Source organism: Agrobacterium tumefaciens (genome assembly GCA_025559845.1).
Classification (GTDB): domain Bacteria; phylum Pseudomonadota; class Alphaproteobacteria; order Rhizobiales; family Rhizobiaceae; genus Agrobacterium.
In genome coordinates, this window is sequence record CP048469.1 from 2,164,080 (window position 1) to 2,221,750 (window position 57,671).

The window sequence follows — 57,671 nt, forward strand, 5'->3', positions numbered from 1 at the left end:
AACCTTTACCGCAACCGACACCGGTTCGAGCGACGGCATCCATCCGAAAGCCTCGAAGACCATGAAAATATAACGGGCGGCGACGTGCTGGGCGACACGCTCGAAAACGACCGGCTTCATGGCGCCCTGGCGCTCTTGTCACCCGATATGCGCGCAGTGCTGATTCTGGTGACAGTGGAAGGCTACAGTTATCAGGAAGCGGCGGAAACGATGTCGATACCGGTCGGTACCGTCATGTCGCGGCTGTCACGCGCCCGCGAAACATTGCGCCAGCATCTGGCGACAAACAATATCATTCCCCTGCGGAGACCGAAATGAACAGGCTGGACGCCATTACCGAAGACGATTTGCATGCTTATGCCGACGGGCTTCTTTCCGACGAGCATAAGGCAATCGTCGAGGCGTGGCTTTCCGAGCGGCCTGACGAACTGGAGCGCGTCGAAGCCTGGAAACAGCAGGCAGCAATGCTGCGCAGTGCCTTTGCGCCTTATGAGGCATCCCGCCCCGATGACGCCACCATGCTGGCGGAGAAAATCGATCCCTCTTCCACACGCTGGAAGTCCGTCCTGGTGCGGACTGCCGCCGCGGTATTGATCTTCGCAGCCGGAGCGACAACCGGCAGACTTCTGACCACCGGGGCCCCTGACAACGAACCCGGACTGCAAACAGCAGATATTTCGACGCAGGCGAAATCCGCCTATCTGATCTATGCCAGTGAGGTACGCCACCCTGTTGAGGTCGGCGCCTCGGAACAGCAGCATCTGGCGACATGGCTGGGCAAGCGGCTGGGCTATCCCTTTGCCATCCCTGATCTGACGAAACTCGGTTACGATCTTGTCGGCGGTCGTCTGGTGCCAGTCAGCGGCAAACCCGGCGCCATGCTGATGTACCAGGACAAGACCGGAAAACGCGTCACCGTCCTCATCGGTCACAACGAAGAAAACCGCACCACAAGCTTCCGCATGGCAAGTGCCGATGGCATCGAGACCTTCTACTGGATCGACAACGAACTTGGTTACGCCGTATCGGCGGAACTGACGCAGGCGGAAGTCCAGAAGATCGCCGAGGAATGTTATCGCCAGTTTCCGACCTAGAGGCCGTGGCTATTTCAACATCGGCCACAAGCTGATCACCAGCAGCACGGCCATGGTAATGTTAAACCACTTCAGCCGGACGGGAACGGATAACCAGTCCCGTAACGCTGAGCCAAAACCTGCCCATGTCGAGACGCTGGGCAGATTGACGGCTGCGAAAGCCAGCCCGACGAGCATCACGGTGAAGAAGTACTGATCTTCGTTCGTATAGGTCGCCATCGCCGTGACCGCCATGACCCATGCCTTCGGATTGACCCACTGGAAGGCGGCAGCACCGATGAACGTCATGGGCTCTGCCCCGGTCGTTCCATCGCTGAGACTTCTGGATGTGCCGATCTTCCAGGCAATCCAGAGCAGATAGATGCCGCCTGCGAATTTCAGCGCCGTATAGAGCAACGGGATCGAGTGCAGCAACGCACCTAGACCAAAACCGACACCGATGAGAAGCGACAGAAACCCCACGCCAATGCCCAGCATGTGCGGGATGGTCCGGCGAAAACCGAAATTCACGCCGGAAGCAAACAGCATCATGTTGTTCGGTCCAGGCGTAATGGACGTGGTGAAGGCAAACAACACCAGCGCGATGAAGGTCTCGATTGTCATGGCGTCTCCTCGAAGACAGGGAATTTATCCCCCTCGAGGTGGACTAGCCAGCCTTAACGCCTGATCGCCAGGGTCAATTCTTTTGATGGATCGCGATCTTGGGATTGTCTGTTGAGAAGGTGGGGCAAGTCGCTATTGTCCACTCATTGATCATGGGAGCACGCCGATGAACGACGATATTCCATCCGTATCCTTACCTTCGGGGAAAGAGATCCCTGCCCTTGGCCTTGGCACATGGAACATGGGCGAGCAACGCGCCGGTGAAACTCAGGAAATCCGCAGCATACACAAGGCCATCGACGTCGGGATGACGTTGATCGACACCGCTGAGATGTACGCCGATGGCAGATCCGAAAAGGTCGTCGGGAAGGCGATTACCGGCCGGCGCGACGAGGTGTTTCTGGTCAGCAAGATCTACCCATGGAATGCCAGTGCTGCGGGCACGATCGAGGCTTGCGAGCGCAGTCTGGCCAGACTCGGCTCCGACCACCTGGATCTCTACCTCCTGCATTGGCGCGGTGGAAATCCTCTGGAGGAAACCGTCGCCGCTTTCGAGAAGCTGAAAACGCAGGGCAAGATCGTTGACTGGGGCGTTTCGAACTTCGATGTCGACGATATGGAAGAACTCTTCGATGTCCCCGATGGCAACAAATGTGCTGCCAATCAGGTGCTGTATAATCTCTCCCGACGAGGACCGGAATTCGATCTCCTTCCCTGGTGTCAGGAACGCAGCATTCCGGTCATGGCGTACTCGCCGATCGAACAGGGACGAATCCTCGACAACCATGCTCTGATCCATATTGCCAAAGCCTATCAGGCCACACCGGCCCAACTCGCATTGGCGTTCCTGCTGGAGCGCGACGGCGTCATCGCCATTCCGAAATCCGCAAGACCGGAACGTGTCGAGGAAAATCGCGGCGCGATTGAGCTTGAAATCACCGAAGAAGACTGGGCAGCGCTCGATGCTGCCTTCCCGCCACCGTCCCGCAAGATCGCTCTCGAAATGCTGTGATATGTCATGAAGATGACGGGGTTTCCGGAATCGGTCCGGCAACAGCTTGAATCGGATTATCAGAGCCGAACGACGCTTTGAAAGTCAAAGAAAGCCGCCCGGTGCACCGGACGGCTCTAGCATTCAAGAAAGCACCTAACGCGGAATTCTGTCTTCATATTCCTTTTTCAATACCAGCCACCGATCCCAGAAAGGACCGGGCGCCTTGTCGTGCAGGAGGTCGGCAAGAATATCGAGATGGACGTGCCAGCCGGAGCTGACACCCAGCATTTCCGCGCGGTTGGCGAGCCGACGATGAACGAGCGTCAGCAACACCTCTTTGCCCAGGGCCTGCAGTTCGATTGACACTTCACCACCTTCATCCCAGCTAAACACAAGCCGGTGCGGCGGAATGACGGTGATGATACGGCTCGCCATCTTGTGCTCCTCCGAAAAACCGTCGGGGCGCTTGCCGGGTGGGTCCGTCAATTCATCGTTTCGCCAGACGAGTTCGAAGGGTGCCCCGGCGGCCAGTTTCATCTCACCGGAAGCCAGCCAGCGGCGGCGAAGATCGCTGTCCGTCAGATAGGACCAGACCCGCTCGATCGGTCCCGGCAAAAGTCGCTCGATCTTCACGGTCGCTGGCTCGACAATCCGGCCATAAGCGTCGGGCATTACAATATCAGTCATTGTCATTTCCTCCGTTTAGAATGGGTTTGTCCTGATCGTGCTCCCTGAGCATCTGTTCGAGAATATCGAGACGGCTGTTCCAGAACTGCCTGTAGAAATCGAGCCACTCGTGCGCCTCTGCCAGCGGCCCCGGCGCCAGGCGACAAAAATGGGTGCGCCCCCTCACCTCCCGCTGGATGAGACCGGCGTTCTCCAAGGTCTTGATATGCTTGGACGCTGCCGCCAGCGACATGTCGAATGGTTCTGCCAGTTGGCTGACCGTTCGCTCACCGCGCGACAACTCGCGTAGCATCGTCCGGCGTGTCGCGTCGCCGAGGGCATGAAAGACGGTGTCCAGATGGGGAGCGAGTAATTCAACCATATTGTTGAATATAAGCGCCCGAGAGGAAAAGTCAACCGAATGGTTGAATAACTCTGCAAGGGCGCCCGCCAAACAAAAACGCCCGCGGTTTCCCACGGGCGTTATATCGGAAACAATGACTTAGGGGCGTTTTTACATACCCTGCGAGCCACGGTTCATGGCAGCGATACCGGTGCGGCAGATTTCGATCAGGCCGAGAGGCTTGATGATCGCCACGAACTGGTCGATTTTCGAGGACTTGCCGGTGATTTCAAAAATGAAATGCTCGACCGTTGCGTCGACCACCTTGGCCTGGAACGCATCGGCAAGACGTAGAGCCTCGGCACGGTCCTCGCCGGCACCAGCAACCTTGATAAGCGCCACTTCGCGCTCGATCGGCCGCTCCTGCCCCAACTCGCGAGCGCGGACTGTCAGATCGAGAACCCGGTGCACAGGAACGATGCGCTCCAACTGGGCCTTGATTTGCTCCAGAACGACCGGCGTGCCACGGGTCACGATGGTGATACGCGACAGATGCGCCTCATGTTCCGTCTCCGAAACCGTCAGGCTTTCGATGTTGTAGCCCCGGCCTGAAAACAGGCCGATGACGCGGGCAAGCACGCCGGGCTCGTTGTTGACGAGAACCGACAGCGTGTGGTTTTCCGCAACCGCCGTTTCCTTCTGGATGAAATAGGCAGAGCCGGTGGGTTGTAGGTGTGCGTTCATGTCGTTTTCCTCTTCCCGCTCTTAAACCAGCTGACGGCCCTTGGCGTCGATGGCATTGGCAACAGCCTCGTCCGTCGCCTCATCCGGCAACAGCATCTCGTTATGGGCTTTACCAGACGGGATCATCGGGAAGCAATTGGCAAGATTGGCAACGCGGCAATCGAAGATAACCGGCTTCTTGACCGCAATCATCTCAGCAATCTTGTCGTCCAGTTCCCTCGGGTCGTCGCAGTACATGCCGACCGCGCCGTAAGCTTCCGCCAGCTTGACGAAATCAGGCATCGCTTCGGTATAGGAGTTGGACAGGCGGTTGCCATGCAGCAACTGCTGCCACTGACGAACCATGCCCATATACTGGTTGTTCAGAATGAAGATCTTGACCGGCAGGTTATACTGGATGGCGCAGGACATTTCCTGAATGCACATCTGGATCGAGGCATCACCGGCAACGTCGATGACCAGCGCATCCGGATGGGCAACCTGAACGCCGATGGCTGCAGGCAGACCATATCCCATGGTGCCGAGGCCACCGGATGTCATCCAGTGGTTCGGTTCTTCGAAACCAAAGAACTGCGCTGCCCACATCTGGTGCTGGCCGACTTCGGTAGTGATGTAGGTGTCACGTCCCTTCGACGCCTCATACAGACGCTGAAGCGCGTATTGCGGCATGATGACATCGTTTGAATTCTTGTAGGCGAAGGAATTGCGGGCACGCCAACGATCGATTTGCTCGTGCCAGTCTGCCGTCTGCGCTTTTTCAGGCTTCTTCGGCAGCGCACGCCACAGGCGAACCATATCCTCCAGAACATGGCTGACATCGCCGATAATCGGAACGTCGACACGAACGTTCTTGTTGATCGAAGACGGATCGATATCGATGTGGATCTTCTTGGAGTTCGGCGAAAACGCATTCAGACGGCCGGTAATACGGTCATCGAAGCGCGCACCGATACAAACCATGACATCGCAATCGTGCATGGTCATGTTGGCTTCGTAAGATCCGTGCATGCCCAGCATGCCGAGCCAGTTTTTGCCAGATGCGGGATAGGCACCGAGCCCCATCAGGGTCGAGGTAATCGGGAAATTGGTCAGCTCGACCAGTTCGCGCAGCAAGCGGGTTGCCTCCGGCCCGGAGTTGATAACACCGCCGCCCGTATAGAAAACAGGCTTTTTCGCCTTCGACATCAATTCGATGGCCGCATGAATGGCGTTCAGATCGCCCTGGACCTTCGGCTTGTAGCTCTTCTGCTGAACGGCAGCGGAAGGCGGCGTATAGGTGCCGGTGGCAAACTGGATATCCTTGGGAACGTCGACGACAACCGGACCCGGACGGCCGGTCTGTGCGATGCGGAAAGCCTCATGGATGATGCCAGCCAGTTCGTTGACGTCCTTTACCAGCCAGTTGTGCTTGGTGCAGGGGCGCGTAATACCAACCGTGTCGCACTCCTGAAACGCATCGGAACCGATCAGTGTGGTCGGAACCTGGCCGGAAATGCAAACGAGCGGAATGCTGTCCATCAACGCGTCCTGCAGAGGCGTAACCGCATTGGTGGCACCAGGACCGGAGGTGACAAGCATGACGCCGACCTTACCAGTGGAACGGGCATAACCTTCGGCCGCATGGCCGGCGCCCTGTTCATGGCGCACGAGGATATGCTGAATGTCTTCCTGCTGGAAAATCTCGTCATAAATCGGAAGGACGGCACCGCCCGGATAACCGAAGATGTGCTCCACACCGTTATCCTTGAGGGCTTTCAGAACGATTTCCGCGCCCGTCATGCGATTGCTGTTTTCCGTATTGTCCTTATCCGTCATTGCCTGTTCCATCCCGAGTTGGCTTTGGATATCGCTGAGCCTTACGGCCCGTGTGAAGACATAAAAAAAGGCCCCTAGAGGAGCCTCGTTTAGCGCATGGGTGCTTTCGCCGGATGGTTACACCATCCTGCCCATGCGCCGTCCCACCACGATAAGTACGTTAAGATTTTTCATGGGGCGGAGTGTTAGCCACAAACGCGGCAGCCGTCAACGCATATTGCGGAAAAAATCATCTTCCGTTCATTTTATTGCCAGAACGACCGCCAAAACGAAATTTTCGAACGATATCGCTACACCAGTTGTTAAATAGGTTCATCTTATACTGGAAAGCACAGGCGCTGTCCGAAATGCGGTCTTGTCCAGCGCCCGGGATGACATGTGAACAACGGCGAGTTTTATTCATCGTCCAGGACGGACGAAAACGAGCGACGATCCAGCCAGCAAGCGCCCAATCGGCAGCTTGGGCGTGTGATCGCCTGCGATGGCGCACGCGCCACAATCGCCGCAGATACCGATCCCGGTTCCACCGATCTTTCACAACTCTGGTCCGTGGGCCGCCTGATCTCCATAGAGATGGGCACCAGCCGGGTTGCCGCCCTCACCTGCTCGATGCGCACCAAAGACGACGGCTGGTCGAGCGACGGTAGCAACACGTTGCTGATAGAGGTTGACCTGTTGGGCGAAGTCTACCGGACGGAAGATGGCAGCGAACGCTTCTCGACCGGCATCTCACGATATCCTTATCTTGGCGCTGTGGCGCATCGCATCCGAACAAGCGATCTCTCGAAAATCTACGATAGCGGCAAGCGCGACGCCTGTGTCATTGGCAAGCTCACACAGGACGATGCCATCGACGCAACGATCAGCATTCCGCAGATGCTGGCCAAACACTTTGCCGTCGTCGGCTCCACGGGTGTCGGCAAATCGACCGCTGTTTCATTGCTGCTCAACAAGGCAATCGAAACCGACCCGAAACTTCGTATCCTCATTCTCGATCCGCATAACGAATTCGCCGCCGCCTTCCCCAGCAATTCCGTCGTCATCGACACCGATACGCTCGATCTGCCGTTCTGGCTGATGCGACTGGATGAGTTTGCCGAAGTGGTGTTTCGCGGGCGAAAGCCGGTTCCTGAAGAGATGGACATCCTTCGTGATCTGATCCCCGATGCAAAACGGGTTTTCCGGGGATCAGAGGGTTCTGCCGTTCGGCGCAGCTCCGACAAGAGCGCGGTCACCTCGGACTCGCCCATTCCCTATCGGATCGCCGACCTGCTGGCGATGATCGACGAACGCATTGGCCGACTTGAAGGACGCAGCGACAAGCCCGCCTTGCGCTCGCTCAAGATCCGTATCCTCTCCGCGATCAATGATCCGCGCTATCACTTCATGTTCTCCAGCAACACGATCAGCGACACGATCATGGAAACGCTGGCACATATTTTCCGTGTTCCCGGCGATGGCAAACCGATCTCTGTCTTTCAGCTCTCTGGCATTCCCTCTGAAGTCGTAAACTCCGTTGCGTCGGTGCTTTGCCGGATGTCGTTTGAACTCGCCGTTCTGGCACGTGGTTCGCTGCATATGCTGGTGGTTTGCGAGGAAGCGCACCGTTATGTTCCGGCAGACCCGGAGCGCGGCTTTTTCCCGACCCGACAGGCGATTGCCCAGATTGCCAAGGAAGGTCGGAAATACGGCGTTTCCCTCGGCGTCATCAGCCAGCGGCCGAGCGAACTGGATCAGACGATCCTGTCGCAGTGCTCGACGGTTTTTGCCATGCGTCTCTCCAACGAGAACGACCAGAAGATCATTCTTTCTGCGGTGCCGAACTCGTCGACATCGACCACGAGCTTCCTCTCGTCGATCGGCAACGGCGAAGCAATCGCCTTTGGTGAGGCTGTCAGTGTGCCTATGCGGATGCGCTTTGACCGCGTTCCCACTGCCAAGCTGCCGAAAGCCAGTGGCGCCACCACCCATGCGGTACAGGAAACGCCTGATACCGTCGATCTGAGTTCCATCGTCACACGCATGCGAGCGGCGGCAAAGCCAGCGATCTCCGGCTTCCAGCAGAGCTTCGATGCCGCATTCCCGGTCTCCGAGACACCGGAACCGCAGGAGACTGAAGAAACACAGAACTGGCGACAGGAACTGCACAGCCCTTCAAATACGGTTGAAGGCACGCGCGGCTACGAACCCTATCGTCCAGACATGTTGCCCGGACGCAGTGCGCAGCCTGCCCAAGCCGACCCAGTCAACGACCTGCGGAAGGCCTCTTTCCAGTTGCAGGCGCAGAACGCCCCGCCACCGGTCGAAAACAGACCGTCGCTGCGCGAAAGTCTGCTTAAAAAACCACTCGGCAGTCTTTATCGCAAGGATTGAAGCCGCCAGCCTCACGGCTGAATGCGCTCCCAGTCCTCTCCCATCTGGTTACGAAACCAGGTCATCTGGCGTTTGGCGTATTGGCGTGTCGCAGCCGCTGATTTTTCGATGACCTCGGCTTCGCTCATCTGACCGGACAGCATCGCTGCGATCTGCGCAACACCGATCGCCTTCATCGCTGTCGCATCTTCCGGCAAACCAAACGCCAAAAGCGCTTTCACCTCGTCCACAGCACCGCTTTCCATCATCTTTTCAAAACGGCTGTTAATGCGGGCATGCAGCACGGGGCGTTCTGGCAGAACGACAAATTTCCGGGCGCGGTCGGTGTCGACAATCACGGGACCACGCGCCTGCTGGAAATCACGGATCGATTTTCCGGTGGTTTCAAGAACCTCGAGAGCGCGCACAATGCGCTGGCCATCGCCTTCTTTCAGCACTCGCGCCATTTCGGGGTCGCGACCGAAAAGCTCCTTGTGGAGAACCTCCGCTCCCTCCTGCAACAAACGGTCGCGAAGTCCGTCCCGAATAGCGGCCGGAATGGCTGGCATATCCGAAAGACCGCCGGTCAGCGCCTTGAAGTAAAGACCCGTCCCACCAACGATCACGGGAAAACGACCTTCCCCGCGCAACTGCTGCAGAAGAGCGGCAATGTCGCGCAGCCATTCACCGGTCGAATAAAGCCGGCTTGCTGCAACATGGCCGTAGAGACGGTGCGGAACACCCTCCATTTCGTCCTCAGAGGGCCGCGCTGTCAGCACCTGAAGTGTGTCATAAACCTGCATGCTGTCAGCATTGATGACGACGCCACCACGTTCCCGAGCCAGACGAAGCGCAAGCGCGGACTTGCCGCTTGCCGTCGGGCCGGTTATCAGGATCGCATCAAAATTCTCATCAAGGTTTTTCATCATGGCTCTCGTTGCCACGCTTATCGCCAATCCGTCAAATCCTGTTCTGACATCTGCCCTCGGCGAAGCGGCCGCGAAGGCCGTGAAAGCCTCCGGTCTCTACTGGCTGGCAGACGGAATTGCCTGCGATATCGTCCTGCCTGAAGGATCGGATATTGCTTCAGCCTATGATGCCCTACGCGCATCTGTCGGTGGTGAAAAAATCGACGTCGTGGTTCAGGACCAGGAAACACGCCGCAAGAAAATCCTGATTGCCGATATGGACTCGACCATGATCGGCCAGGAATGCATTGATGAGCTGGCCGCTGAAGTCGGCCTCAAGGAGAAGGTCTCCGCGATCACCGCTCGTGCCATGAATGGCGAGATCGCTTTCGAACCGGCCTTGCGCGAACGCGTTGCCCTGCTCAAGGGCCTCCCCGTTTCCGTTGTCGACGATGTCATTGAAAAGCGCATCACGCTGACGCCCGGCGGCAAGGAACTGATCGCCACCATGAAGGCCAAGGGGTATTATACGGCGCTCGTTTCGGGCGGCTTCACCGTCTTTACAGGTCGGGTCGCAGCCATGCTCGGTTTTGATGAAAACCGCGCCAACCTGTTGGGTGAAGCGAATGGACAACTCGACGGCACCGTTGCCGAACCCATTCTCGGCAAGCAGGCAAAGGTGGATGCACTGAACGACATCGCCTCGAAGCTTGGCATCACGCCGGATGAAGCAATGGCGGTTGGTGATGGCGCCAACGACCTCGGCATGCTGCATCTGGCAGGCTCCGGCGTGGCCCTGCACGCCAAGCCGGCCGTCGCGGCCGAGGCCCAGATGCGGATTGACCACGGCGATCTGACCGCGCTGCTTTATATTCAGGGCTACCGCAAGACGGATTTCGTTAGCGCATGATCATTCGCGAGACACCTCGGCTCATTCTGCGCGAATGGAAGGAAAGCGACCGTGACCTGTTCCGCGAAATCAATGCGGACGCCAAAGTCATGGAGTTTTTTCCTTTCCGTCGCAGCCACGCAGAAGCGGACGCGGTGCTCGAAACCATCAATGGCATGATCCGTGGCAGCGGCTACGGCTTTTACGCCGTGGAGCTCAGGGAAACCGCAGAGGCAATGGGTTTCTGCGGCATCTCCCCCGTCATGAACCTCGACCCGCCCTTCCCGCTCGGCACGATGGAAATCGGCTGGCGGCTGGCGACGCGCTACTGGGGACATGGCTATGTAACGGAGGCGGCAAAATCGCTTCTGGCGATGGCCTTCGATGAAAAGGAGACGCCGGAAATCGTCTCCTTCGCCGTCCATAACAACCATCGCTCCACCTCGGTCATGGAGCGGATCGGTCTGAAACGTGATCCATCGCGCGACTTCGACCACCCGCGCGTGCCAGAAGCCACCCATCCTCATCTTCGCAGGCACGTCACCTATGCGCTGAGCCTCGAAGAATGGCGGGCGACCAGAAGCGAGACCGCAAGGTAAGCGACATCAGCTATTTCACCGCCGCATTGCCACCATCGGAATAAAGCGCCGAGCCTGCCACAAAGCTGGACATCGAACTGGCAAGAAACAGCGCGGCCTGCGCCAGCTCCTCCGGTTGCGCAATGCGTTTCAAGGCATGCAGGCTTGCCGCCCACTCCTTCTGCGCCTCATCGCCTGCCATTGCCGTATCGACCCCGCCCGGCAACAGCGCATTGGCGCGAATGCCACGTCCGGCATAATCCGCCGTAATGCCCTTCACCAACCCCATCAGCGCCGCCTTCGACGCTCCGTAAGCCGCCATGCCTGGCAAACCGACGCTTGTCCCGACGAAGCTGGACGTAAACACGAGCGAGCCGCCACCGCGTTTCAGCATCGATGGGATCTGGCTGTGCGCTCCCAAATAGGCAGAGGTCAGATTGGCGGTCAGGGTGTAATGCCACTCATCCGGTGTCAGCTCCGCAAGCGGCTTCATGGCACCGACCGCGCCCGCATTGTTGACGGCAACATCGAGGCCACCAAAAATCGCTTCGGCCGCATCGACCAGGCGAGCATGGGTTTCCGGCAATCCGACATCGCCCGTCACGGCATGGGCACGGCCACCACGCTCCGCAACCGCCAGCGCAACATCTTTCAGCGCCGCATCTCCACGTGCGTTGATGACGACGGATGCCCCGTGTTCGGCAAACAGCAAAGCCGTCGCCCGGCCGATGCCAGACGACGCGCCAGTGATGATTGCAACCTTATTGTTCAGCAGTTTCATATCCTTGCCCTCCATTGGCGAGAGCAAGGAATAGGATCACGTCGCCGCGTCAGCCACCCGATTCCTGCCGGGTGGAGCGAATGTGTTATTCGATTGGAAGTGCGACAACCCGCAGATTGCCCTGCGCGTCGGCCACCATCATGTGCGCGTTCTTGCGCCCTTCGGATTTCAGGCCATTGACACGAACCAGCACGTCACCCGGAACTTCCATGAAGTCCTGTCCGACTTCGACGATCACATCGCCCGCCTTCATGCCTTTCTGTTCCGCAGGCGAGCCAGCATCGACGGATGCGACCAGAACGCCTTCGACGCTTTCGGCAATGCCCTTTTCGGTGCGCAGTTCATCGCTCAGCATCACGAGGTTCATACCGAGGACCGCTTGAGGAGCTTCGCGGACCTCAGGGGTCTGATCCTGTGCCTGATCGTCCGCGCCATCATCATCTTCCGGTACGACGACGGTGCCGTCTCCATCCTCGCCCTGCTGTTCGTCTGCAGACGCCTTTTCGTCAGCCGCATCCTGCAACTGACCAAGCTTGACCCGCACGGTCTGCTCCTTGCCGTCGCGCAGAACCACCACATCGACTTCCTTGCCGACGGGGCTTTCCGCAACGATGCGCGGCAGGTCGCGCATTTCGTGAATATCCTTGCCGTCGAATTTCAGGACAACGTCGCCGGCTTCGATCGGGCCGTTTTCAACCGGACCACCCTTTACCACACCGGAAATCAGCGCGCCCTTGGCTGTCTCCATGCCAAGGCTAGCCGCGACATCATCAGTAACCGGCTGAACGCGCACGCCGAGCCAGCCGCGACGCGTTTCACCGAATTCGATAAGCTGCTGAACGATGTTCTGGGCAAGCTCCGTGGGAACCGCAAATCCGATGCCGATCGAGCCGCCGCTTGGCGAAATGATCGCCGTGTTGATGCCGATGACCTCGCCCCTCATGTTGAAGAGCGGGCCGCCGGAGTTGCCCTTGTTGATCGCCGCATCCGTCTGGATGAAGTTGTCGTAGGGACCGGCATTGATGTTTCGTCCACGTGCGGAGATCACACCGACTGTCAGCGAACCGCCGAGACCGAACGGGTTGCCGATCGCCATCACCCAGTCGCCAATGCGCATGCTGCGGGAATCGCCGAACTTGACGGCTTTCAATGGTGACTTTGGCTCAACTTTAAGGACCGAAAGGTCCGTTTTGGTATCGGTGCCGACCAGCTTCGCCTTGAGCTTCGTGCCATTAGGAAAAATGACCTCGATCGCGTCAGCGCCTTCAATGACGTGATTGTTGGTGACAACATAACCGGTCGGGTCGATGACGAAACCCGAGCCAAGCGAACTGACCTTGCCGCCATTGTCGGGCTTCTGATTGTCGAAGTAATCCTTGAAGAACTCCTGGAAAGGCGAGCCTTCCGGCAGGCGTGGCGGTGTCGGCCCTTTGCCCTCGGTCTTGACGTTCTGGGACGTCGAGATGTTCACGACCGCATCCAGCAGCGGCGCCGCAAGATCGGCGACCGATTCCGGCCCATTGCTTTGCGCTCTTGCTGCAACCGGCATGGTAAGGCCGCCTGCAACGACAGCGATGCCGGCAACGGCGGCAATGCTGTTGCGGAAGGGCGAAAGAAGGGTCAGGGCCATAAGAGTCCTCGCGTTTCAAATAGTATCGCCTGATTATATGCTCAAAGCATAAGGCGGAATGATGAAGTGTAAAAATACCTTTTCGTGAACAGGCAATTCCTCCCGCCCCGCACAATCAAGCCGTACAACAAACCGCAACAGGTGCAAGGGCCGCGCGCAGAAATTCAGGCGCGCAAAAGAAAGAGGCCGGTGTGACCGGCCTCGTTTCAGATCAGTTCGCAGGCGCGGCAGGTGCCGCTGGCGCCGCAGGCGGCGCGCCGTCGATATTGTTGAAGTAGCGGAAGAAGGTCGAGTCAGGCGAAAGCACCAGCGTCGTACCATTCCCGTTCAACGCCGTGGCGTAAGCCGCCATGGAACGATAGAACTCGAAGAAGCTCGGATCGCGCTGGAACGCTTCACCGAAAATCCGGTTACGCTCGGCATCGCCCTCACCGCGCAGCACTTCCGACTGACGGCTCGCATCCGATTCCAGTTCGACAACCTGACGGTCGGCGATAGCGCGACGGCGCTGGCCTTCTTCGTTACCGCGTGCACGGATCAGTTCCGCCTCGGCCAGACGTTCCGCCTTCATGCGGTCGAAGGTCTGCTGCGAGACTTCCTGCGTCAGATCGGTACGACGAATGCGTACGTCAACGATGCTGAGACCAAGCGATTCCGCATCGGGACGCAGATCGTCGCGAACGTCCTGCATCATCGATGCACGTTCATCAGACAGTGCAGCTTCAAAGCCGCGCAGACCGTAGACCCGGCGAAGCGACGCATCGAGACGGGTACGAAGACGCGATTCTGCCGACATCTGGTCACCGGAAACGGTTTCGCGGAAGCGTCGGGCATCGGTAATGCGATAGACAACGAAAGCATCGACTTCGTAGAACTTGCCGCCTGAGACCTGAACGCGGATGTTGTCATGATCGAAACGCAGAGCGCGGTTTTCGATGTACTGAACGCGATCGGCATCCATGAAGGCGAAAGGCAGCTTGAAGTAGAGGCCCGGCTGGGTCTTCACATCCTGAATTTCACCGAAGCGCACAACGATGGCCTGCTGGCGCTCGTTAACGACGAAGACCGACGAATAACCGAAGAACAGGAGAACGGCGAGGCCGACGAGAATGGCCGTAAAACGGTTACTCATATCAGTTGCCCCCCTGCTGTGCTGCGCCAGGATTGCCGCGCATGATTTCGTTCAGAGGCAGATAAGGTACCACGCCCTGCTTTTCGTCGATGATGACCTTGTTGGAACCCTTCAGAACCTGCTCCATGGTTTCCAGGAACATGCGCTGACGCGTAACATCAGGTGCTGTGCGGTACTGGTCGTAGATCGACACGAAGCGCTGAGCCTCACCCTGAGCCTCGTTGACGACACGCGACTTGTAAGCGTTCGCTTCTTCGAGGATCTGCGCAGCCTGACCGCGTGCGGCACCAAGCTTCTGGTTGGCGTACTGGTTGGCTTCCTGGACGAAACGGTCTTCATCCTGTTCGGCGCGCTGTACTTCGTCAAACGCGTCGGCAACTTCGCGCGGCGGAGCTGCATCTTCGATCGCCACGGCATTGATGGAAATGCCGGCTCCGTAACCGTCCATGGTAGCCTGGATGATGGCGCGCACGTCGGCCGCGATAGCCTGACGGTTGTCACGGAAGATGTCCTGCGCCGGACGACGGCCAACAACCTCACGCATGGCGCTTTCGGAAACCTGCTGCAGGGTTTCGGATGGGCTGTCGACGTTGAAGAGATAGGACTTCGGATCGGAAACGGTAAAGAGCACCGAGAACTGGACGTTGACGATATTCTGGTCACCCGTCAGCATCACGCCGCTGCTCGAAGACGACGATGCGCGTGCACCGATGTTCTGCTGCTGCTCCGTAACCTTGACGATTTCCACCGTCTCGATTGGCCAGAGATGGAAATGCAGGCCAGGCATCGACACTTCATCCTTCGGACGGCCGAAACGAAGCTCTACGCCGCGCTCATCAGGCTGAACGGTATAGATGGACTGGATACCGAGGAAAACGAGAACAACGAGGGCGATGATCGCAACGACGCCGCCGTTGAAATTGCCCGGCATGACGTTCTTGAAACGATCCTGGCTGCGACGAATGATCTCTTCCAGATCCGGAGGGCCACCATTGCCGCCACCGCCGCCACCGCGAGGCCGGTTCGGTCCCTGCCCCCACGGGCCGCCGCCGCCCTGATTGTTACCTCCACCGCCGCCGCCCCAAGGGCCGCCGCCGCCTCCATTTTGATTGCTCCAGGGCATCAATACCTCTTTATATAAGCCTCCCGCCTCCGTTCGAACCGGTCGCTCGCGTCCGGCGGGAATATCGACCTCGTTATAGGAAGGAGAAGCGCCTGTTTCAACGCAGAGGTGGTAACTAAATACCCGATCAGGGTAAATAGTTCACTTTGACGCGGCTCTTCGTAAATAAGTGGCAAATCTGACGGGGTAATTGTCCTTTTCCCCCGCAGGAGCGGCAGTTTCGTCGACTTTCTCGAAAACCGAGGGATCGATTTCCGGGAAAAACGTATCGCCTTCGAGCGCCACCTCCACATGGGTGACGGAAAGTTGATCGGCTAACGACATAGCCTGGCGGTAGATTTCTCCGCCGCCGGCCACAAACACCTCATCGACGCCCGACTGGATAGCCTTGCTTTTCGCTAGCGCCACAGCCTCCTCCAGCGAAGATGCAACCTCGACACCTGCGGGGCGGTAGGTGCTGTCACGGCTGACGATGACATGCGGCCTGCCTGGCAAGGGGCGCTCTCCGACAGACAGGAACGTCTTGCGCCCCATGATCAGCGGCTTGCCCATCGTCATCGCCTTGAAGCGTTTCAGATCGGTCGAGAGTTTCCACGGCATGTCGAGATCACGGCCGATCACGCCGTTTTCCGAGACCGCGACGATAATCGTGATGCGAGGCTCAGTCATACTGCGATCGGTGCCTTGATGCTTGAATCAGCCTCATAGTTTTCGAGCGTAAAGTCCTCGAATTTAAAGGCGAACAGATCCTTGACATCAGGATTGATCCGCATGGTCGGCAATGGCTTGGGCGTGCGTGTCATCTGCAGCTTCGCCTGCTCGAAGTGGTTCGAATAGATATGCGCATCACCAAGCGTATGCACGAAATCGCCGGGCTTCAGGCCAGTGACCTGCGCCACCATCAACGTCAGCAGCGCGTAAGACGCAATGTTGAAAGGCACGCCAAGGAAAATGTCCGCCGAACGCTGGTAAAGCTGGCAGGAGAGCTTGCCGTCAGAGACATAGAACTGGAACAGGCAATGGCAGGGCGGCAGCGCCATTTCGTCAACCAGCGCCGGGTTCCAGGCGGAAACGATGTGACGGCGTGAATTCGGATTGGTCTTCAGGCTTTCCACGAGAAGAGCGATCTGATCGATATGACGGCCGTCCGGCGCAGGCCACGAACGCCACTGGGCACCATAGACAGGTCCGAGATCTCCGTTTTCATCCGCCCACTCATCCCAGATGGTCACACCGTTGTCCTTGAGATAGGCGATGTTTGTCTCACCTTTCAGGAACCAGAGGAGTTCATGGATGATGGAGCGCAGATGCAGCTTCTTCGTGGTGAGAACCGGAAAACCTTCGGAAAGATCAAAACGCATCTGATAACCGAACACCGAACGCGTGCCGGTGCCAGTACGGTCTCCACGGTCGGAGCCGGTTTCCATCACATGCCGGAGAAGGTCGAGATATTGTTTCATGCGGTCCGCCGTCGTTTCAGTCACTATACGGAATATAGTGGTAAGCGACAGCGGAACCAACGACAGATTGGGGTTTTCCCAAAAAAACGGGACACCTCAAAGAGTCTGGAGTTTACCGAGTTCCTTGGCAACCAGATAATAGAAAGTCACGCGAGATTTGGAGCGATCCGCCGCCATGGCTTTCGCAACGGTGGCGATCGCCTGATCTGCGCTGTCGTCGGTCACACCGAGTTTCTTGCCGCACCAGCTTGCCTTGACCCGGGCAAGTTCGTCGGCGTCGGATGCAGACACAAGTGAGGAATCCCGGTTGCGCAAGGCAATTCCGAGGTGCTTGACGATCTTGCCAACGATAGCCTCGTCGGCCGCTGCATCGTATTTTTTCACATCCGCTAAGTAGTCAGTCATATCTGCTCCTTGTGCGCCCCGGCCCGGCGTTTCTTAAAAGCGACCGGTTGCAGGAAGAATGTGCCAGCAAATTCTTCGCGTCAAGGATGCGCTAAAGTGCACATAAGACAGGGATGGCTTCATCGATTTGTCACCTTCCCCCTTTTCTACGCCATCGGAAACGCCTATATGAGCCGTGCCGGGATTTATCCCGGCTATGGCGATAAACGGTCGGTGTAATAAACCTATTGGACCCGGGGGCGGTACCCGGCGCCTCCACCAAAAACCGGCGGGCCTTGTGAGGCCGGCTTTTGATGGGGGCGAAATAGGATCGACAAGGGCGTAAAGATCGAACTTTTGCTCGGCATGATACCGCCGTTATCGGGTCACAAGTGTAGTTGCAAACGACAACAACGCTAAGGAATACGCTCTCGCTGCCTAATGGCGGTGCGGGAATTCCGCTCTAAAGCCCTTACGGTTAGCCCCGTAAGGCGGGGTTCGGAGGTACCTGGCAACAGAAACCTCCACCTTCTCCATTTTGCCGGAATTCGTTTTATGATAGCTGACTCGCATGTGACGTCGGCTTTTCCGTTGCTGCGGTTTAAGACATTGCGTATACTTGGTTAAAAGACGTTCGAATAAGGAAAGACAGGACCGCATGGGGCAGGATCATATCCGTTACGACATTCTCGCACAGGATGCCCTTCGCGGCGTTATTCGCAAGGTATTGAGTGAAGTTGCCGCAACTGGCCGCCTCCCCGGCGACCATCACTTCTTCATCACCTTTCTGACGGGTGCACCCGGTGTGCGCATTTCCCAGCATCTCAAGGCGAAATACGCTGAACAGATGACAATCGTCATCCAGCACCAGTTCTGGGACCTGAAGGTGACGGAAATCGGCTTTGAAATTGGACTGTCCTTCTCGGATACACCGGAAAAGCTGGTGATTCCCTATAACGCCATCCGTGGTTTCTACGATCCGTCCGTGAACTTCGAGCTGGAGTTCGACGTGCCGCTGTCCGAAGAGGAAGAGGCCGAAGACGCCGAGATCACAGCTTACCCTGTGTCGCATGAGGCAAAGCCTGCAGCTTCCGCTGAACCCGCCAAGGCTGGTGAAGAGAAGAAGGAAGGCTCTGTTGTCTCGCTGGATGCGTTCCGCAAGAAGCAGTAAGCCACTTCACCGGATCTGACGATCGAAACTCGAGGAGTGATATCCGCATGGCCGCCGATATCGTCAATCTGCGTCAGTTCCGGAAACAGAAGGCCCGCAGCGAAAAGGACAAACAGGCGGAACAGAACCGCCTGACCTTTGGCCGCACCAAGGCGGAGAAAAATCTGACATCCGCTCTGAATGACAAGGCGAAAAAATCGCTGGATCAAGGTCGCCTCGAAAAGCCCGAGGATGAGGCGAGCAAGGACTGACGCGGTCGAAGAACCGTATCGAAAAAGAATCGAAAAACAGGGATTTGCGGACGAATCATGATGCAGATGTCCAACCGGAAAAGTGAAGACCGGAGGCCAGTCTGATGATCCGCAAGCACTCGGCGACGCTACACGGCCATCGCACCAGTATTTCTCTGGAAGACGCCTTTTGGGATGAACTCAAAGTCATCGCTGAAAAACGCAAGATTAGTTTCGCCGCTCTTCTTGCAGAGATCGACGACAATCGCCCTGCCGACAGCAATCTCTCCTCTTCCCTTCGCGTTTTCGTACTCAACTGGTTGAAGGGACGGTAGCGCTTTTGCGCCCACCAAGGACTACGAAACAATTCTGCCAAAAACTCATAACGGCGTGAAAGCATTCATTAATCATTCGCGGTCTAATTTGCACTGCAAGGCATTTTTGTATTGCGTAGCCTTGTTTCAAGTTTTCTCAAGTCTCCCTCATTCTTCTCTTCCAGTGAGCCGCAACAATGGTTTCTGCCGTTTCCGGAGCAGGCGCTGCCGCATCCGTTCTTTCTTCATCCTCCACGTCTTCATCCAGCACCGACGACCTGAAAGCCCAGATTGCCGCCAAGCAATCGGAACTCAGCGAAGCTGCTGACGAGAAGGCAAAGGAAGAACTCAAGGCTGAAATTGCGACCCTGAAAGCGCAGCTCGAAGCGTTGGAAAACAGCTCGAAGTCGCAGACATCCGGCAGCGCGGCCAAAGAAGGCAGCCTTTCTGGAGAAAGCGACCGGATCGGCACGACAAACTTCAGCGAAGAGACGCCGTTCGGCGAACGCGAAGCCTACGTATAATTTCCAGCCAGCCTGAAAATCCCCAAGCGGATTTTCACTGCCCTCAGGGCGTCGCGGCACCATCCGGGGGCGCCAGTTGCCGTATGGCATTTTCAGTCGGCGGAACGGTCAGAACGGGAGCAGATTGCTGCTCAGGCGCAGTCTGTTGCTGTTGCTGCTGTTGTTGTTGCTGCAACCGCTCTTGCTGTTCCTTCTCTTGACGCAAACGTTCTTCCGCCTGCGCCTTGAGACGCGCCTCTTCCTCGGCCTTTGCCTTGGCTTCTGCCTCGGCCCGCTCCTTTGCAGCCTGACGCTCTGCAGCTTCAAAACGATAAAGCGCAACTTCACGACGTAGGCGCTGCTTCTCGAGCACGCTCGCCTGCATCGCTTCCACCCGCCGCCGCTCACGCTCGAATGCACGCAGGGAAAGATAGCCCGTCAGACCTGCGACATCAGTGGTCAAAGCAGGTGCGGCAAGCGCGCCGGCGTAACTCAGGCGGATCGAAGGCTCAGCGCCTGCAAGCGCCTCAGTGCCAGGATTGAAAAGCAGATCGAGATCGCTCTTCAATCCTTGAGCGGCAAGGTCGATCGTTGCTTCCCCGGAGAGCGTGACTTGAGGCTGTTCCACCCGAATATTTGAGAAACGAAGTGCGCCACCACTCAGGGAGAACGGCAAAGAAACATCACCAAGCGGAATTTCGCCCTGCCAGACCGTCTGGTCGACAAGCGGACGAACCTTGGCGGCGTCGATTGGCGGCTGCAGCGCGTCGGCCGCCTGCAGGATCGGCTGGAAGGCTGCGGGGTTAAGCCCCTTCACCACAAGACCAGTTGTGCGAATCTCACCCGATCCGCCGGCAGATTTGAGAATCTCGCCAACACTTTTTCCGGTGGATTCGGCAGTGAGGTCAACCGCTACACGCGCGGTCGCAACGGGACCATTCGCATTCGTCCAGAGAATCGATTGAGGATCGGCATCGGTGACAGCAATCTTGGTGCGGAAGATCCCCGCGCCTTCTCCCGTCGACATGGCAAGCCTGCCGGAAACCTTGCCACCGAGGAACGCGCCTGAGACATCATCCATCGAGAACGTACCGGACTTCTGCGACAGCGTTGCAGATAGGCCTGTAATAGCGCCGAATGGCCCGGCATCGAAGTTCTCCGCCTTGAACGCCAAGGACGCATCGAGATCGGGAAATGCTGCCATGGCAAGTGGCTTGGCATTCAACGCACCAGTTTCGGGATCGATCACGGGTCCGTAAATCGCATCACCGAACCAGGCCAGATCGGCATTTTTTACAGAGAGATCACCCGTGACCGAATGAGGGGCATTCCGCTGCAAGGTCAGATTGCCGGAAACGGGATTACCGCCCGCCTGACCATTGATCGAAGAAAGCACGACCTTTTCCGCATCAACTGCTACCTTCGCCCCGGCCTTCAGCGCCATGCCTCCACCAAGTTGCGGCAGACCGACCGCATTCATGATGAGATAAGGTTCGATATCGGCGCTCTCCAGCGCGAGGTCGGCTTCGCCATTCCCGAAATCGGCAGCACCAAGCGCGAAGGAACCATTGGCGGAAAAATGGGTCCGCTCTGTCGAAAAACGAATGTCGGTCTGCGCGGCAGAACCGAGCGTACCATTCAGCTTGACGGAAAGAAGGCCCTCCCCGTCAGCATCGAATGGCAGGGGATCGAGCCCAGCCTGCCCGAACAGGATCGCGGTCGACTGGTTTTTCAAAACGGCTTCGAGCGTCATTGCCGTATCATCGGTGATCGACAGGAAATCGGGCATCTTGGCGACCGCAGACAGTCGGCTGCCATTGACGGTGCCCGATACAGCGACGTTTGCCCCGCCATTTTCGCTGTTGACAGAGACGTCGACCGCCAGGTCGGAATTGGCGTACCAGGAGGCACTGGCGGCAAGCCGGTTCAGCAGCGGATGGTTGGGAAGCTTCTGCTGCAGCATTGCGAAGAATGGCTGCATATCGGCCGCGTGCAGGTTGACGGTGCCCTTGCCCGCATATTTAAGCAACGAACCTTGCAACTGTCCGCGCGCCCGCACTTCGGCGCCGGCGACATCACCGGCGGTCAGATTATCGAGTGAAAGTACACCACCAGCCAGCGTGAACGCTGTCTGGACGTGATTGGCGGCAACGCCCGCCATGTTGAAGCGGTCTGCCTTGAATTTTGCTTCAATACGATGGTCAAGCACAGAACTGCCAACCTGATCGCCGAGCACGAGGCTGCCAAGCGCTTTCAACGCATCGACATCGATTTCATTGCCGGAAAGATCAACGGAAAGATTGGAAGTTTTGCCATCCGACCGGCGGTCAAGCTCACCTTTCAGGGAGGCATCGCCAATGGCGAGTTCCAGATTGGCAAAACGCTGGTGAAGCGTCGTCAGCGAAACATCCGACGAGAAGCCAGCCGCATTGAGCTGACGGATCGCCGGATCGACCGACCCGGACAACCAGTTCGCCAGACCAGAAGGCTGGTTGGAAGCGACAAGCAGGTTGCCGTTGAAAGCAGGCCCACCCGTCAGGGCAAGCGATCCCTTGGCCTCAAGCTGCGTTCGGCCCGGCAAGGTGGCGACCGCATTGACGATCTGCCAGCCGTCGCCATCTGGACGAACGTCGAGGCGAATATCGCGGATGGTGGTGTCATCGGACACCAGCGCAGGAAGACTGATGCTTGCCTTGCCCGGAACCGGCGGCACCGGTATCCGCGCCACCATGGCCGCAAACGCTTCGATCCGCTGGCGAACCGACGTTGTTGGCATACGAGACGTTTTTCCGGTCTGCACGGACGGCGGGGCAAAACGTCCCACGTCAATCTGCTGGCCATCGGCTGTCAGAAGAAATTCCGGCTTTGCACCCGTGTCGAGGGTCGCTTCGCCCGTAACGATATAGGGGTTTTCGCTTCCACCAAGTTCCATCCGGTAACTGGGGATACGCACGCTTTCATTGGTCAGCTCGAAATTGCCGCGGGTGCGCGGAGCAGAGAAAATCGACTGCGCAGCCTCCTGCTTCTGCTTCTCGTCCTGACGGAACAGGAAGGAAAAGGAGCCGCTATAGACAGGTTTGCCCAGCGCTGCGGAAACAGCACCATCGAGGTCAATCTCGACCGGATGGTCATTCGGCATAATGCGAAGACGCAGCCCCATACGACCGGCTGCATGATCGGGCTCACTGCTGGACAGCGAAAACGAACCTGAATAACCGTCAACCGTCGCGTGGCCTTCGGCCTTCCATGGACCGATGAGCGAATTTGCCGACATGTCGGCGTTGAGGCCTGTAACGACGCGATTGCGGCCTGACTGCTCATCGATAAACTCGATCTGCCCGCCTTCGATCTCGACGCTTTCAAGGACCACGGTGCGAGCCGGAATTTCGGCCCGGCTGCCGCGCATCCAGTCCAGCGTACCGTCTTTCAACAGACGCACGCGTGCCTTCGGCTCCTCGATGCGCATATCGAAGATGCGCGCTTCGCCGGACAGGAATGGCGCAAGCTCGGCATCCATCGAGAACCGCGCAATCTGAATGAGAGGCGATCCGTCCGCATCCGTCCCGGCGCGCACATCATGCAGCGTGACAGAAGGAAACGGCAGAAGCCGCGCTTCTACCGGACCATGGACGACGACCTTTTTGCCAACGATGCGGCTTGCCTGGTCTTCAAAATCACGCCGGAAATCCGTCCAGTCGATGAAATAGGGAATGAGCAGCGCTGAAAACAACGCCACCACAAGCAGTCCGCCCAGAAAAACCAGTATGCGTCCGAGCACTTGACCTGCATCTCCCTTCGCGAAGCTGAAAATCTATTGCCTTTTGCCTTAGCGGCAATCAGCCTTTTGTACCAATCAAATATGAGACTGTTCAGGAAAGCCGGAACAGTTTACCGGGATTGAAGATATTGTCGGGATCAAGCGACGTTTTGATGGCACGCATGACATCAAGTGCATTGCCCGCCTCTTCAGCCAGAAAACTCATCTTCCCCTGCCCGACACCATGCTCACCGGTGCAGGTGCCATCCATGGCAATGGCGCGTCGGTTGAGCCGTGCAACGAAGGCTTCCGTCTTTGCGACGCTCTCCGCATCCTTGCCGTCAAAGAGCACAAGCACGTGGAAGTTGCCGTCGCCAGCATGACCGACGATCGGTGCCAGCATACCGTTTTCGAGAATGTCCCGCTGGGTCTCGACAACACAATCGGCAAGCCGTGAAATCGGCACGCAAACATCTGTCGAAAGGCCATCGAGATGAGGAGCGAGCGCGCGTGACGCCCAGTAGGCATCGTGCCGGGCTTTCCAGAGCTTGTTGCGCTCGGCGGCATCGCTCGTCCATTTGAAATCGGTGCTGCCGAACTCTCCGACAATCTCGGCAAACTGTTCGGACTGCAACGCAGCCGTTTCCTCCGTTCCGTGGAACTCTACGAACAGCGTCGGCTTTTCCTGATAGCTCAGCCCTGAATAGGCGTTGCAGGCCCGGACCTGAACCTCATCCAGAAGCTCGATACGAGCGACGGGAATGCCCATCTGGATTGTCATGATCACGGCATCGCAAGCCGACTTGATCGTATCGAACGTGCAGACACCGCCCGCGATCTTTTCCGGAATGCCCTGCAACCGAAGTGTGACCGAGGTCAGCACACCAAGCGTGCCTTCGGCACCGACGAAAAGCCTTGTCAGATCGTAACCGGCGGAGGATTTGCGGGCACGACGCGCCGTGCGGATTTCTTCACCATTCGCAACGACGGCGGTAACCGCGAGCACATTGTCTTTCATGGTGCCGTAACGCACGGCATTGGTCCCGGAGGCGCGGGTCGACGCCATGCCGCCAATGGAAGCATTTGCGCCGGGATCGATGGGGAAGAACAGCCCCGTATCGCGAAGGTAGGTATTCAGGTCTTCCCGCGTGACACCCGGCTCGACGGTCACATCAAGATCCTCGGCATTCACAGCAAGGATGCGGTTCATCCTGCTGAAATCGATGGAAATCCCACCGTTCGGCGCGTTGACCTGACCTTCCAGAGAGGAGCCGGTTCCGAAGGGAATGACCGGCACCTTGTGTTCGGCACAAACCTTTACGACGGTTTTCACGTCGTCGGCGCTTTCGGCGAAAACGACACCGTCTGGCGCCTGCAATGTCAGATAGGTCGTGGTGTGGCCGTGCTGTTCACGAAAGGATTGTCCGGTCTGAAACTTGTCTCCGAACTGCTGCTTGAGGATACCGAGGACAGCGGCGATACCGTCTTCATTGCGTTTTCCCGCCACCACATCCTTCAAAGCCATCGCTCAATCTCCGCCATAACATCTGCGCGTAACGGACTCAGTCCGTTAACGAATTTCGACAGGTGGTATGGGATACACTCTGGGCTTTGTCCAGCATTGCAACGCTGCCGGAAAGGAATTTCCGGCAATCGTTTTCTATTCAGCAGCCAGCAGCGGCTTGTCTTCCTCCAGCGCCTTTCGGCGTGCAGCCATCTCGAGTTCGCGATGCAGACGAATTTCCTCGTCGGCCTGCGGCTTGGCGAAACGGGCAATCAGAAGATACGAAACCGGTGTGATGTAGAGAGTGACCAGCGTCGCAAAGCCAAGTCCTCCGACAATGACCCAGCCAAGCGCGATACGGGCTTCTGCACCAGCGCCCTGCGCCAGGACCAGCGGCACGCCACCGAGAATGGTGGCAATCATCGTCATCATGACCGGGCGCAGGCGGATGCTGCAAGCCTTCTCGATCGCTTCACGCACCGTCGCTCCCTGATCGCGCAGGTGGTTGGCGAACTCCACAATGAGAATACCATTCTTGGCCATCACCCCGACCAGAAGCACGAGACCGATCTGGCTATAGACATTGAGGCTCGAGCCGGTGACCAGCAATGCGATCACGGCACAAGCGAGCCCGAGCGGCACTGTCGACATGATGATGATCGAACTCAGGACGCTTTCGAACTGCGCTGCCAGCACCAGGAAAATAATGGCGATGGCGAAACCGAAGGTCAGCAGCATACCGCTGGAATTTTCCTCCAGCGTTGCCGCCTCGCCAAGCGGCAGCAGACGCGCACCGGCGGGCATAATGGACTGAGACAGTTCATTGACCTTGGCGACAGCCTCACCCAGCGATACGCCATCCCTGAGGTTGGCAGTAAAGCCAACAGACGGAAGCTGCTGTTCGCGATTGAGCTGCGGCGCAACCGCGTTTTCCTTCAGGCTGGCAATGACGGACATCGGCACAATCTTGCCGTCACCCGTCTTGAGGAAGACGTTTTCGAGATCCGTTGGGTCGTTGATCGGCCGCGTCGAAGACAGGAGGCGAACCGGGATCGCATCACCGTCGACGAAGACGTCAACAATGGAGCGCCCTTCAAGGAGTGACTGCATGGCGCGCGACAGACCGGTGATATCGATACCGAGGTCGGAAGCGCGTTCACGATCGATCGAAACGGAAAGCTGAGCCTGGTTCGGTTCGTTATCGAAACGCGGCGTATCGAACAGACCGCTCTCTTCCATCGACAACAACAGCTTCTGCGTCGCTTCTGTCAGGGCCTGATAGTTGCTGCCCACCATCGCCATCTGCAGTCCGTTGCCGGCACCACGAATGCGAAGGCTGTTCGGCTGCATGGCGTTGCCGCGCAGTGCTGGCACCTTGTTGGCAGCCGAGGTGACATCCGCAGCGATCTGGTTCTGCGTCCGCTCGCGGTCAGCCCACGGCGCGAGCGTCAGAACCATGAAGCCCGTATTGGACGAACCGTTCATGCCGGTAATGGAATAGATGTTGCGGATTTCTCCACTGTCGCGAAGCGGCTGAAGGTTCTCTTCGATCCGCTGCAACTGATCGCGCGTATATTCCAGGCTGACGCCCTGCGGAGCCGTAACGCGCATCATGATCGACGAGCGGTCTTCACGCGGTGTCAACTCATTCTGGATCATGCCGAAGGCAATCCACGACAGACCCGAGAAACCGAGAGCAACTACAATCACAATAAGCGGATTGTTGAGGCACGATGAAAGGGTGGACTTGTAGGTAGAGGCAAAGACATTGCCGAACCAGGCAAGCGGCCCAGTCGGTTCTTTCAGGCCATGCTTCAGCATTCTGGACGCGAGCATCGGGCAAAGTGTCAGGGCCACGACCGAAGACAAGCCGACAGCGAAGGCGAGTACGAAACCGAATTCGCGGAACAGACCACCAAGCTGGCCCGGCAGGAACGATAGCGGAATGAAAACTGCTGCCAGCGTCGCGGTCGTCGCCAGAACCGCGAAAAACACTTCCTGAGTACCAAGGACCGCGGCTGCGCGTGGCCCCATACCCTCTGCACGGCGGCGCACGATATTTTCAAGAACCACGATGGCATCATCGACGACCAGACCCGTCGCCAGCACGATGGCAAGCAGCGTCAGGATGTTGATCGAGAAGCCGACCATATAGATGGCAACGAGTGTACCAACCAGCGCAACCGGCATGGTGATTGCCGGAATAAGCGTCGCCCGCCAGTCACGAAGGAAGAGGTAGAGGACAACGACAACGATCAGCGCAGAAAGCCCTAGCGCCAGTTCGACTTCGTGCAACGCTCCTTCGATGAAGACGGCGTCATCACTGGTGACGACGACACGCGTTCCCTCTGGAAGGTTTGGCGTCATGGCATCAACCGCAGCCTTTACGCCTGTCGAAATATTGAGGGTGTTGGACTGCGCCTGACGGATGACGCCGAGACCAACGCCCTGCACTCCGTTGGACCGCAGCGAAGTGGATTCATCGTCCGCACCGAGCATGACAGTCGCCACGTCACGGAGACGAATATTGTCCTTGATAAGCAGATTGGAAAAATCTTCCGGTTTGGTCAGGCTTGCCGTTGCACGCACGACGATGTCCTGCGTCGTGCTTTTAAGCGACCCGGCCGGGACGTCCAGCGCGGCACTGGCCAGCGCATTGGACACGTCCGTTACCGTCAGACCACGGCTTGCCAGCGCCGCCTGATTGAGATCGACGCGGAAGACTTTTTCCTGATCGCCGTAAAGCTCGACATCAGCCACGCCGTCGACAGAAGCCAACCGGTCGATGATCTCGTCATCCACCAGCTTGGTCAGGTCTTCCATGCTGAGCGTAGAAGATGTGACAGCCAGGCGCATGATTGGCTGGCTATCGGAATCCGCCTTGATGATCTGCGGCTCGTCGGCATCGTCAGGCAACTGGTTCGTTACGCGGCCAATGGCATCGCGCACATCGTTCGCTGCAACGGCCAGATCGACATTGTCGCCAAATTCAAGCGTCACACGGCTGGTGCCGAACTGCGACTGGGACGAGATCGTCTTGACGCCGCTGACGCGCGCCACAGCACCTTCAATCGTCTGCGTGACTTCCTGATCGATCGTTTCAGGAGCAGCGCCGTCATAGGTTGTACGAACACTGATGACAGGACGATCGACATCCGGCAATTCGCGGACTTCGACACCCACAAGCGCTGCAAGCCCGGCCACGACGAGAAGCGTATTGATCACCGCTGCCAGAATGGGGCGGCGAACAAAGAGCGCGGTGAAGGCGAGTTTTGAATCCTGACCGGACGGCGGCGTCTGTGCTGTCATTGGCTGGCAACCTCCGCCGGTTTTTCATTGGCGACACGCACGGCACCGCCCTCTCTCACACGCTGCAGCCCTTCAGTGACAACGGGCTCACCCTGCGCCAATTCACCCCTCACCAGAACGGCATCGGGGTTGCGTTGCACGATCTGCACCCGCACTTTGGAGGATTTTCCGTCGGCAACGCGCCAGACGTAAGACCCCTCAGCATCCCATTGAACAGCCAGAGGATCGACCGAGGCATAGGCCTCGCCGCTGAAGTGCATGGTGACGCCAAATGACATGCCGGCGCGCAACTCATCCTTCGCATTGTCAAAACGGGCACGAATCCGGATCGTGCGGCTCGCTTCATCAACCCGGTTATCAACCGCCTCGATTTCACCCTTGAAGGTCTCCCCAGGCCGCGAGATCGATGTGGCGTCCACCGGCATGCCAACCGATATCGCTGTCGTGAAACGTTCCGGGGCCCAGAAATTGACAAGAATTCTGGAGCGATCGTCGATGCTGACAACGCTCGACTGCGTCGTTACGTTATCTCCGATGTTCACCGCGACGATACCGGCAATGCCATCGATGGGAGCGACGATGTCACGGCGCTTGAGGTTGAGTTCCGCGGTGCTGAGTGCAAGCTTTGCAGCCTCCTCGCCAATCTGGGCATCGAAGACATCGAGACGCGACATCGACTTCAGATTCTTGTAGGAATTCGACTTCTCGATTGCGCTCTTCAAAGCCACCTGTGCCTTGTCGCGCTCGATCACCTGCTCGTCGTCATCCAGCCGCGCCAGCACCTGGCCCTTTTTGACCTTGGCACCCGAAGAAATGAGGATTTCCGAAATCGTGCCTGAGGTCTGCGGCATGACGACGACGGACTGAATGGCTTCGCCGTTACCGATGGCATTCAAACGGTCATTGACCGTGCCCTGTTTCACAGGCGCGGTAACGACCAATGTTGCGTTACCGCCGCTACGGCCTGCGCCGCCATTCTGGCCGGGTTTTGCAGCCTGCCCGGGTGTGGCCTGCGCCACCTCGACTGGAGCAGCTTTCTCGGCGCCAATGCCGAAACTTGCGAGCACATTTCGGGCGTCGGGCGAAACAAACGCCCAAAAACAGAGCCCCGCCCCAACGACGGCAAGGCTGACACCCACCTGTTTCCAGACCCGCATATATCTCTCCGATTGATCCGCACAGCAGTATTGTTTCCGGTCGATGATAATCACCGGGATTGATTGCAGTATTCCCACTTGCCAGTTTCAAGGCAACGCACAAATACGTTCCTTACGTAATTGTAATTTGAATGGTTTTCTGGCCGTACCGACAGGGCATCGCATTGCCATCGCAAATATCTGCTGTTGCGGTAATCTCCCGATCCATTGCCCTACGAAGCAATGACGACAGGAGGAAACAATGAGCACCGTAGAAAAACACCCAAATCCTGAAACAGATCCGCGCGTCAAAGCAGTCTTCGACGACATCCGTGCCACCCGGAAATCGGATTTCATCAACAATATGTGGCTCTATCTCGCCTTCGATGCCGACCTTCTGGAAAAGACCTGGGCCGAAGTGAAAGCGGTTATGGCGACGCCGTCGGCGCTCGACCCCCTCGTCAAGGAAATGCTTTACATCGCGGTTTCGGTGACCAATGGCTGCTCTTATTGTGCTCACTCGCATACGGCGGCGGCAAAAGCCAAGGGCATGACTTCCGCCGAACATGCGGATTTGCTGCGGGTGATTGCGCTTGCCGCCAAGACAAACCAGCTTGCGACGGCGCTGCAGGTGCCCGTTGACCCGGCCTTCGACGCAGATAAACCCGCCTGATCGAAAAATGCCTTGGAATAGGCGTTTTGGCGGGCGATACCGGAATAAAAGCAGAACGTGGTTCTGGCCTTTACATCCCGAATCACTACATTGGGCCGCATGAGCAACAGTTTCGACGATATGCCGTTCTTCGATGAAGAACCCTCCGAGCCACGCCGTCAGTCACCAGCAGCCCCCTCCGCTGGTGGACTGGGCATCGCTGCGCGCGCCATGGCAGCCCGCGATCAGGCTCGTCCCGCTCCCGATTATCTGTCCGGTCTCAACCCCGAACAGCGTGAAGCGGTGGAAACGCTGGATGGCCCGGTCCTCGTTCTGGCTGGCGCAGGCACCGGCAAGACCCGCGTTCTGACGACACGTATTGCCCATATTCTGGCAACCGGCAGAGCCTATCCAAGCCAGATCCTTGCGGTGACCTTCACCAACAAGGCCGCCCGCGAAATGAAGGAGCGTATTGGCGTTCTGGTCGGCGGTGCTGTCGAAGGCATGCCTTGGCTCGGCACCTTCCATTCCATCGGTGTGAAACTGTTGCGACGCCATGCCGAACTCGTAGGCTTGAAAACCGACTTCACCATTCTCGATACCGACGATGTCGTCAGACTTCTGAAGCAGCTTATTCAGGCCGAAGGTCTTGATGACAAGCGCTGGCCGGCAAAACAGTTCGCCGGCATGATCGACAACTGGAAGAACAAGGGGCTGACACCGCCGGATATCCCGGAAGGTGACAGCCGCGCGTTTGCGAATGGAAAAGGTCGTGAACTCTACGCTGCCTATCAGGCGCGATTGAAGACATTGAATGCCTGTGACTTCGGCGACCTTCTTCTGCATCCCATCAGCATCTTCCGTCGCCATGCGGATATCCTGAAGGATTATCACCAAAAGTTCCGATATATTCTCGTTGACGAGTATCAGGACACCAACACGGCCCAATATATGTGGCTGCGGCTGCTGGCGCAGCGCGCCAAGGGTGAGACGCAGAACGTTTGCTGCGTTGGCGACGACGACCAGTCGATCTATGGCTGGCGCGGTGCGGAAGTGGACAACATTCTGCGCTTCGACAAGGATTTTCCAGGCGCCAAGGTCATCAAGCTCGAACGCAACTATCGTTCGACCGAGCATATTCTGGGCGCAGCCGGGCATCTGATCGCCCACAATGAAGGCCGTCTCGGCAAGACGCTGTTCACCGAAAAAAGTAGCCCGGATGACGAAAAGGTCGTCGTGCACGCAGCCTGGGACTCGGAAGAGGAAGCCCGTGCGGTTGGCGAGGAAATCGAGCAGCTTCAGCGCAAGAACCACAAACTCAACGACATGGCGATCCTGGTCCGAGCCTCGTTCCAGATGCGCGAATTCGAAGACCGCTTTGTGACGCTTGGCTTGAACTATCGCGTCATCGGCGGCCCGCGCTTCTATGAGCGCATGGAGGTTCGCGATGCCATGGCCTATTTCCGGATGGTCTGCCAGCCGGCGGATGATCTTGCCTTCGAACGGATCGTCAACACGCCCAAACGTGGCCTTGGCGACACGACGATCCGCGCGCTTCACGATTATGCCCGCGCCCGCGACATCCCGATGCTGGCGGCAGCAGCCGATATCATTGAAACCGATGAGTTGAAGCCTAAAGCACGCAAAGCGCTGTTCGATGTCGTACAGGATTTCCGCCGCTGGCAGGGCTTGCTGGAAAACACCGAACATACAACGCTTGCCGAGCAGATCCTCGACGAAAGCGGCTACACGGCCATGTGGCAGGCGGATAAATCCGCGGAAGCGCCGGGCCGGCTCGAAAACCTCAAGGAACTGATCCGTTCCATGGAGGCCTTCGAAAGCATGCGTGGCTTCCTCGAACATGTCGCTCTCGTCATGGATGCCGAGCAGAACGAAGAGCTCGACGCCATTTCCATCATGACGTTGCACTCGGCCAAGGGGCTGGAATTCGACACTGTCTTCCTGCCTGGCTGGGAAGAAGGACTGTTCCCGCACCAGCGCGCCCTCGACGAAGGCGGTCGCTCCGGTCTGGAGGAAGAACGGCGCCTTGCTTATGTCGGCATCACCCGCGCCAAGAAACTCTGCCACATCTGGTTCGTCTCGAACCGGCGCATTCATGGCCTGTGGCAATCCACCCTGCCCTCGCGTTTTCTCGACGAATTGCCTCCGGCGCATGTCGATGTTGCCGCTTCCGACAGCAATTACGGAGGATATGGCGGGCGCGGTGGCTATGGCCAGTCACGCTTCGACAAGGCAGATCCCTTCGCGAACAACTATTCCACACCGGGCTGGAAACGTGCCCAGCAGAACCGGTCCGATGCCACCCGTGACAATTGGGGCACGCGGTCCGGGCATGCGGTCGAGCGCATCGGCTACGGCGAAAGTGGTCCTCGCACCCGCACCATCGACGGTGAACTGGTGGCGAAATCTGTCGCAGACACGCCATCCAGATTTTTTGTTGGGGACCGTGTGTTCCATCTCAAATTCGGCAATGGCAATATTGTCGCGATAGAGGGGAACAAACTGACGATCGATTTTGACCGCGCCGGACAAAAGCGTGTCCTGGATGGGTTTGTGGAAAAAGCATGAAAACCGAAGAAAAGTTTTGATACAAAACTTTTCGCGTAGCCATGAGTTCAGCGCTGCAATAAGGAAAATGCCGACATAGATGCGCAAACTTGGTGAGGGCTGTTTTGCACATATTGCAGACAAGCAGGAAAAAGCTCGCGGTTTTCCTCATCAATATGGATGGTGCGAAAAAACGCCTTGAGGATATGACGTCCCGCCTCGAGGCTGCTGGACTGACTGCGGACCGTATTCCCGGCGTTAACGGCAGGGAACTGAACTATCCCATCCCGGAATTCAGCGAAATCTCCTATATGCTGATGCACGGTCGCCGCACCTCGCCACCGGAAATCGGTTGTTATCTCAGCCACATCGCCTGCGTCCGCAAGTTTCTCGAAACTGACGCTGATCTCGCCTTGATCCTGGAAGATGACGTCGCCTTCGAATCTGACTTCGTGGAATCGCTCGATCAGGCATCTCTCTTCGGCAATGACTGGGATTTGTTGCGCCTGACCACCGTCAGCAATGGGCGGAAATTTCCGTTCCGCACACTTCCCAATGGTCGCTCGCTGGCGATCGCACTGACGCGGGAAAAGGGATCGGGCGCCTATCTCGTCAATCGCAAAGCGGCAAGCTGGATATCAAGGCTGGTGCCCATGCGGCTCGCCTACGATATTGCCTTCGATCTGGAATATCTTTCCGGCATCAAGGCCGCGTTCATCGCACCGCTTTGTGCGACGCAGGATGCGGACGGCGAAAGCCAGATTCAGAACAATCTGCGCATTTATCGCCTGCCGCGATGGCGATATTTCACCGTGCTTCCTTACCGCGCCTACCTGGAAACAAGCCGATTCATCGTCCGGAGCGTTCGCCTGGCGTTTGCAAAACTTAGTGTTGCGCTGGAACGCGGAAAATCGGTCAGGAAAGGACTGACCGGCTAGGCACCTCAGACCTCTCCCGGTGTGAAACCGATGAGATAGATTGCCGCGATAACAGCGGCAACGATGAAGATGGAAATGACGAAAATCGTCATTCGTTTAAGGGGCTTGCGTGTCGTCTTTTGCATGAGACGATAACGGCCCGCCGTCGGCATTTGTTCCACACACGATGACATGCCGGGAAAACCCGGAAATTTGTTTCCTCTTCAACAGCATATCGGTTAGAGCTGAATCATATCTCCAGCTAGTCTCCGGCTTCCCCATGACTGACACGACGCATCCCCGTCTCAATCCGCTCCACCTTGCTGCCGCTTTCGCCAGCGGTTGTCTTCTGACACTGATGGTGCACTTCAATGGCCAGCTTGCCCATTATGGAAACGCGCTGTTTTCGTCCTGGACAGCCCATGGCACCGGCACGGTAGCAGCATTGATCTATCTGGCGATCCTGCGTGGAAGGACCGAAGTGGACGGAACAGCCAAGCCGAAGGCACCGCTTTGGGCCTATTGTGGCGGTGTCGTCGGCGCGGCAATCGTCATACTCACCTCCACTGCCGTCAACTCGCCTCTGGCGCTGTCGGGCACTATCGCACTTGGGCTCGGCGGACAGGTGATTTTCAGTCTTCTGGCGGATCTCCTCGGTCTTTTCGGCCTTCCGAAACGACGCCCGGATATGCGCGACATGGCTGCTGTCGCGCTGATCCTCGGCGGCAGCGCGCTCATCATTCTTGTCGGGAGAGCATCATGATCCTCTGGATAGCGATGGCTTTCACGGGCGGGCTTTTCGTGGCACTGAGCCGCCAGATCAACGGTCGGCTCAGCCTTTCCAACTCACCACTGATTGCATCGTTCTGGAACCATATCGTCGGCTTTGTTGTGCTGACGATCATCGGGCTGATCTTTGGCGGTCTGATCCCGCCGGGTGCAGCCGATGCACCTTGGCTCGCCTTTATCGGGGGGCCGATCGGCGTGGTTTTCATCGCATCGGGAAGCTGGCTCATCCCCCGTATCGGCGCAGTCAACACCGCCCTGCTGGTCATCAGCGGTCAGATGGTCTCAGGTGTTTTGCTGGATCTTTTCAGTGAGAACCCACCGAATATATGGCCAAGCGCACTCGGTATCCTGCTGATCCTGGGTGGAATGATGCTGACCCAGCGGCGCGGCAAGTAAGACGTTTTAACGCCGATATCTACCGCAGACGCCTGAGCCTTGTCGCAACAAGGTCAGGAGTCCGACCCACGCGAGAACATGTCGAGCAAGGTCTTGCCGCTTTTCGCTCCGCCGTTACCACCGGTGCTGGCCAGTGTGGGGCGGTTGCCGTTCAGCTTCGGCACCACGACCATGCGCTTCACCTCACCGCGCTTGAACGCTGCGAGGAAGCGTGAGTAATCGCGGAACACGACGCAACCATTCGATTCACCACGTTTCGCCAGCATGTACGTATGCGCCAGCAGACCGTTGCGGCCGTGTGGATTGACACCGTTTTCCGGCGTCAGGCGAATGGCTTCCACACCATGAAACAACGCTTCGCGCATGGTCAGCTTGTAGCTGGATGGCGGCGTGGAACCACGCATCTTCACGTGAACATACTCAGGATTGTCGCGCATCTTGCCGATACCAGAGTGCGCTTCGAGCTTCTCACCATTCGGCATATGCACGACACCGGAAGAGATATCGTAGATAGCCGTTCCACCGCCGCGATCCGGCCACGGAACAGCATCCATCTTGCTGGGCTCACGCACCGGATTGTCGGGCTTTGCGAAGGCAAGCATCGCACCCGTACTCTGCTTCGGCTGAGCGGGGGCACGGGCCGGCACCGGCACCTCGGCAATTTGTGAGGACTGATCCTGGGTTTTCGGCAAAGCCGGACGTGGCGACGGTTCGACAGTTTCCGCAGCAGCCAGTTCCGGCCGGAAACTTGGCAACGGAACATCGTTGGGAAGCACAGTGCTCGCTTCTTCTTCGATCTGCGGCCGTGCCAGAGCAACCTCAAAGGCAGGGTGTTCGGCGACAGGACCGCGATAAGCGACTTCAGAGGTCCGACCCAGGGCAGAATCGACGATGGCTGCCGGTTTCAGAGCAGCAACCTCTCGGACATGCGCCTGCGCTTTCGCGTTGGCGGCGACACCGAAACGGTCGGCAAATTCCTTCGAATTGATCTGAGGCGCCAGGCTCGCAAGACGCTGCGCCTTTTCATTGCCATGGCCCTGATCATTCAGGCGGGAAAATTTGCGGACGTGAATGTTCCGTTCCGCGGTCTCGACAATTGCGGTTTCGGCCGATCCCAGCCGGGCAACAAGTGTCTTTTCGAAGTTGCCGACACCATGTGAGGCAGCCGCCATGGTATGCAGAGACGCAAAGGCCGTGATCGCACACAGACCTGCAAATGCTCCGCCGGCAAGGAGGGCCGAAATACGGCCAAGAGACGAGGATTTACCTCTCTTGGCGGAAGACACACCGGCAAGGCCGGAGCCACTATAGGCTGCAGCAGAAAACGCCATGATACTCGTTACTCGAACCGTTCACGCAGATCCGGCTGAAGCCGGAGGAAATTTGGGGTATCCGAATCGCGGACAATGATCTCGCCGGTTTCGGAACTGACTGGTTCGAAGCATGACGAATTATGGTAACCAAATCCTTTACGTGCCCCTGAAAAAACATGTCATCAAGATCAGCGCATTAAGGCGACAGGTCGTGCGGCATATCTTTTCCGTACCCTGAAGGGACAGAGCACCTTCTTCGCCGCGTGGTCAGGTAACGGGCGACTTGGCCGAAAATTTGCTGCAATTGCGGCAGGACCGGGACAAGTGTCATTTGGGGGCTCTGCGCCCAATACCTCTTGCCTGAAGGCGGTTCATAAAGGACTTGATCGAAAAATCCTGGCTTGGCATCCTCCAGGTAACAATTCGGGAGGTCCATCATGAAGACTCTGTTGCTCATCGATATTCAGAACGGTTTTTGCCCCGGCGGTAATCTTGCCGTTGCTGATGGTGACAAGGTGGTCCCGGTCGCCAACGCCTTGATTGACAATGGCGGATATGACCTCATCGTCGCCTCGCAAGACTGGCATCCGGAAAACCATGGCAGTTTCGCGTCTCAACATCCCGGCAAAAAGCCCTTTGACATGGGTGAACTGTCCGGAAAACCGCAAATGATGTGGCCAGATCATTGTGTGCAGGGAACGGCGGACGCCGAATTCCATCCCGACCTGAAGACGGAAGCTTTCGACTATATCCAGCAGAAGGGCGAGAACCCTGCTGTCGACAGCTATTCCGCCTTTCGCGACAACGACCAGTATGCGGCAACCGGTCTTGCCGACTATCTCAGCCGCCAGGGCGTTACCGTACTGGATATCTGTGGCCTGGCGACGGACTATTGCGTCAGCTTCTCCGTTCTTGACGCCATCGACATGCTCCCTGGTGTCAAGGTTCGATTTATCGAGGACGCAAGTCGCGGAATTGACCCCAAAGGCATAAAGACCGCGATCGCCTCCATGCAGGCGAAGGGCGCAACGACCATTAAAAGCCGGGACATATTGCGCGCCTGATCGCACCCAGACACAGGCCACGTACCGAACCAGTCTTTTTTGCTGATGACAGTCGTTCCAAGGCTGACCGTCATTGGGCAATGACAACAAATCCATTTCCGGACGACGCGGCGACAATCCCCTTTCATGTTCAAGGGAATCAATCGATCCATTCATCCAATTCGTTTGCCATCCAGCATGCGGGGTTATAGGAGCAGCGTCATCAGGAGTTATCACAGATGTTTGACGCAGATTTTCGCGAAGGCCTTCGAAACGGCCTTCCGATTGGCCTTTCCGCCGCGCCCTTCGGTGCTCTTTTTGGCGCCGTTGCTGTGGACAATGGTCTGAGCGTGGTCGAGGCAACCATTATGAGCGGCACCGTTTATGCGGGTGCCAGCCAGCTTGTCGGCATAGAACTGTTCGGCCAGAAGGTTGCGCCGTGGTTGATCGTGCTCTCGGTTTTTGCGGTCAACTTCCGTCATATCCTCTATTCCGCGGCCATCGCGAAGATGATTGCGCACTGGAGCTTTGCCCAAAAGACGGCAGGCTTTTTCCTTCTCGTCGACCCGCAATTCGCCGAAGCCGTCAGGCGGTATGAAAACGGTCAGACGCTTGGATTTTCCTGGTATGTTGGTTTTGCCACGCCAGTCTATGTATTCTGGCTTGCAATGACGATCATTGGCGCATCGCTCGGCAACCTGATCGGCGATCCCAAGGCCATTGGCCTGGATGTCCTCCTGCCGATCTACTTCATGGGCATGGTCCTGAGCTTCAGAACACGCGCCAATTTTTACCCCGTCATGTTGGCAAGCGCGGTCGGAGCCACGGCTGCCTATCATTTCGTTGGATCACCCTGGCATGTCAGCCTTGGAGCGCTCGTCGGCATCCTCGTTGCAGTTCTCTGCCCGCCGTCGCCGGACACGAGCGGCGCGAACGAGGGAGAAAACCGATGAGCGACATTTTTCATGCCGACACGCTCCTGCTGATTGCCCTCGCGGCCATCGCCACCTATCTGACGCGAATTGGTGGTTACGTGTTGATGACACGCATGAAGTCCATTCCACCGCGAATGGAGGCTGGCCTGAATGCCGTTCCCGTCGCGGTTCTCACCACGCTCGTCGCACCCGCCTTTTTTGAAGGCGGATACGAGGTCAAGATCGGAATGGTTGCCGCGCTGATTGTCTGCCTGCGTTTTCAGGGACTGACCATGCTCGTGGCTGGCTGGGCGGTTGTCATCGCCCTGCGCCATTTCGTTATCGCATAAGGGGCTTTGTGGCCTCTGCCAGCCATGCCTTTACGTTTGCATCTCTTATCAGCGGCGAAACTTTTTCGGACACGGTGGCGTGGTAAGCATTCAGCCACTCCAGTTCCTCGTCGGTCAAAAGTGACGTAACGATCAGTCGGCGATCAATCGGGCACCAGGTCAGCGTCTCGAATGACAGCATCGGCTGATCGCCACCCTCCACATCTTCCGCCTGACGGACATAAATCAGGTTCTCGATACGGATGCCGAAAGCGCCAGGTCGATAATAACCGGGCTCGTTCGACAGGATCATGCCAGGCAGCAGCTCCTGTGTCGCAAGCCGCGAGATACGCTGTGGCCCTTCATGAACAGAAAGGTAAGAGCCGACACCATGCCCGGTTCCGTGCGCGTAATCGGCACCGGCTTTCCACAAAGCGATACGCGCCAGAGGGTCGAGATCGCATCCGCGCGATCCCTTTGGAAACTTCGCCAGGCTGATAGCAATCATGCCTTTGAGTACCAGCGTGAAAAAGCGCTTCTGTTCGTCCGGCACGGAGCCGATCGCAACCGTGCGCGTGATATCTGTGGTTCCATTGACATATTGTGCACCGGAATCGACGAGGAACATCTCGCCATCCTTGAGAGCACGATCGCTCTCCGTCGTCACCCGGTAGTGAATGATCGCGGCATGTTCCCCTGCCCCGGAAATCGTATCGAACGAGACATCCTTGAGCGGGTTCTGCATGGCCTGCCCCACACGTGCGCGTGCTGCCTCAAGCGCTTTTACGGCCTCGATCTCGCTGATGCTGCCCGGTTTCTGGCTGTCCAGCCAGCAGAGATATTCGACCATCGCCGCGCCATCCTGAACGTGCGCCGCCGCAGAGCCGGCAAGCTCCGCTTCGTTCTTGCAGGCGCGCGGCAACCGGACGGGATCGACCGCCTCGACAAGATCGCCACCAGCCGCGGTGATTGCACGGGTCAGGGCAACGGGCGCCAGATCGATATCGACCATCACACGCCCACCAGCGCTGGCAATGGCATGCAGGCGTGGTTCGATCTGGGACGGTGGCAACTGCGTCGCAAGCTGTGCGAGATAGGCCTCGACCTCGATCCCGGTTTTCCGCTTGTCGAGAAAAATATCGGCCTTTCCATCCGCATAAATGATGGCACGTGCCAGCGGGTGCGGTGTGTGTGGAACGTCGTTGCCGCGAATATTGAAGATCCAGGCAATCGACGACGGATCCGTCACCAGCGCGGCCTGAGCGCCTTTTGACTGTACCGTCTCGGCTACCGCGGCGATCTTGTCTTTCGCGAGCTTGCCGGTAAAGGCATCCGGCTGGATCGTCACCGGTTCCAGCGGCTCGGACGGACGACCTTCCCACAGCGCATCCAGCGGGTTCTTTTCCAACAGAACCACCTTGCCACCCTTGCCGACCAAGGTTTTTTCAAAACGCTTCAGCTCCGCATCGGTGTGGAGCCAGGGATCGATGCCAAGACGAAAGCCTTGCTGGGCATGTTCCGATAACCAGATCGATGGCGGAGCACCGACGAGATCGCCGCCGCTGAAGACAGATTGATCGACCTGCGACGTCAACTGCGTCGTGTAACGCCCATCAACGAAAACGACCGCCTGGTCACGCGTGACAAGCACAATCCCCGCAGAGCCCGTGAATCCCGTCAACCAAGCCATCCGTTCCGATGCCTCAGGCACATATTCGCCCTGATATTCATCGGCGCGCGGCACCAGAAAACCATCGATCCCCAAAGCATCGAAGCGGGCACGAAGGGCGTCAACGCGGGCCTTGCCGAATTGCGGCGCGGATTTGTTTTCGAAGGTCTGGAACATGAGTGTTTTCCGGATGCTGTCATCTTGATGTGGTGATTGGCATGACCGGCAAAGCGGTCACCGCAGCCGACAATGGCATGTCGGCAGACAACGTTTCAAGCAATGAAATTGGCACAAAAAATATGCATTACGCATTCCATTAGTCATACATTGGATCGAAAGACATGCGAAATACGCATACCTACCCTGAAATCAGACCCCTAACCAAGCAAAATGGCATCGCTTATATTCAGATCATCGAACGGGGAGACAAACTTCTCCGTACAACCAAGGATTTGAAAAATGGCAAAGTCTTTCCTCCGCACGGCTTTCGATCGCGTTATTGAAGCACGCGAGCGTCAGGTAAGCCGCCACGTAGACGCAGCCCTGCTCAACCTCGACGACAAGTCGCTCGAAGCGCTTGGCATGAACCGCGCAGAACTTCGCCGCAAGGCAAAGTCCAGCTACGTATTCTGATTGCCTTCAGGCGCGGATCTCCTCCCTCCACCGCGTCTGAGACTGGAATACGTTTACCCGCTTGAGTTCCTCCTCCTCGACTCGCGGGTTAGATCAGCAAGACTGATCACAGGCGGCGCGAAAGCGCCGCCTTTTTTATGCGGTGAAGAAGAGTTCAGTCCTTGCGAAGATGCAGTGTGACCCAGCCGTTGCGCCAGATCGTGCGGACATGCGAGAGCCGCGCACCGTTATAGGCGGCAAGCACCTTCCAGCGTTGCGACGCCAGAATTCCAGACAGAATGACCGTACCGCCCGGCGCCAGGTGCGAAACGAGTTGTGGTGCCATCTTGATCAACGGCCGCGCCAGAATATTGGCGATGATCAGGTCAAACGGGCCGTGCCTGCGAAACGCATCGGAATGGAAACCTGGAGCAGTCTCCAGAGTCATACCGGACGCGATGCCGTTCAGACGAACGTTTTCCTTTGCGACCTTGACGGCAATCGGATCGATATCGGTGGCAAGAACCGGGATCGGCCGCATCTTGCGAACGGCAATTGCCAGCACGCCGCTACCAGTGCCGAGATCAAGCGCGTTGCGAACCGTGCGGGCGCGAAGCACATCTTCGATCATTTCCAGGCAGCCGGCCGTGGTGCCGTGGTGACCGGTACCGAATGCCTGTCCGGCCTCGATTTCGATCGCAAGATCGTTGGCCCGAACCTTGTCGCGATCGTGCGAGCCATGAACGATGAAACGCCCTGCCCGAACGGGCTTCAGGCCTTCAAGAGACTTCGCGATCCAGTCGATATCCGGGACAGCTTCCTGTTCAATGACGAGGCCCGAGAAAGCTGGCTCGAGCAGCGCTGCGAAGCGCTCACGATATTCCTCCTCCTCCTCAGCCATGAGATAGATCGACGCTTCCCAGATGTCGCGCTTCTCATCCACTTCGGTCGTGGCGATCGCAATATCCTCTTCGCCGAAATAATCCGACATGAGATCGAGAATTTCACCGGCCTTGATTTCGGTCGTGGTGACGTAAAGTCGAATTTCGCTCACGGCGGGCTGCTTTCCTTGGCTGCGGGTCTGCGTTTGCCTTTGCCACAAAAAACCCGCAAGTCCAATAACCCAGCGTGAAACTCGGCCCGGTTTTGTCCGCGACGCGATGTATTTGCGACTTAGCTTTTCAGAAGATTTTTCAGCTTCTCAACGGCAACATCAGGGTTTTCACCATAAGCGATGGTCGACACAAAGCGTGAATTCGCATCGAGCAGGATCACCGATGCCGTATGATCCATCGTGTAGTCACCGTTCGGGTCCTTATCATCGACCGGCACCTTCTTGGCATAGATGCGATAGCCTTTGAGCGTCTCTGCAATCCGCTCGGGCGAACCGGTGACACCGATAATCCGCTTCGAGACATTCGAGACGTATTGCTGCATGATTTCAGGTGTATCCCGCTCGGGATCGACGGAGATGAAATAGGCCTGCATCTTGTCACCGGCCGGGTCGACCTGCTCCATCCAGCCATTCAGCTCGAAAAGCGTCGTCGGGCAGACCTCAGGGCAATGGGTGAAACCGAAGAAAAGAGCGGTTGGCTTGCCGGAGAAGTTCTTCTCAGTAATCGTCTGACCATTCTGGGCCGTCAGTTCGAAGGGCACGCCGTAAGGCGCCTCCACCATCTGCTCACGCGACTTGGTCATTTCCAGCGTCAGCCAGCCAATGACACCGCCGAGAACGACGACAACGGCCCACAATGCGATGCGAATATTTCTCATGTTTCGATCCTGCCCATCAGCGAATACCGCCGACCTTCGCCGTCTGGATAATCAACCGTGTCCGCGGCCGCAAATCAACTCGACGTATTTCAGCCGACCGCGCTGATTTGTCACAAACATTCGACGCCGATCAATCTCTCAGAAACACCAGGAAATTCCGCTCTGGACGGCGGAAAGGAAAATGTCCGTACCATGCTTCACCCATCCGTCGAACGTCAGAATCACGACGGCTAATCCGGCAGCGGTCGCGATGCCGGCAAGCGCAAATTTAAGCGGACTGGAAAGAAGTTCGTTCATGACAACGATTATAACCGGCTTTCTGCCACGCGAGAACACCCAAAAATACGTGCCGTTTCGAGGCACATCGGCGCAAATGTTAGGGAATGTTTAAAAGCTTGCAGCGCATTATCGCCGCCAGCGGTTTTCAAGCACCGACATGATGTCCTCCGGGAAAACTCCCGCTACCGCATAGAGCCTCCATACCACACAGGCCTGCCAGAGAGCCATCAGGGGAAAGTTCCGGCCATGTCCAACGCCATCAAGCAATCCGGCGCGTATCTCGAAATCGTTTCCTTCCATCTCGGCGATCAGGAATTCTGCATCGACATCATGGCAATCCGCGAAATCCGCGGCTGGGCGCCGGTTACGCCGATGCCGCACACACCGCCCTACGTCTTGGGCCTCATCAACCTGCGTGGCGCCGTTATCCCTGTCATCGACATGGCAGGCCGCCTCGGCATGAAGATGACCGAACCGTCCGAACGTTCCGCCATCATCGTCACCGATATTGGCGGCAAGCTTGTCGGCCTGCTGGTAGAACAGGTCTCCGACATGATGACCATCCGTTCGGAAGATCTGCAGCCGGCACCAGATATCATTCCTGAAGAACAGCGCAGTTTCTGCCGCGGCATCGTCGCACTGGAAAAAAGCATGGTCTGCTTCCTCAACCTCGACACCGTCATTGCTGACGAGTTGGCGCGCGAAGCCGCCTGACGGGACCCAACGAAAAAATCGAGATCGAGTTGAACGGCAGGCCTCACGGCTTGCCGTTTTTCCATGTGACCGGCTGATTGTAGAGCGGCACCGTGGAGATCGCCATCTTGGCAGAACCGTCTGTCAGTTCCCTGGCGTGGATAAGATAGATCAGGGTGTCATTCGTCTTGTCGTAGACACGGCTGACAACAAGTTTTTTCCAGACCAGAGACATGCCCTGCCGAAAAACCTCTTCACCGCCCTTGGACAGATTGATGTCGCCAATCTCGACTGGGCCGGTCTGGCTGCAGGAAATGGCGTTGTTCGACGGATCTTCAAACCAGTTGCCATTTTTCAGCCGGTCGATGACACCACGTTCGAAATAGGTGACGTGGCACGTCACCCCACTGATTTTGGGATCGGCGATAGCCTCGACGACAATGTCGTTTCCGATCCAGTCGACCCCGACCTCGCCAACGACTTCGGAATGCGCGGCTGTCACCGGTAGCACAGCCAGAAATCCTGCAAAAAGCGACAGCAAACCCTTCGTCTTCATCGCATGTTCTCCATTGCACCCAGATGAAAGATAGGAAGTCCGACCGGTCAGGCAACCCGCGAAGCGACGCGTTTTTTCATGCTGCACGGCTCGTAGCCGGTGGACGTCAACCGACCGGCTACCATGCCGATCCTGTCCGGCACCTCGCGAATATCCGCAACCCTGAGTGCCTTTGTTGCAGCGATCGCGGTTGCAGCGCAAACCACGGCATCTTCCGCCGCATTGTGATGCACAAAACGAAGCTGAAGATGATCGGCAATGACGTTGAGTTTGTGAGATGGCAGCTGCGGCCACACGCGCTGGGAAATCTTGACGCTGCACAAATAGGACAAGCGCGGATAACGCTGCCGATATTTGTCGAATGAAGCCCGCATGACGCTAAAATCGAAGGCGGCGTTGTGGGCAATCATTGTGGCGTCGTGAAAATCGTCAATGAACTCTTCCATGACGTCCGGAAACTCCGGCGCATCTTCGACATCAGCCGGACGAATGCCGTGAACGGCAATATTGAACGGCGAAAACCGCATGTCCTTCGGCCGGATGAGGCGCTCCTCGACCCGGACGATCTCACCCTGTTCTATCCATGCCAATCCAACGGAGCAGGCGCTTCCCCTCTCCTCATTGGCGGTTTCGAAGTCGATGGCGATGGTTTTCAAGAGTGATTCCCGTTCTTTCAGCATCCCGGCATAAACCGGTTTCACTTCAAAGAGAACCGTCAGTGGCTGAGCCGGCCTCGGAAAGCATCCAGTCTCTCAACTTCACGAGATCGGGATTGTCCAGCGCCCGTTGCGGGAAAACGAGGAAATAGGCCAGCGTACTGGTGATATCCTTCTCGAACGGCGCTAACAACGTCCCCTCGGCAAGCTCCCGCGACACAAGCGAACGCCGGGTGAGTGCAACACCATGCCCTGCTTTGGCAGCATCAAGCGCACCGTTGCTGTCGATGAACACGGTTCCGCCGGATGCATCGACATTCATCGCTCCGGCCGTTTCCAGCCAAAGCCGCCATTCGTTCCGGTTTTCATCGTGCAGAAGCGGAACGGATTGCAGATCGCCGGGGGTCAGAAGAGCGCCACGTTTTTCGATAAGAATTGGCGAACAGACCGGCAAGGTGCTGTCATCAATGAACCTGATGCTCTCCAGCCCCTCATAGCGGCCATACCCGTGCCGAACGGCTAGGTCGACATCATCCTTCGAGAAATCCACCAGACGATTGGTCACGCTGATGCGGACATCGACATGCGGGTTCTGTTGCTGAAATGCCGGAAGTCTTGGCATCAGCCACTGCGCGGCGAAGGTTGGCGTGCAACTCAAGGTCAGAACCGAGATACCGGACCTGGCCGTCAGTTCCGCCGTCGCCTCGCGCATCATCCGAAACGCCGTGCGAAGCGCGCCGTAATATCGTTCCCCTTCACGCGTCAACTGAATGCTACGGGGCCGGCGGAAAAACAGCTGCACGCCGAGACGGGATTCGAGTTCGCGGATTTGCAGGCTTACGGCACCGGGTGTCACGCTCAACTCGTTGGATGCGAGTGTTACGCTGCGGTAGCGCGCTGCCGCCTCAAATGCCTGCAAGCCTTTCAAAGATGGAAGTTCGGCAGCCATAGTTTAGTTCACCTCAATCATCCAGCGAGAAACAATCGTTTGAAAACCAAAAGAAATCGGAGATAAATAAGCATAAATCAGCCAGAACGACCAGATCGACAAGAGAATTTGTCGAGGAAAACTCAACTCATATCGGGTGGTGTTTGGCCGATTAGTTTGGGAATATTCGACTTTCGGAGAGGGAGACGATCATGTCGACACCAAAACAAATGGACACCAGGGAATGGGGGATGCTGGTCGCACTATCCCTGCTCTGGGGCGGATCGTTCTTCTTTATCGGCATCGCAGTGAAAGAACTGCCACCGGTGACGATTGTGACATTGCGAGTCTTCCTGGCCGCAATCGCACTGCTGATTGTTTGCCGCGTCATGGGCCTTCATTTGCCCCGCCAGGGAGCCGTATGGCGCGCCTTTTTCGGCATGGGCTTGCTGAACAACATCATTCCCTTCTGCCTGATCGTCTGGGGCCAGACGCATATTGCCAGCGGCCTCGCCTCCGTTCTGAACGCCACGACCCCGCTATTTACGGTGATCGTCGCGCATTTCCTTACCACCGACGAAAAGATGACCGGCAACAAGCTGGCAGGCGTTCTGATCGGCTTTGCGGGCGTCGCAACGATGATCGGGTCAACGGCTTTCGCCGGCGCGACATCGGGGTTCTGGGGACAGATCGCCATCTTGGGCGCGGCCATTTCCTACGCGTTTGCAAGCATCTTCGGCCGCCGCTTCAAGGCCATGGGTGTACCACCGCTGATGACGGCAACAGGCCAGATATCCTCGTCTACGCTCATGCTCATCCCGCTTGCCCTTTTGATCGACAAACCGTGGACACTGACGATGCCTGGCCTGGAAACCTGGGGAGCGCTGGTCGGAATTGCGCTGCTGTCAACTGCGCTCGCTTACCTGATCTTCTTCCGTATTCTGGCAACGGCGGGAGCGACCAACCTTGCCCTCGTTACCTTCCTTATTCCCGTCAGCGCCATCCTGCTCGGCTCGATGTTCCTTGGCGAACGTCTGGAACCCAAACATTTCGCCGGCATGGCAATGATCGCCGCCGGGCTTGCCGCCATCGACGGAAGGCTGCTGAGACGGTTCAAACTCGTCTAAAACGACAACGGGCGTTGACAGCAGCGCATGGCATCAGCATCCTCCCGAACATGATCGCACAGTCCAAAAATACGATGCTTAACATCATCACCTCCGGCAAACCGGCGGGCGATGGAGCATTGGCGCAGTAGACCAGCGATCTTTGTCCATCCAGCCCTGCCGCCAGAGCAGGGCAATTGGATACCTGCTCTCCGGCCCAATCAAGGAGAACAGCGATGCCACAGCCACAAGATGATACTCCGCCCTCTTCAGACTTCAGGATCGACGACCTGATCGTTCGTGGGATCATACCAGACGACGCAGAAGGTCTGACCGATGTCCTCAACCTGCCGGGCGTCCGCCTCGGCACGTTGCGCCAGCCCTTTCAGAGCGTGGCATGCACACGTCAATACATCGAGGGACTTTCGCGCTCGGATATCGTCGTCGCGGCTGAGTGGCGCGGCCGTATCCTGGGAAATGCCGGGCTGCATGCGAAATCCGGCAGGCAGAAGCATGTCGCGACACTGGGGATTGGCATCCATGACGATTTCGTCGGCAAAGGCATCGGCTCCAGACTTCTGGCCGCGCTGATCGATGCGGCAGAAAACTGGCACGACATCCATCGGATTGACCTCACCGTTTTTACTGACAACACAGCCGCCGTGCACCTCTATGAAAAATTCGGGTTTGAGATCGAAGGCACATTGAGGAACTATGCGTTTCGCAACGGCACTTATGCCGACTCCTACCTCATGGCACGGCTGCGATAGCAACTCTCAAGAGTAACGCTGCGCCAGGTGATCCTCAAACAAGTGCCGGATGGTTCGCCGCGACCATTCGGCAAGCTCCCCATTCCTGTCGCGATGGGCTGCAAGCGTAATCAGTGCCTTCCACAACGCCCATCCGCGTCCGCGCTGCCATACCGCTTCATTGAGACCCAGCGCGGTATGGAAGACTGCGCGGCTCTCGTGATCGAGCACGTTCCACGCCAGAATGAGATCGGACGACGGATCGCCAACGCCGGAACTGCCAAAGTCGATCACGGCCGCCAGGCGATTGTTGCTGACCAGCAAATTGCCCTCGGCGATATCGCCATGGACCCAGACCGGCTTTTCCCGCCAATAACTGGAAAGTGCAAGCTCCCAAACCTCGCGCGCCAGCGTCGGATCAACCTCATCCTCGACCGCCAACATTGCCAGTTGCGCCTCATCATCGTAGACGCTGAGCGAACCGCCCCGATGAAAATTGTGATCCCCGGCAGGTGGTCCTTTGGAAGCGTCAATGGCATGCAAGGCGATCAGGAAGCTTGCGACGTCTTCGGCGAGCACCGACAGATCGATGCGGCCTAGACATTGCACAAGCGGCTCGCCTTCAAGCCACGCGTAGATCGACCAGGGATACGGATATCCCTCCCCTGGTTCACCGCGCACCAGTGGCACCGGAATGGGAACCGGCAAAGCGCCCGCCAGTTTCGGCAACCAGACATGCTCTTTTTCGATCTGAGAAACGTAACGCGCAGCACTCGGCATCCGCACCAGCATCGTTTCCCCAAGCCGGAAGCTGCGATTGTCCCAGCCACTATGATCGACCGGACGAACAGGCATATCCGCCCATTGGGGAAACTGGCCTGCGACAAGGGCAACGACCTGCTCCGTGGAAACCCAAAGGCGGTCATCCATCGGTGTTTATCCCCCGATCAGAGCCAGCCACTCGTCTTCGTCCATCGTCTGAACGCCAAGCTCGGCGGCTTTGGCGAGCTTGGAGCCTGCCCCCGGCCCTGCGACCAGAATATCGGTCTTCTTCGACACTGAACCGGCAACCTTGGCACCCAGACTTTCCGCACGTGCCTTGGCTTCATCGCGTGTGAACTTCTCCAGCGACCCGGTAAACACCACCGTTTTACCGGCAACCGGGCTACCGTCAGTGGAGGGCTTTTCGGCTTCCTTGGGCTGCAGTTCCCGAATCAGACGATCGATCACGTCGATATTGCGCGGCTCTTTGTAGAACTCCACAACAGCGCGCGCCACGACCTCACCGATACCGTCGATACTGTTGAGTTCCACCCAGGCATCACCGGAAAGATCGGCTGCTGCCTTCATGCTCTCCTCGAAGTGGGCATAGGTCGCATAAGAGCGTGCCAGAAGCTTGGCCGTCGTCTCACCGACATGACGGATACCAAGCGCAAAGATCAGCCTGTGCAGATCAATTTCACGGCGTGCGTCGATTGCATCGAAGAGCTTTTTGACGCTGACCTTGCCGAAGCCATCGATATTCTCAAGCTTGGTCAAATGTGACGCGTCCTGCCGCGCCTTGAGCGTGAAGATATCCGGCGCTGTCTTGATTGACAGGGTGGGATCTTCGCTTTCGAAAAAGAAATCGATCTGCTTGGTGCCAAGCCCTTCAATATCGAATGCATTGCGTGACACGAAATGTTTCAGGTGCTCCACCGCTTGCGCACGGCAGACAAAACCGCCGGTGCAGCGGGTCACCGAATCGAGCTTGCCGGTCTTTTCATTGCGTTCGCGCACGGCGTGGCTGCCGCAAACGGGGCATTTCTCCGGAAACGCATAAGGGGTCGAACCGGCTTCACGCTTCTCCAGCAGGACATCAAGAACCTGCGGGATCACGTCTCCTGCGCGCTGAACGATGACCGTGTCGCCAATGCGGATATCATGGTCCTCAGGGCGAATGCGCTCACCATTGTTGCCAATGCCATTGATGTAGTCAGCATTATGCAAGGTCGCGTTCGTCACCACGACACCGCCAACCGTCACGGGCGTCAAACGCGCGACCGGTGTAAGCGCGCCAGTGCGGCCGACCTGGATTTCAATATTCTCGACTGTGGTGAAGGCCTGTTCGGCCGGGAATTTATGCGCCGTCGCCCAGCGTGGGCTGCGCGAACGGAAACCAAGCCGCTCCTGCAGATCAAGCCGATCCACCTTGTAAACAACGCCATCGATATCGTAATCGAGGTCAGGACGCGCGATGCCGATTTCCCGATAATGCTCAAGCAATTGCTCGGCAGACGTGAATCGTTTCATGAACGGGTTGACCGGAAAACCCCAGGCTTTGAACGTCTCCACGATGCCGAACTGCGTATCGGCCAGGCGCGTCGACTGGCCGCCATTCGAAACCTCGCCAAGTGCATAGGCAAAAAACCGCAGCTTGCGTTTTGCCGTTACGTTGGCATCAAGCTGCCGTAATGAACCGGACGCCGTATTGCGCGGATTGACGTAGGTCTGCTTGCCCTCGGCCTCCATCTGGGCATTGAGCGCAAGAAAGTCGCTCTTTGCCATGTAGACCTCGCCACGCACTTCCACCACATCCGGCGCACCGGCAGGAAGAGTATTGGGAATTTCCTTGATGGTCAGGATATTGGCGGTAACATTCTCACCCGTGGTGCCGTCGCCGCGCGTCGCCGCAGTCTTCAGCTTGCCGTTCTCGTAGCGGATCGACATGGAAAGTCCGTCGATCTTGGGTTCGGCGGTAAAGGCGATGGAATTGTCGGGGAGCTGGCCGAGGAAGCGATAGACCGAGGCTACGAAGTCCTGCACGTCCTCGTCCGAAAACGTGTTGTCCAGCGACAGCATGGGGCGCGCATGCACGATCGGCGCAAAGGTTGGAAGTGGCGTGAAGCCAACTTTCTTTGACGGGCTGTCAGCGCGAACCAGATCAGGGAACGCCGTCTCGATCGCATCGTTCCGACGTTTCAGCGCATCATAGTCCGCATCGGAAATCTCCGGCGCATCCTTACCGTGATAGAGCGCATCGTGCCGCGAAAGTTCGGCCGCCAGAAACGCAAGCTCGGAAGACGCTTCAAGCTCGGTCAGTTTTTCGACTGGAATGTGGTCGTTCGACATGGCGGCCTCGTTGTGAATTACCGAACGCTTTTAGCCGAAACAGAATACAAGCAAAACAGTTTTGCCTCGCCGCCCACAGCGGCGAATTAGTCCTTTGCAGCCAGAAGGCGTGCCGCCGCCGCCCTCGCCTCGTCTGTCACCGAGGCACCGGCCAACATGCGGGCAATTTCTTCCGTACGGTGCTCCGGCTGCATGGTGGCAACCCGGGTGGCAATGCGCTCGCTGCCGTCGCCGGAAGGCCCCTTGGAGATCAAAAGGTGGGTGACGGCACGCGCAGCAACCTGCGGCGCATGGGTAACCGACAGCACCTGCACGGTTTTCGACAAGCGACGAAGCCGTTGTCCAATCGCATCAGCCACAGCACCACCCACGCCGGTATCGATTTCGTCGAAGACAAGCGTTGGCGCCGAGCCGCGATCGGCAAGCGCCACCTTCAACGCCAGGAGGAAGCGGGACAATTCACCACCGGAAGCCACCTTCATGATGGGCCCGGGACGCGTGCCAGGATTGGTCTGAACCTGGAATTCCACGGTATCGATGCCGTCAGCCGTCGCCTGCTGCGCATCGGAAGCAACCTCGACGGAGAAACGTGCCCGTTCGAGCTTCAGCGCAGGCAATTCCGCCATAACGGCATCAGACAGCGAACCGGCGGCCTTGTGTCGCTTCTCCGACAAAGCCGTGGCGGCATTATCGAACGCGGCCTTCACAACACCGAGATTGGCCTCCAGCTTGCCAAGCTGTTCTTCACCAGCATCAAGATCGGCAAGGTCAGCAACCATGCGTTCGGCGAGCGCCGGCAAGTCTGCTACCGCGACATTGTACTTGCGGCCTGCGGCACGCAGCGCAAACAGGCGTTCTTCGACACGCTCCAACTCGCGTGGGTCGAACTCTGTACGCCGCAGCGCTGCTTCCACTTCCATCTGTGCGTTGGAGAGGCTGTCGAGCGCCGCGTCCATCAATTGCACGGTTTCTTCAAGCAAACCTGGAGCCTCATGGCTCTTGCGCTCCAGCCGCCGCATCATCGAAGCGATCATCGGAACAGGCGAGGCATTGCCGTTCAGGAACTCGCTTGCCTCGGCAATATCTCCGGCAATGCGCTCCGATTTCTGCATCACGGCACGGCGTTCAGCCAGTTCGTCCTCTTCGCCATCACGCGGCGACAGGCCCTCAAGCTCTTCAACGGAGGCTCGCAGATAGTCCGCTTCGCGGGCTGCAGCCTCCACCTTTGCACGGTGGGTCTTCAGTGAGCGATCAGCGTCCTTCCAGGTTCGGTAGAGGCCCTGAACGGTCCGCACCTCATCTCCCAGCATCGCAAAGGCGTCCAGAAGGGCGCGATGAGCGTCGGTATCGACGAGCGCGCGATCATCATGCTGTCCATGAATCTCAACGAGTGTCTGGCCGAGCTGGCGCATCATCTGCACGCTCACGGCCTGATCATTGACGTAAGCCTTAGTACGTCCGTCAGAGGATTGCACCCGACGGAAAATCAGGTCGCCATCGTCATCCAGGCCATTTTCCCGCAGCAGCGCGCGGGCGGGATGGTTCTGTGGCACTTCGAAGCTCGCCGTGACCTGGCCCTTCTCTTCGCCATGGCGAACCAGTCCGCCATCACCACGACCACCAAGGGCCAGAGACAGACTGTCGAGAAGAATCGACTTTCCGGCGCCGGTTTCCCCCGTCAACACGGAAAGGCCCGCCTCAAAACCGAGGTCGAGCCTTTCAATCAGAACGATATCGCGAATCGAGAGCTGGACCAGCATGGCCTATGCCCTATCTCAAGCGCCAATCAGTTTCTTGCCGGCACGCGAAATCCAGGAGCCCTTGTTTTCACGCGGCTCAACCCCGCCGTTTTTCAGCAGCTTGAAGGAATCAGCATACCACTGGCTGTCCGGATAGTTGTTGCCGAGGACGGCTGCAGCCGTCTGAGCCTCGTCGACCAGACCCATCGCAAAATAGGCTTCCGTCAGACGCGCCAGAGCTTCTTCGATCTGGTTGGTGTTCTGGTACTGCTCCACAACAATGCGGAAGCGCGAAATCGCCGCCAGATATTCCTTGCGTTCCAGATAATAACGGCCGACCTGCATTTCGCGGCCAGCAAGCTGGTCGCGTGCAAAACGGATCTTTGCCTGTGCGTCAGCGACATATTCCGAATCGGGATAGTCGTTCACCACCTTGCTCATCGCCTCAACAGTGCGCTGGGCAGCGCGCTGGTCCTGCGTGACGTCGGAAATCTGCTTCGAATAGGCAAGACCGATCATGTACTGAACGTAAGCCGCATCCTTGGAGCGCGGATACTGGCGCAGGAAACGGCTACCGGCAGCAATCGCCACGTCGTTCTTGCTCTGACGCGTGGCAATGAACGTCTGCATGACAAGCGCCTTCTGGCCCCATTCCGTGAACGGATATTGCTTGTCGATCGCCTCGAACTTGCGGGAGGCTTCGGTCATGTTACCGGCGTTCATGTTGGCAAGACCCTGCTTGTACAGAACATCCGGCGGATCGGTTTCCATGCCGAGTTTGGTGATGTCGATATCCGGATCGGACTGGCAGGCCGTAACCGCCACGCTGGCGCCGACCAACATCAACGACACCGCGATTCCGCGCATCGTACTCTTCATTGCACCAGACCCTACATGCTTCATTCGACAGTTCCCACTTCCCGCGCAAATACATAAGCATCGGCTTTGTATTGGCGTTCTAGCCATAAAAGCATCCGCAGGGCAACGCAATGATGACGCATTAACGCATTTTTATGGCATTGGAGCGCCCTGCAACCATTTGAACGCACAAAGGATGCCGTAAATCCCGCAATAGACACGACCTGTGTTGTGAAAATCGAATCCGACTTTTCGACGGCAAATACGAATATCGCCGTTACTGCAGCGAGTTACAGGTACGGCAAAGAAAAAAGCCGCCCCAGTTTCTGGAGCGGCTTTTCCGTCAATTGATGCTGCAAACTGGCTTATGCAGACCAGGGTGCGAATTCCGGCATGTTGACAGCAACGAACTCGCGAGCGCGAACCATCTGGCTGCGCGCTGCAGGTGCCTCGACAATTTCATAGGCAGAGCGATCACTCAAAAGAGCCTTCAATGCGTTGGCATTGACCTTGTGGCCACCGCGGTAGGAGCGGTAGCAACCGATGAACTGCGCGCCGGCGAGCGCCAGATCTCCAACGGCATCCAGCGTCTTGTGGCGGACAAACTCGTCCTTCGCGTAACGCAGGCCTTCCATGTTGATGACCGTGTTGTCGTCAGAGATGACGACCGAATTCTCAAGCGAGGAACCAAGCGCATAACCGGCAGCCCAGAGCCGCTCGACGTCACGCATGAAACCAAAGGTCCGTGCACGGGACAATTCATTCTTGAAGCTCTCAGCCGTCAGGTCACCCTTCCAGGACTGCTTGCCAATCAGCGGCGTATCGAAATCGATGTCCACTTCGAATCGCGTGCCGTCATACGGACGGAACTCAGCCCAGGATGCACCGGCATCGATACGGACAGGCTTCGTCACACGAATATAACGGCGCTTCACACCGAGATTCTTGACGCCAACCGCTTCGATCGCTTCGATGAAGGGAGCAGAGCTGCCATCCATGATCGGAACTTCCGGACCATCAACCTCGACAACGAGATTGTCGATGCCCATGGCATAGATAGCCGCCATGACGTGCTCGATCGTCGCCACTGACTGGGATAGCGAACGACCAAGCACGGTGCACAGGTCGGTATTGCCGACATTGGAAGAAACCGCCTTCAACTCCGTTACACTGCCATTCTCATGGAGGCGGTGAAACACGATGCCCGTTCCGGCTTCTGCCGGCTGGAAGGTCATCGAAACCGGATTGCCGGAATGCACGCCAATGCCTTTAAGCTGAACAGCATTTGCGATGGTTGTCTGAAATCCGAGCAGTCCGATAGTCATGCGTATGTGCCTTGTTTTATGAACCGCGCCGATGGCAGCGCCGCTCCTGTTTTCGCCGGTCATTCACGACCGGAAGCATCAGTAGAATCCTTTACCCAGGTTCATACATACGCACATGTAGGTCTAAGAACAAATCACTGTTCGTTTCGGATTGTTACAAGACTAAATCATTGAAAAAATGAATTAATTTACCGTTAAAAGCGTCACCAAAACAAAAAGCCCGGACCTTGCGATCCGGGCTTTTCTGACTGCGATAGAATCGTCGGCTCAGTTCGACTGGCGGCGCAGGAACGCCGGGATTTCGAGCTGATCGTCTTCGTGGTTGCTGGACGAAGCAGGCGTTGCACGGCCGTGATCGTCAAGCTGGCCACGACGCGGTGCGTAAAGGCTTGCTTCCGGGGAAAGCTGGCGGCGCGGCTGCGGAGCCATGCTCGGAGCATCCATCATGTCGGATGGAACTTCTTCTTCTTCGCGGCGGCCAAGCGAGTTGGTGATGCGCTTCAGAAGACCCATCGGGCCACGCTCTTCCTGTGCAGCAGGAGCGGCGTGCGCACGGTGATCCATCTCTGCCTTTACGACCGGAGGAAAGTCCTCGACCTTCGGCATACGGACAGGCTCAGGCTGACGGGCAACCGGAGCAGGCTCCTGGTAGACCGGAGCTTGCGGCTGCTGCATGCGTGGTGCCGGTGCGGCGACCTGCTCAGGCGCATGATAGACAGGTGCCGGAGCGACAGGCGCCGGTGCGGCCTGCTGTACCGGAGCGGCCGGACGCAGGGCTGCCGGAGCTTCAGCCGGAGCGGATGCGAAAAGCTTGCTCTGCGGACGGAAGTCCTGAGCAGGCTGCTGCGTTGCAAAACCGAGTTCACGTTCCATTTCAGCTTCTGCCGAACGGATGGTCTGTGCGATCGGGTCTACGGCCTTCGGTGCCTGCGAGACTGCGGCAGGCTGAACTGCGGCCGGAGCCGGAGCAACGGCCGCCGAAGGACGGATAAGGGGCTTCGCAGCGGCTGCTGCACGCATGTCGGCTACGTTCTGCTCCATCTGGCCAGGAACGCGGTCGATACCGGTCGCAACGACGGACACGCGGATGAGGCCTTCCAGAGCCTCGTCGAAGGTCGCGCCGAGAATGATGTTGGCGTCCGGATCGACTTCCTCGCGGATGCGGGTCGCAGCTTCGTCGACTTCGAACAGGGTAAGGTCGCGACCACCGGTGATGGAGATCAACAGGCCCTGTGCGCCCTTCATCGAGGTTTCGTCGAGCAGCGGGTTTGCAATTGCCGCTTCTGCAGCCTGCATTGCACGGCCCGGACCGGAAGCTTCACCGGTACCCATCATTGCACGGCCCATTTCGCGCATGACCGAGCGAACGTCAGCGAAGTCGAGGTTGATGAGACCTTCCTTCACCATCAGGTCGGTGATGCAGGCAACGCCGGAGTAGAGAACCTGGTCGGCCATGGCGAAGGCGTCAGCGAAAGTCGTCTTGTCGTTGGCAATACGGAAGAGGTTCTGGTTTGGAATGACGATCAGCGTGTCGACGGACTTCTGCAGTTCCTCGATACCCTGCTCGGCAAGACGCATACGGCGACCGCCTTCGAAGTGGAAAGGCTTGGTGACGACGCCAACGGTCAGGATGCCCTTGTTGCGTGCGGCCTGCGCGACAACCGGAGCAGCACCCGTGCCGGTGCCACCACCCATACCGGCAGTGACGAAGCACATGTGCGTGCCGTTCAGGTGATCGATGATCTCATCGATGCACTCTTCCGCAGCGGCGCGACCGACTTCCGGCTGGGAACCGGCGCCGAGACCTTCCGTGACATTGACGCCGAGCTGAATGACCCGGTCTGCCTTGGTCATGGTCAGGGCCTGCGCGTCTGTATTGGCAACGACGAAATCGACGCCCTGAAGACCGGCCGTGATCATGTTGTTGACAGCGTTACCGCCACCACCACCGACACCGAAAACGGTGATGCGTGGCTTCAGCTCGGTGATATCCGGCTTTTGCAGCTGTATCGTCATTTTACCATTCCTTCTTTCTCTGGCCGCATCGCCCCGCTGGCCGATTCTTGAAAACTCAACTCGAAAACCTCCGGCATTGCCTCGAGGCTACTCAAAAACTCTCTTTCAACCATTGCCCAACCCGGGCTATCCGGCCGCTACCGCCGCCAAACGGCGAGAACATTCCGCCTTGTGCTGCATGAATTTCGATACCCGCGACCTGCGGATAAATCATCAATCCGCAAGCTGTAGAAAATGCTGGGCCCTTTGCCGCGACCGGAAGACCGGCAACGCCCATAGGGCGACCGATGCGAACGTTGCGGGCGAGGATACGCCGCGCCGTTTCCGGCAATCCCGTCAACTGGCTCGCACCGCCCGTCAGAACGACGCGCTTGCCAACGATGGGACTGAAACCGGACTTCTGGATACGATCACGGATCAATTCCAGCGTCTCTTCGATACGCGCCCGCACAATGCGGGTTACAAGTGCTCTTGAAACTTGCGATGGTTGATCGCGATCATCTTCGCCAATTGGCGGGATCGAAATCATGTCGCGCTCATCCGCGCCATTCAGCAATGCCGAACCATGCACCACCTTCAGTCTCTCCGCATCTTCGATTCGTGTCGAGAGGCCTCGTGCAAGATCTGTCGTAACGTGATGACCGCCGAGCCCGATGGCGTCGGTATGAATGAGGCGACCTTCGGCAAAAACCGAGATCGTCGTGGTGCCACCGCCCATGTCGATCGCTGCACAGCCAAGCTCGACTTCATCGTCAACCAGCGCGGCCAGGCCGCTGGCGTAAGGCGTCGCGACGATGCCTTCCACCGACAGATGTGCGCGATTGACGCAGAGTTCGAGATTCTTGAGTGCCGTGCGCTCGACAGTGACAACATGCATATCGACACCGAGCAGATCGCCGTACATCGACAAGGGGTCGCGAATGCCACGCTCGCCGTCCAGCGAATAACCCGTGGGCAGGGAGTGCAGGATCGCACGATCCTGACGCATGGACTGCTGGCTTGCGGCCACGAGCACCTTGCGCAAGTCGCTTGCTTCGACTTCCTGTCCGCCGAGATCGATGCTCGCGGTGTAGATATCGCTGGCCAGACGCCCTGCAGAAACGTTGACGATCAGGCTATCGACGGTCAGACCTGCCATGCGTTCCGCCGCATCGACAGCAAGACGAATAACACCTTCCAGCGCATCGAGATCGGCGATGACGCCGGATTTCACACCGCGCGAACGCTGATGACCGATACCGATAATCTCGACCTTGTGCG

Annotated in this window: 52 protein-coding genes and 1 other RNA gene (2 of these 53 cut by a window edge); 22 read left to right on the forward strand and 31 right to left on the reverse strand. The window is 57.6% G+C overall.

The window, feature by feature from the left end; genetic code table 11:
• A protein-coding gene (locus FY156_11125) for an RNA polymerase sigma factor (GenBank protein UXS01968.1) crosses the window boundary here: on the forward strand, nt 1–318 show its 3' portion. The gene continues 219 nt to the left of window position 1, outside the view; 318 of the gene's 537 nt are visible here — the last part of the coding sequence; its start codon lies beyond the left edge, outside the window; it ends in the stop codon at nt 316–318.
• Entirely contained in the window at nt 315–1,094 is a 780-nt protein-coding gene (locus FY156_11130; GenBank protein UXS01969.1) for an anti-sigma factor, read from the forward strand. Before FY156_11125 ends, FY156_11130 begins: the two co-directional genes overlap by 4 nt.
• Before the next feature lie 9 nt (nt 1,095–1,103).
• Here FY156_11130 and FY156_11135 read toward each other — a convergent pair whose 3' ends face one another.
• Nucleotides 1,104–1,697, reverse strand: a complete 594-nt coding sequence (locus tag FY156_11135) for a LysE family translocator (GenBank protein ID UXS01970.1) — start codon at nt 1,695–1,697, stop codon at nt 1,104–1,106.
• Between the two features lie 166 nt (nt 1,698–1,863).
• On the opposite strand from FY156_11135, the gene FY156_11140 reads away from it, so the two are divergent.
• Nucleotides 1,864–2,709 carry an aldo/keto reductase gene (locus FY156_11140; GenBank protein UXS01971.1) on the forward strand — a complete coding sequence of 282 codons (846 nt, stop codon included), beginning with the start codon at nt 1,864–1,866 and terminating at the stop codon, nt 2,707–2,709.
• Between the two features lie 135 nt (nt 2,710–2,844).
• Here the strand turns inward: FY156_11140 and FY156_11145 are convergent, their stop codons facing one another.
• The 4 genes from FY156_11145 to FY156_11160 form a co-directional block, all read right to left on the reverse strand.
• Entirely contained in the window at nt 2,845–3,378 is a 534-nt protein-coding gene (locus FY156_11145; GenBank protein UXS01972.1) for an SRPBCC family protein, read from the reverse strand.
• Nucleotides 3,371–3,739, reverse strand: a complete 369-nt coding sequence (locus FY156_11150; protein ID UXS01973.1) for a helix-turn-helix transcriptional regulator — start codon at nt 3,737–3,739, stop codon at nt 3,371–3,373. The genes FY156_11145 and FY156_11150 overlap by 8 nt, the downstream gene beginning before the upstream one ends.
• 132 nt (nt 3,740–3,871) lie before the next feature.
• A complete protein-coding gene (gene ilvN, locus FY156_11155) occupies nt 3,872–4,444 on the reverse strand; it encodes an acetolactate synthase small subunit (GenBank protein ID UXS01974.1) in 573 nt (190 codons plus the stop codon).
• Between the two features lie 21 nt (nt 4,445–4,465).
• Nucleotides 4,466–6,259 (reverse strand): acetolactate synthase 3 large subunit, encoded by a 1,794-nt coding sequence (locus FY156_11160; protein UXS01975.1) that lies wholly within the window; start codon nt 6,257–6,259, stop codon nt 4,466–4,468.
• A gap of 378 nt (nt 6,260–6,637) precedes the next feature.
• On the opposite strand from FY156_11160, the gene FY156_11165 reads away from it, so the two are divergent.
• Nucleotides 6,638–8,632: an ATP-binding protein gene (locus FY156_11165; GenBank protein ID UXS01976.1), complete on the forward strand. Its 1,995-nt coding sequence runs from the start codon at nt 6,638–6,640 to the stop codon at nt 8,630–8,632.
• Between the two features lie 11 nt (nt 8,633–8,643).
• On the opposite strand, the gene miaA is transcribed toward FY156_11165, so the two are convergent.
• Complete coding sequence (gene miaA / locus FY156_11170; GenBank protein ID UXS01977.1) at nt 8,644–9,540, reverse strand: tRNA (adenosine(37)-N6)-dimethylallyltransferase MiaA; 897 nt, start codon at nt 9,538–9,540, stop codon at nt 8,644–8,646.
• Between miaA and serB the strand changes: the two genes are divergently transcribed.
• Both serB and FY156_11180 read left to right on the forward strand, forming a co-directional pair.
• Nucleotides 9,539–10,429, forward strand: coding sequence for a phosphoserine phosphatase SerB (gene serB / locus FY156_11175; GenBank protein ID UXS01978.1), 891 nt, complete (start codon nt 9,539–9,541; stop codon nt 10,427–10,429). The two genes, miaA and serB, sit on opposite strands and share 2 nt — an antisense overlap.
• On the forward strand, nt 10,426–11,007 hold the full coding sequence (locus tag FY156_11180; protein ID UXS01979.1) for a GNAT family N-acetyltransferase: 582 nt from the start codon (nt 10,426–10,428) through the stop codon (nt 11,005–11,007). The genes serB and FY156_11180 overlap by 4 nt, the downstream gene beginning before the upstream one ends.
• A gap of 10 nt (nt 11,008–11,017) precedes the next feature.
• Here the strand turns inward: FY156_11180 and FY156_11185 are convergent, their stop codons facing one another.
• From FY156_11185 to FY156_11215, 7 genes are all read right to left on the reverse strand, one after another.
• Entirely contained in the window at nt 11,018–11,767 is a 750-nt protein-coding gene (locus FY156_11185) for an SDR family oxidoreductase (protein ID UXS01980.1), read from the reverse strand.
• Nucleotides 11,768–11,852: 85 nt separating this feature from the next.
• Nucleotides 11,853–13,397: a Do family serine endopeptidase gene (locus FY156_11190; GenBank protein UXS01981.1), complete on the reverse strand. Its 1,545-nt coding sequence runs from the start codon at nt 13,395–13,397 to the stop codon at nt 11,853–11,855.
• Nucleotides 13,398–13,608: 211 nt separating this feature from the next.
• On the reverse strand, nt 13,609–14,529 hold the full coding sequence (locus FY156_11195; GenBank protein ID UXS01982.1) for a protease modulator HflC: 921 nt from the start codon (nt 14,527–14,529) through the stop codon (nt 13,609–13,611).
• Between the two features lies 1 nt (nt 14,530).
• The gene (gene hflK / locus FY156_11200) at nt 14,531–15,652 is read right to left on the reverse strand and encodes an FtsH protease activity modulator HflK (protein ID UXS01983.1); all 1,122 of its coding nucleotides are present in this window, start codon (nt 15,650–15,652) and stop codon (nt 14,531–14,533) included.
• A gap of 141 nt (nt 15,653–15,793) precedes the next feature.
• Complete coding sequence (locus tag FY156_11205) at nt 15,794–16,321, reverse strand: dihydrofolate reductase (protein ID UXS01984.1); 528 nt, start codon at nt 16,319–16,321, stop codon at nt 15,794–15,796.
• On the reverse strand, nt 16,318–17,112 hold the full coding sequence (locus tag FY156_11210) for a thymidylate synthase (protein UXS01985.1): 795 nt from the start codon (nt 17,110–17,112) through the stop codon (nt 16,318–16,320). The genes FY156_11205 and FY156_11210 overlap by 4 nt, the downstream gene beginning before the upstream one ends.
• A 96-nt stretch (nt 17,113–17,208) precedes the next feature.
• The gene (locus FY156_11215; GenBank protein UXS01986.1) at nt 17,209–17,517 is read right to left on the reverse strand and encodes a DUF2853 family protein; all 309 of its coding nucleotides are present in this window, start codon (nt 17,515–17,517) and stop codon (nt 17,209–17,211) included.
• Nucleotides 17,518–17,655: 138 nt separating this feature from the next.
• Here FY156_11215 and ssrA point away from each other — a divergent pair.
• From ssrA to FY156_11240, 5 genes are all read left to right on the forward strand, one after another.
• Nucleotides 17,656–18,025: a transfer-messenger RNA gene (gene ssrA / locus FY156_11220) on the forward strand.
• 129 nt (nt 18,026–18,154) lie between these two features.
• Nucleotides 18,155–18,667: a hypothetical protein gene (locus FY156_11225; protein ID UXS01987.1), complete on the forward strand. Its 513-nt coding sequence runs from the start codon at nt 18,155–18,157 to the stop codon at nt 18,665–18,667.
• A 47-nt stretch (nt 18,668–18,714) separates the two neighbouring features.
• The gene (locus FY156_11230) at nt 18,715–18,918 is read left to right on the forward strand and encodes a DUF4169 family protein (GenBank protein ID UXS01988.1); all 204 of its coding nucleotides are present in this window, start codon (nt 18,715–18,717) and stop codon (nt 18,916–18,918) included.
• A 104-nt stretch (nt 18,919–19,022) separates the two neighbouring features.
• Nucleotides 19,023–19,232 carry an aryl-sulfate sulfotransferase gene (locus tag FY156_11235; GenBank protein ID UXS01989.1) on the forward strand — a complete coding sequence of 70 codons (210 nt, stop codon included), beginning with the start codon at nt 19,023–19,025 and terminating at the stop codon, nt 19,230–19,232.
• Between the two features lie 176 nt (nt 19,233–19,408).
• A complete protein-coding gene (locus FY156_11240; GenBank protein ID UXS01990.1) occupies nt 19,409–19,735 on the forward strand; it encodes a hypothetical protein in 327 nt (108 codons plus the stop codon).
• 43 nt (nt 19,736–19,778) lie between these two features.
• Here FY156_11240 and FY156_11245 read toward each other — a convergent pair whose 3' ends face one another.
• The 4 genes from FY156_11245 to FY156_11260 all read right to left on the reverse strand — a co-directional run bounded on the left by FY156_11245 (nt 19,779) and on the right by FY156_11260 (nt 29,441).
• On the reverse strand, nt 19,779–23,492 hold the full coding sequence (locus FY156_11245; GenBank protein ID UXS01991.1) for an AsmA family protein: 3,714 nt from the start codon (nt 23,490–23,492) through the stop codon (nt 19,779–19,781).
• Nucleotides 23,493–23,583: 91 nt separating this feature from the next.
• A complete protein-coding gene (locus FY156_11250; protein ID UXS01992.1) occupies nt 23,584–24,996 on the reverse strand; it encodes an FAD-binding protein in 1,413 nt (470 codons plus the stop codon).
• 135 nt (nt 24,997–25,131) lie between these two features.
• Nucleotides 25,132–28,284, reverse strand: a complete 3,153-nt coding sequence (locus FY156_11255; GenBank protein UXS01993.1) for an efflux RND transporter permease subunit — start codon at nt 28,282–28,284, stop codon at nt 25,132–25,134.
• Nucleotides 28,281–29,441 (reverse strand): efflux RND transporter periplasmic adaptor subunit, encoded by a 1,161-nt coding sequence (locus tag FY156_11260; protein UXS01994.1) that lies wholly within the window; start codon nt 29,439–29,441, stop codon nt 28,281–28,283. Before FY156_11260 ends, FY156_11255 begins: the two co-directional genes overlap by 4 nt.
• A gap of 241 nt (nt 29,442–29,682) precedes the next feature.
• Here FY156_11260 and FY156_11265 point away from each other — a divergent pair, with 241 nt between their 5' ends.
• The 5 genes from FY156_11265 (at nt 29,683) to FY156_11285 (ending at nt 34,742) form a co-directional block, all read left to right on the forward strand.
• Nucleotides 29,683–30,093, forward strand: coding sequence for a carboxymuconolactone decarboxylase family protein (locus FY156_11265; protein ID UXS01995.1), 411 nt, complete (start codon nt 29,683–29,685; stop codon nt 30,091–30,093).
• 99 nt (nt 30,094–30,192) lie between these two features.
• A complete protein-coding gene (locus FY156_11270) occupies nt 30,193–32,661 on the forward strand; it encodes a UvrD-helicase domain-containing protein (protein UXS01996.1) in 2,469 nt (822 codons plus the stop codon).
• A gap of 104 nt (nt 32,662–32,765) precedes the next feature.
• A complete protein-coding gene (locus FY156_11275) occupies nt 32,766–33,578 on the forward strand; it encodes a glycosyltransferase family 25 protein (GenBank protein UXS01997.1) in 813 nt (270 codons plus the stop codon).
• A 259-nt stretch (nt 33,579–33,837) separates the two neighbouring features.
• The gene (locus tag FY156_11280) at nt 33,838–34,320 is read left to right on the forward strand and encodes a DMT family transporter (protein ID UXS01998.1); all 483 of its coding nucleotides are present in this window, start codon (nt 33,838–33,840) and stop codon (nt 34,318–34,320) included.
• Nucleotides 34,317–34,742 carry a DMT family transporter gene (locus FY156_11285; GenBank protein ID UXS01999.1) on the forward strand — a complete coding sequence of 142 codons (426 nt, stop codon included), beginning with the start codon at nt 34,317–34,319 and terminating at the stop codon, nt 34,740–34,742. The genes FY156_11280 and FY156_11285 overlap by 4 nt, the downstream gene beginning before the upstream one ends.
• A gap of 53 nt (nt 34,743–34,795) precedes the next feature.
• On the opposite strand, the gene FY156_11290 is transcribed toward FY156_11285, so the two are convergent.
• Nucleotides 34,796–36,073, reverse strand: coding sequence for a DUF2778 domain-containing protein (locus FY156_11290; protein UXS02000.1), 1,278 nt, complete (start codon nt 36,071–36,073; stop codon nt 34,796–34,798).
• A gap of 419 nt (nt 36,074–36,492) precedes the next feature.
• Here FY156_11290 and pncA point away from each other — a divergent pair, with 419 nt between their 5' ends.
• From pncA to FY156_11305, 3 genes are all read left to right on the forward strand, one after another.
• The gene (gene pncA, locus FY156_11295; protein UXS02001.1) at nt 36,493–37,119 is read left to right on the forward strand and encodes a bifunctional nicotinamidase/pyrazinamidase; all 627 of its coding nucleotides are present in this window, start codon (nt 36,493–36,495) and stop codon (nt 37,117–37,119) included.
• 218 nt (nt 37,120–37,337) lie between these two features.
• Nucleotides 37,338–38,051 (forward strand): AzlC family ABC transporter permease, encoded by a 714-nt coding sequence (locus tag FY156_11300; GenBank protein ID UXS02002.1) that lies wholly within the window; start codon nt 37,338–37,340, stop codon nt 38,049–38,051.
• Entirely contained in the window at nt 38,048–38,362 is a 315-nt protein-coding gene (locus tag FY156_11305; protein ID UXS02003.1) for an AzlD family protein, read from the forward strand. Before FY156_11300 ends, FY156_11305 begins: the two co-directional genes overlap by 4 nt.
• On the opposite strand, the gene FY156_11310 is transcribed toward FY156_11305, so the two are convergent.
• From FY156_11310 to FY156_11320, 3 genes are all read right to left on the reverse strand, one after another.
• Entirely contained in the window at nt 38,352–40,187 is a 1,836-nt protein-coding gene (locus tag FY156_11310) for an aminopeptidase P family protein (protein ID UXS02004.1), read from the reverse strand. The two genes, FY156_11305 and FY156_11310, sit on opposite strands and share 11 nt — an antisense overlap.
• A gap of 610 nt (nt 40,188–40,797) precedes the next feature.
• Nucleotides 40,798–41,676 (reverse strand): 50S ribosomal protein L11 methyltransferase, encoded by an 879-nt coding sequence (locus tag FY156_11315; GenBank protein ID UXS02005.1) that lies wholly within the window; start codon nt 41,674–41,676, stop codon nt 40,798–40,800.
• A 119-nt stretch (nt 41,677–41,795) separates the two neighbouring features.
• Nucleotides 41,796–42,395 (reverse strand): SCO family protein, encoded by a 600-nt coding sequence (locus tag FY156_11320; GenBank protein UXS02006.1) that lies wholly within the window; start codon nt 42,393–42,395, stop codon nt 41,796–41,798.
• A 525-nt stretch (nt 42,396–42,920) separates the two neighbouring features.
• On the opposite strand from FY156_11320, the gene FY156_11325 reads away from it, so the two are divergent.
• Nucleotides 42,921–43,388: a purine-binding chemotaxis protein CheW gene (locus FY156_11325; protein UXS02007.1), complete on the forward strand. Its 468-nt coding sequence runs from the start codon at nt 42,921–42,923 to the stop codon at nt 43,386–43,388.
• A gap of 43 nt (nt 43,389–43,431) precedes the next feature.
• Here the strand turns inward: FY156_11325 and FY156_11330 are convergent, their stop codons facing one another.
• From FY156_11330 to gcvA, 3 genes are read right to left on the reverse strand one after another with little or no spacing between them, the layout of a single operon-like run.
• A complete protein-coding gene (locus tag FY156_11330) occupies nt 43,432–43,923 on the reverse strand; it encodes a CreA family protein (protein ID UXS02008.1) in 492 nt (163 codons plus the stop codon).
• 47 nt (nt 43,924–43,970) lie between these two features.
• Nucleotides 43,971–44,579 (reverse strand): 3'-5' exonuclease, encoded by a 609-nt coding sequence (locus FY156_11335; GenBank protein ID UXS02009.1) that lies wholly within the window; start codon nt 44,577–44,579, stop codon nt 43,971–43,973.
• Nucleotides 44,580–44,625: 46 nt separating this feature from the next.
• Nucleotides 44,626–45,528 (reverse strand): transcriptional regulator GcvA, encoded by a 903-nt coding sequence (gene gcvA / locus FY156_11340; protein ID UXS02010.1) that lies wholly within the window; start codon nt 45,526–45,528, stop codon nt 44,626–44,628.
• Between the two features lie 191 nt (nt 45,529–45,719).
• Here gcvA and FY156_11345 point away from each other — a divergent pair, with 191 nt between their 5' ends.
• Nucleotides 45,720–46,634, forward strand: a complete 915-nt coding sequence (locus FY156_11345; protein UXS02011.1) for an EamA family transporter — start codon at nt 45,720–45,722, stop codon at nt 46,632–46,634.
• Between the two features lie 215 nt (nt 46,635–46,849).
• Nucleotides 46,850–47,383, forward strand: coding sequence for a GNAT family N-acetyltransferase (locus FY156_11350; GenBank protein UXS02012.1), 534 nt, complete (start codon nt 46,850–46,852; stop codon nt 47,381–47,383).
• 6 nt (nt 47,384–47,389) lie between these two features.
• On the opposite strand, the gene FY156_11355 is transcribed toward FY156_11350, so the two are convergent.
• From FY156_11355 to ftsA, 7 genes are all read right to left on the reverse strand, one after another.
• Nucleotides 47,390–48,292 carry an aminoglycoside phosphotransferase family protein gene (locus FY156_11355; protein UXS02013.1) on the reverse strand — a complete coding sequence of 301 codons (903 nt, stop codon included), beginning with the start codon at nt 48,290–48,292 and terminating at the stop codon, nt 47,390–47,392.
• A 6-nt stretch (nt 48,293–48,298) separates the two neighbouring features.
• Nucleotides 48,299–50,473 carry an NAD-dependent DNA ligase LigA gene (ligA, locus tag FY156_11360; protein ID UXS02014.1) on the reverse strand — a complete coding sequence of 725 codons (2,175 nt, stop codon included), beginning with the start codon at nt 50,471–50,473 and terminating at the stop codon, nt 48,299–48,301.
• Between the two features lie 86 nt (nt 50,474–50,559).
• The gene (gene recN / locus FY156_11365; protein UXS02015.1) at nt 50,560–52,233 is read right to left on the reverse strand and encodes a DNA repair protein RecN; all 1,674 of its coding nucleotides are present in this window, start codon (nt 52,231–52,233) and stop codon (nt 50,560–50,562) included.
• A gap of 15 nt (nt 52,234–52,248) precedes the next feature.
• A complete protein-coding gene (locus FY156_11370; protein ID UXS02016.1) occupies nt 52,249–53,115 on the reverse strand; it encodes an outer membrane protein assembly factor BamD in 867 nt (288 codons plus the stop codon).
• 320 nt (nt 53,116–53,435) lie between these two features.
• Nucleotides 53,436–54,395, reverse strand: coding sequence for a UDP-3-O-acyl-N-acetylglucosamine deacetylase (locus tag FY156_11375; GenBank protein ID UXS02017.1), 960 nt, complete (start codon nt 54,393–54,395; stop codon nt 53,436–53,438).
• 267 nt (nt 54,396–54,662) lie between these two features.
• The gene (gene ftsZ, locus FY156_11380; GenBank protein UXS02018.1) at nt 54,663–56,411 is read right to left on the reverse strand and encodes a cell division protein FtsZ; all 1,749 of its coding nucleotides are present in this window, start codon (nt 56,409–56,411) and stop codon (nt 54,663–54,665) included.
• A 91-nt stretch (nt 56,412–56,502) separates the two neighbouring features.
• Nucleotides 56,503–57,671 carry the 3' portion of a cell division protein FtsA gene (gene ftsA / locus FY156_11385; protein ID UXS02019.1) on the reverse strand. It continues 163 nt past the right edge of the window, so the window shows 1,169 of its 1,332 coding nt (coding positions 164–1,332); the start codon falls outside the window, past its right edge; it ends in the stop codon at nt 56,503–56,505.

What these genes read in the sequence shown, in the direction of transcription:
- FY156_11130 (UXS01969.1), top strand. Translation starts at nt 315, where the DNA reads ATGAACAGGCTGGACGCCATTACCGAAGACGATTTGCATGCTTATGCC.
- FY156_11135 (UXS01970.1), bottom strand. Translation starts at nt 1,697, where the DNA reads ATGACAATCGAGACCTTCATCGCGCTGGTGTTGTTTGCCTTCACCACG.
- FY156_11140 (UXS01971.1), top strand. Translation starts at nt 1,864, where the DNA reads ATGAACGACGATATTCCATCCGTATCCTTACCTTCGGGGAAAGAGATC.
- FY156_11145 (UXS01972.1), bottom strand. Translation starts at nt 3,378, where the DNA reads ATGACTGATATTGTAATGCCCGACGCTTATGGCCGGATTGTCGAGCCA.
- FY156_11150 (UXS01973.1), bottom strand. Translation starts at nt 3,739, where the DNA reads ATGGTTGAATTACTCGCTCCCCATCTGGACACCGTCTTTCATGCCCTC.
- ilvN (UXS01974.1), bottom strand. Translation starts at nt 4,444, where the DNA reads ATGAACGCACACCTACAACCCACCGGCTCTGCCTATTTCATCCAGAAG.
- FY156_11160 (UXS01975.1), bottom strand. Translation starts at nt 6,259, where the DNA reads ATGACGGATAAGGACAATACGGAAAACAGCAATCGCATGACGGGCGCG.
- serB (UXS01978.1), top strand. Translation starts at nt 9,539, where the DNA reads ATGGCTCTCGTTGCCACGCTTATCGCCAATCCGTCAAATCCTGTTCTG.
- miaA (UXS01977.1), bottom strand. Translation starts at nt 9,540, where the DNA reads ATGATGAAAAACCTTGATGAGAATTTTGATGCGATCCTGATAACCGGC.
- FY156_11180 (UXS01979.1), top strand. Translation starts at nt 10,426, where the DNA reads ATGATCATTCGCGAGACACCTCGGCTCATTCTGCGCGAATGGAAGGAA.
- FY156_11185 (UXS01980.1), bottom strand. Translation starts at nt 11,767, where the DNA reads ATGAAACTGCTGAACAATAAGGTTGCAATCATCACTGGCGCGTCGTCT.
- FY156_11190 (UXS01981.1), bottom strand. Translation starts at nt 13,397, where the DNA reads ATGGCCCTGACCCTTCTTTCGCCCTTCCGCAACAGCATTGCCGCCGTT.
- FY156_11195 (UXS01982.1), bottom strand. Translation starts at nt 14,529, where the DNA reads ATGAGTAACCGTTTTACGGCCATTCTCGTCGGCCTCGCCGTTCTCCTG.
- hflK (UXS01983.1), bottom strand. Translation starts at nt 15,652, where the DNA reads ATGCCCTGGAGCAATCAAAATGGAGGCGGCGGCGGCCCTTGGGGCGGC.
- FY156_11205 (UXS01984.1), bottom strand. Translation starts at nt 16,321, where the DNA reads ATGACTGAGCCTCGCATCACGATTATCGTCGCGGTCTCGGAAAACGGC.
- FY156_11210 (UXS01985.1), bottom strand. Translation starts at nt 17,112, where the DNA reads ATGAAACAATATCTCGACCTTCTCCGGCATGTGATGGAAACCGGCTCC.
- FY156_11215 (UXS01986.1), bottom strand. Translation starts at nt 17,517, where the DNA reads ATGACTGACTACTTAGCGGATGTGAAAAAATACGATGCAGCGGCCGAC.
- FY156_11225 (UXS01987.1), top strand. Translation starts at nt 18,155, where the DNA reads ATGGGGCAGGATCATATCCGTTACGACATTCTCGCACAGGATGCCCTT.
- FY156_11230 (UXS01988.1), top strand. Translation starts at nt 18,715, where the DNA reads ATGGCCGCCGATATCGTCAATCTGCGTCAGTTCCGGAAACAGAAGGCC.
- FY156_11235 (UXS01989.1), top strand. Translation starts at nt 19,023, where the DNA reads ATGATCCGCAAGCACTCGGCGACGCTACACGGCCATCGCACCAGTATT.
- FY156_11240 (UXS01990.1), top strand. Translation starts at nt 19,409, where the DNA reads ATGGTTTCTGCCGTTTCCGGAGCAGGCGCTGCCGCATCCGTTCTTTCT.
- FY156_11250 (UXS01992.1), bottom strand. Translation starts at nt 24,996, where the DNA reads ATGGCTTTGAAGGATGTGGTGGCGGGAAAACGCAATGAAGACGGTATC.
- FY156_11255 (UXS01993.1), bottom strand. Translation starts at nt 28,284, where the DNA reads ATGACAGCACAGACGCCGCCGTCCGGTCAGGATTCAAAACTCGCCTTC.
- FY156_11260 (UXS01994.1), bottom strand. Translation starts at nt 29,441, where the DNA reads ATGCGGGTCTGGAAACAGGTGGGTGTCAGCCTTGCCGTCGTTGGGGCG.
- FY156_11265 (UXS01995.1), top strand. Translation starts at nt 29,683, where the DNA reads ATGAGCACCGTAGAAAAACACCCAAATCCTGAAACAGATCCGCGCGTC.
- FY156_11270 (UXS01996.1), top strand. Translation starts at nt 30,193, where the DNA reads ATGAGCAACAGTTTCGACGATATGCCGTTCTTCGATGAAGAACCCTCC.
- FY156_11280 (UXS01998.1), top strand. Translation starts at nt 33,838, where the DNA reads ATGACTGACACGACGCATCCCCGTCTCAATCCGCTCCACCTTGCTGCC.
- FY156_11285 (UXS01999.1), top strand. Translation starts at nt 34,317, where the DNA reads ATGATCCTCTGGATAGCGATGGCTTTCACGGGCGGGCTTTTCGTGGCA.
- FY156_11290 (UXS02000.1), bottom strand. Translation starts at nt 36,073, where the DNA reads ATGGCGTTTTCTGCTGCAGCCTATAGTGGCTCCGGCCTTGCCGGTGTG.
- pncA (UXS02001.1), top strand. Translation starts at nt 36,493, where the DNA reads ATGAAGACTCTGTTGCTCATCGATATTCAGAACGGTTTTTGCCCCGGC.
- FY156_11300 (UXS02002.1), top strand. Translation starts at nt 37,338, where the DNA reads ATGTTTGACGCAGATTTTCGCGAAGGCCTTCGAAACGGCCTTCCGATT.
- FY156_11305 (UXS02003.1), top strand. Translation starts at nt 38,048, where the DNA reads ATGAGCGACATTTTTCATGCCGACACGCTCCTGCTGATTGCCCTCGCG.
- FY156_11310 (UXS02004.1), bottom strand. Translation starts at nt 40,187, where the DNA reads ATGTTCCAGACCTTCGAAAACAAATCCGCGCCGCAATTCGGCAAGGCC.
- FY156_11320 (UXS02006.1), bottom strand. Translation starts at nt 42,395, where the DNA reads ATGAGAAATATTCGCATCGCATTGTGGGCCGTTGTCGTCGTTCTCGGC.
- FY156_11325 (UXS02007.1), top strand. Translation starts at nt 42,921, where the DNA reads ATGTCCAACGCCATCAAGCAATCCGGCGCGTATCTCGAAATCGTTTCC.
- FY156_11330 (UXS02008.1), bottom strand. Translation starts at nt 43,923, where the DNA reads ATGAAGACGAAGGGTTTGCTGTCGCTTTTTGCAGGATTTCTGGCTGTG.
- gcvA (UXS02010.1), bottom strand. Translation starts at nt 45,528, where the DNA reads ATGGCTGCCGAACTTCCATCTTTGAAAGGCTTGCAGGCATTTGAGGCG.
- FY156_11345 (UXS02011.1), top strand. Translation starts at nt 45,720, where the DNA reads ATGTCGACACCAAAACAAATGGACACCAGGGAATGGGGGATGCTGGTC.
- FY156_11350 (UXS02012.1), top strand. Translation starts at nt 46,850, where the DNA reads ATGCCACAGCCACAAGATGATACTCCGCCCTCTTCAGACTTCAGGATC.
- FY156_11355 (UXS02013.1), bottom strand. Translation starts at nt 48,292, where the DNA reads ATGGATGACCGCCTTTGGGTTTCCACGGAGCAGGTCGTTGCCCTTGTC.
- ligA (UXS02014.1), bottom strand. Translation starts at nt 50,473, where the DNA reads ATGTCGAACGACCACATTCCAGTCGAAAAACTGACCGAGCTTGAAGCG.
- recN (UXS02015.1), bottom strand. Translation starts at nt 52,233, where the DNA reads ATGCTGGTCCAGCTCTCGATTCGCGATATCGTTCTGATTGAAAGGCTC.
- FY156_11370 (UXS02016.1), bottom strand. Translation starts at nt 53,115, where the DNA reads ATGAAGCATGTAGGGTCTGGTGCAATGAAGAGTACGATGCGCGGAATC.
- FY156_11375 (UXS02017.1), bottom strand. Translation starts at nt 54,395, where the DNA reads ATGACTATCGGACTGCTCGGATTTCAGACAACCATCGCAAATGCTGTT.
- ftsZ (UXS02018.1), bottom strand. Translation starts at nt 56,411, where the DNA reads ATGACGATACAGCTGCAAAAGCCGGATATCACCGAGCTGAAGCCACGC.